General features: G+C 69.2%; 54 protein-coding genes (2 of these 54 only partly in view). 25 read left to right on the top strand and 29 right to left on the bottom strand.

Going from position 1 to position 54817, the window contains the following annotated elements:
• From AABA78_RS27075 to AABA78_RS27050, 6 genes are all read right to left on the bottom strand, one after another.
• Window positions 1–1231 carry the 5' portion of a hypothetical protein gene (locus AABA78_RS27075; RefSeq protein ID WP_338267180.1) on the bottom strand. 197 nt of this gene lie to the left of the window's left edge, so 1231 of the gene's 1428 nt are visible here — the first part of the coding sequence; the start codon lies at window positions 1229–1231; its stop codon lies beyond the left edge, outside the window.
• Window positions 1232–1241: 10 nt separating this feature from the next.
• The gene (locus tag AABA78_RS27070) at window positions 1242–2900 is read right to left on the bottom strand and encodes a hypothetical protein (protein WP_338267177.1); all 1659 of its coding nucleotides are present in this window, start codon (window positions 2898–2900) and stop codon (window positions 1242–1244) included.
• A 102-nt stretch (window positions 2901–3002) separates the two neighbouring features.
• The gene (locus tag AABA78_RS27065; protein WP_338267174.1) at window positions 3003–3557 is read right to left on the bottom strand and encodes a dihydrofolate reductase family protein; all 555 of its coding nucleotides are present in this window, start codon (window positions 3555–3557) and stop codon (window positions 3003–3005) included.
• 161 nt (window positions 3558–3718) lie between these two features.
• A complete protein-coding gene (locus AABA78_RS27060; protein WP_338267171.1) occupies window positions 3719–4402 on the bottom strand; it encodes an SdpI family protein in 684 nt (227 codons plus the stop codon).
• A complete protein-coding gene (locus tag AABA78_RS27055) occupies window positions 4399–4680 on the bottom strand; it encodes an autorepressor SdpR family transcription factor (RefSeq protein ID WP_338267223.1) in 282 nt (93 codons plus the stop codon). Before AABA78_RS27055 ends, AABA78_RS27060 begins: the two co-directional genes overlap by 4 nt.
• Window positions 4681–4813: 133 nt before the next feature.
• Window positions 4814–5416: a TetR/AcrR family transcriptional regulator gene (locus AABA78_RS27050; RefSeq protein WP_338267169.1), complete on the bottom strand. Its 603-nt coding sequence runs from the start codon at window positions 5414–5416 to the stop codon at window positions 4814–4816.
• 80 nt (window positions 5417–5496) lie between these two features.
• On the opposite strand from AABA78_RS27050, the gene AABA78_RS27045 reads away from it, so the two are divergent.
• Window positions 5497–5961, top strand: a complete 465-nt coding sequence (locus AABA78_RS27045; protein WP_338267168.1) for a nuclear transport factor 2 family protein — start codon at window positions 5497–5499, stop codon at window positions 5959–5961.
• 160 nt (window positions 5962–6121) lie between these two features.
• Here AABA78_RS27045 and AABA78_RS27040 read toward each other — a convergent pair whose 3' ends face one another.
• On the bottom strand, window positions 6122–6997 hold the full coding sequence (locus tag AABA78_RS27040; RefSeq protein WP_338267166.1) for a hypothetical protein: 876 nt from the start codon (window positions 6995–6997) through the stop codon (window positions 6122–6124).
• A gap of 183 nt (window positions 6998–7180) precedes the next feature.
• Entirely contained in the window at window positions 7181–7960 is a 780-nt protein-coding gene (locus AABA78_RS27035; RefSeq protein WP_338267165.1) for an SDR family oxidoreductase, read from the bottom strand.
• 169 nt (window positions 7961–8129) lie between these two features.
• Here AABA78_RS27035 and AABA78_RS27030 point away from each other — a divergent pair, with 169 nt between their 5' ends.
• On the top strand, window positions 8130–8465 hold the full coding sequence (locus AABA78_RS27030) for a winged helix-turn-helix transcriptional regulator (RefSeq protein WP_338267162.1): 336 nt from the start codon (window positions 8130–8132) through the stop codon (window positions 8463–8465).
• Window positions 8466–8867: 402 nt separating this feature from the next.
• Here AABA78_RS27030 and AABA78_RS27025 read toward each other — a convergent pair whose 3' ends face one another.
• On the bottom strand, window positions 8868–9992 hold the full coding sequence (locus AABA78_RS27025; protein ID WP_338267159.1) for an FAD-dependent monooxygenase: 1125 nt from the start codon (window positions 9990–9992) through the stop codon (window positions 8868–8870).
• A 141-nt stretch (window positions 9993–10133) separates the two neighbouring features.
• Here AABA78_RS27025 and AABA78_RS27020 point away from each other — a divergent pair, with 141 nt between their 5' ends.
• Complete coding sequence (locus AABA78_RS27020; RefSeq protein WP_338267158.1) at window positions 10134–10754, top strand: TetR/AcrR family transcriptional regulator; 621 nt, start codon at window positions 10134–10136, stop codon at window positions 10752–10754.
• Between the two features lie 21 nt (window positions 10755–10775).
• On the opposite strand, the gene AABA78_RS27015 is transcribed toward AABA78_RS27020, so the two are convergent.
• Both AABA78_RS27015 and AABA78_RS27010 read right to left on the bottom strand, forming a co-directional pair.
• The gene (locus AABA78_RS27015) at window positions 10776–11351 is read right to left on the bottom strand and encodes a methyltransferase domain-containing protein (RefSeq protein WP_338267156.1); all 576 of its coding nucleotides are present in this window, start codon (window positions 11349–11351) and stop codon (window positions 10776–10778) included.
• Between the two features lie 3 nt (window positions 11352–11354).
• Entirely contained in the window at window positions 11355–11999 is a 645-nt protein-coding gene (locus tag AABA78_RS27010) for a DUF2306 domain-containing protein (protein WP_338267154.1), read from the bottom strand.
• A 473-nt stretch (window positions 12000–12472) separates the two neighbouring features.
• On the opposite strand from AABA78_RS27010, the gene AABA78_RS27005 reads away from it, so the two are divergent.
• Complete coding sequence (locus AABA78_RS27005; RefSeq protein WP_338267152.1) at window positions 12473–13204, top strand: SDR family NAD(P)-dependent oxidoreductase; 732 nt, start codon at window positions 12473–12475, stop codon at window positions 13202–13204.
• A 165-nt stretch (window positions 13205–13369) separates the two neighbouring features.
• Here the strand turns inward: AABA78_RS27005 and AABA78_RS27000 are convergent, their stop codons facing one another.
• A complete protein-coding gene (locus tag AABA78_RS27000) occupies window positions 13370–13957 on the bottom strand; it encodes a TetR/AcrR family transcriptional regulator (RefSeq protein ID WP_338267150.1) in 588 nt (195 codons plus the stop codon).
• A gap of 70 nt (window positions 13958–14027) precedes the next feature.
• On the opposite strand from AABA78_RS27000, the gene AABA78_RS26995 reads away from it, so the two are divergent.
• A complete protein-coding gene (locus tag AABA78_RS26995; protein ID WP_338267148.1) occupies window positions 14028–14942 on the top strand; it encodes an NmrA family NAD(P)-binding protein in 915 nt (304 codons plus the stop codon).
• Window positions 14943–14958: 16 nt separating this feature from the next.
• Here AABA78_RS26995 and AABA78_RS26990 read toward each other — a convergent pair whose 3' ends face one another.
• Window positions 14959–15762, bottom strand: coding sequence for a helix-turn-helix transcriptional regulator (locus AABA78_RS26990; RefSeq protein ID WP_338267146.1), 804 nt, complete (start codon window positions 15760–15762; stop codon window positions 14959–14961).
• 89 nt (window positions 15763–15851) lie between these two features.
• Between AABA78_RS26990 and AABA78_RS26985 the strand changes: the two genes are divergently transcribed.
• From AABA78_RS26985 to AABA78_RS26975, 3 genes are all read left to right on the top strand, one after another.
• A complete protein-coding gene (locus AABA78_RS26985; RefSeq protein WP_338267144.1) occupies window positions 15852–16505 on the top strand; it encodes a glutathione S-transferase family protein in 654 nt (217 codons plus the stop codon).
• Between the two features lie 48 nt (window positions 16506–16553).
• The gene (locus AABA78_RS26980) at window positions 16554–17132 is read left to right on the top strand and encodes a TMEM175 family protein (RefSeq protein WP_338267143.1); all 579 of its coding nucleotides are present in this window, start codon (window positions 16554–16556) and stop codon (window positions 17130–17132) included.
• Between the two features lie 103 nt (window positions 17133–17235).
• Window positions 17236–17493: a hypothetical protein gene (locus AABA78_RS26975; protein WP_338267140.1), complete on the top strand. Its 258-nt coding sequence runs from the start codon at window positions 17236–17238 to the stop codon at window positions 17491–17493.
• Between the two features lie 70 nt (window positions 17494–17563).
• On the opposite strand, the gene AABA78_RS26970 is transcribed toward AABA78_RS26975, so the two are convergent.
• Window positions 17564–18709: a hypothetical protein gene (locus AABA78_RS26970; RefSeq protein ID WP_338267139.1), complete on the bottom strand. Its 1146-nt coding sequence runs from the start codon at window positions 18707–18709 to the stop codon at window positions 17564–17566.
• Window positions 18710–19051: 342 nt separating this feature from the next.
• Here AABA78_RS26970 and AABA78_RS26965 point away from each other — a divergent pair, with 342 nt between their 5' ends.
• Window positions 19052–21493, top strand: coding sequence for an FG-GAP repeat domain-containing protein (locus tag AABA78_RS26965; RefSeq protein WP_338267137.1), 2442 nt, complete (start codon window positions 19052–19054; stop codon window positions 21491–21493).
• Between the two features lie 20 nt (window positions 21494–21513).
• Window positions 21514–21852 (top strand): hypothetical protein, encoded by a 339-nt coding sequence (locus AABA78_RS26960; RefSeq protein WP_338267136.1) that lies wholly within the window; start codon window positions 21514–21516, stop codon window positions 21850–21852.
• Between the two features lie 17 nt (window positions 21853–21869).
• On the opposite strand, the gene AABA78_RS26955 is transcribed toward AABA78_RS26960, so the two are convergent.
• Window positions 21870–22838, bottom strand: coding sequence for a hypothetical protein (locus tag AABA78_RS26955; protein ID WP_338267134.1), 969 nt, complete (start codon window positions 22836–22838; stop codon window positions 21870–21872).
• Window positions 22839–23015: 177 nt separating this feature from the next.
• A complete protein-coding gene (locus AABA78_RS26950) occupies window positions 23016–24821 on the bottom strand; it encodes a M48 family metallopeptidase (protein WP_502260924.1) in 1806 nt (601 codons plus the stop codon).
• 282 nt (window positions 24822–25103) lie between these two features.
• On the opposite strand from AABA78_RS26950, the gene AABA78_RS26945 reads away from it, so the two are divergent.
• Together AABA78_RS26945 and AABA78_RS26940 are read left to right on the top strand one after the other, a co-directional pair.
• Window positions 25104–26495 carry an SH3 domain-containing protein gene (locus tag AABA78_RS26945; RefSeq protein WP_338267221.1) on the top strand — a complete coding sequence of 464 codons (1392 nt, stop codon included), beginning with the start codon at window positions 25104–25106 and terminating at the stop codon, window positions 26493–26495.
• Window positions 26496–26530: 35 nt separating this feature from the next.
• Window positions 26531–27196, top strand: a complete 666-nt coding sequence (locus AABA78_RS26940) for a class I SAM-dependent methyltransferase (RefSeq protein WP_338267130.1) — start codon at window positions 26531–26533, stop codon at window positions 27194–27196.
• Between the two features lie 4 nt (window positions 27197–27200).
• Here AABA78_RS26940 and AABA78_RS26935 read toward each other — a convergent pair whose 3' ends face one another.
• Genes AABA78_RS26935 through AABA78_RS26920 form a run of 4 tightly spaced genes read right to left on the bottom strand, consistent with a single transcriptional unit; the run spans window position 27201 to window position 28900 of the window.
• Window positions 27201–27602 carry a DUF1801 domain-containing protein gene (locus AABA78_RS26935; RefSeq protein ID WP_338267128.1) on the bottom strand — a complete coding sequence of 134 codons (402 nt, stop codon included), beginning with the start codon at window positions 27600–27602 and terminating at the stop codon, window positions 27201–27203.
• On the bottom strand, window positions 27595–27999 hold the full coding sequence (locus AABA78_RS26930; protein ID WP_338267125.1) for a DoxX family protein: 405 nt from the start codon (window positions 27997–27999) through the stop codon (window positions 27595–27597). Before AABA78_RS26930 ends, AABA78_RS26935 begins: the two co-directional genes overlap by 8 nt.
• A 2-nt stretch (window positions 28000–28001) precedes the next feature.
• Window positions 28002–28565: an SRPBCC family protein gene (locus AABA78_RS26925; protein ID WP_338267123.1), complete on the bottom strand. Its 564-nt coding sequence runs from the start codon at window positions 28563–28565 to the stop codon at window positions 28002–28004.
• A complete protein-coding gene (locus tag AABA78_RS26920; protein ID WP_338267121.1) occupies window positions 28565–28900 on the bottom strand; it encodes an ArsR/SmtB family transcription factor in 336 nt (111 codons plus the stop codon). Before AABA78_RS26920 ends, AABA78_RS26925 begins: the two co-directional genes overlap by 1 nt.
• A 65-nt stretch (window positions 28901–28965) precedes the next feature.
• Here AABA78_RS26920 and AABA78_RS26915 point away from each other — a divergent pair, with 65 nt between their 5' ends.
• The 5 genes from AABA78_RS26915 (at window position 28966) to AABA78_RS26895 (ending at window position 35793) form a co-directional block, all read left to right on the top strand.
• The gene (locus tag AABA78_RS26915; protein WP_338267118.1) at window positions 28966–31326 is read left to right on the top strand and encodes an ATP-binding cassette domain-containing protein; all 2361 of its coding nucleotides are present in this window, start codon (window positions 28966–28968) and stop codon (window positions 31324–31326) included.
• Between the two features lie 168 nt (window positions 31327–31494).
• On the top strand, window positions 31495–32028 hold the full coding sequence (locus AABA78_RS26910; RefSeq protein ID WP_338267116.1) for a hypothetical protein: 534 nt from the start codon (window positions 31495–31497) through the stop codon (window positions 32026–32028).
• Between the two features lie 9 nt (window positions 32029–32037).
• Window positions 32038–33054 carry a hypothetical protein gene (locus AABA78_RS26905; protein WP_338267114.1) on the top strand — a complete coding sequence of 339 codons (1017 nt, stop codon included), beginning with the start codon at window positions 32038–32040 and terminating at the stop codon, window positions 33052–33054.
• 1 nt (window position 33055) lies between these two features.
• The gene (locus AABA78_RS26900) at window positions 33056–34369 is read left to right on the top strand and encodes a Dyp-type peroxidase (RefSeq protein ID WP_338267112.1); all 1314 of its coding nucleotides are present in this window, start codon (window positions 33056–33058) and stop codon (window positions 34367–34369) included.
• Entirely contained in the window at window positions 34366–35793 is a 1428-nt protein-coding gene (locus AABA78_RS26895) for a dihydrolipoyl dehydrogenase family protein (protein ID WP_338267110.1), read from the top strand. The genes AABA78_RS26900 and AABA78_RS26895 overlap by 4 nt, the downstream gene beginning before the upstream one ends.
• Before the next feature lies 1 nt (window position 35794).
• Here the strand turns inward: AABA78_RS26895 and AABA78_RS26890 are convergent, their stop codons facing one another.
• Entirely contained in the window at window positions 35795–36169 is a 375-nt protein-coding gene (locus AABA78_RS26890) for a VOC family protein (RefSeq protein ID WP_338267108.1), read from the bottom strand.
• A gap of 48 nt (window positions 36170–36217) precedes the next feature.
• Complete coding sequence (locus AABA78_RS26885) at window positions 36218–36910, bottom strand: helix-turn-helix transcriptional regulator (protein ID WP_338267106.1); 693 nt, start codon at window positions 36908–36910, stop codon at window positions 36218–36220.
• 141 nt (window positions 36911–37051) lie between these two features.
• On the opposite strand from AABA78_RS26885, the gene AABA78_RS26880 reads away from it, so the two are divergent.
• Complete coding sequence (locus tag AABA78_RS26880; RefSeq protein WP_338267104.1) at window positions 37052–37594, top strand: AAA family ATPase; 543 nt, start codon at window positions 37052–37054, stop codon at window positions 37592–37594.
• A 12-nt stretch (window positions 37595–37606) separates the two neighbouring features.
• On the opposite strand, the gene AABA78_RS26875 is transcribed toward AABA78_RS26880, so the two are convergent.
• Window positions 37607–38212 carry a glutathione S-transferase family protein gene (locus AABA78_RS26875; protein WP_338267102.1) on the bottom strand — a complete coding sequence of 202 codons (606 nt, stop codon included), beginning with the start codon at window positions 38210–38212 and terminating at the stop codon, window positions 37607–37609.
• 104 nt (window positions 38213–38316) lie between these two features.
• Between AABA78_RS26875 and AABA78_RS26870 the strand changes: the two genes are divergently transcribed.
• On the top strand, window positions 38317–39207 hold the full coding sequence (locus tag AABA78_RS26870; protein WP_338267101.1) for a LysR family transcriptional regulator: 891 nt from the start codon (window positions 38317–38319) through the stop codon (window positions 39205–39207).
• 3 nt (window positions 39208–39210) lie between these two features.
• Here AABA78_RS26870 and AABA78_RS26865 read toward each other — a convergent pair whose 3' ends face one another.
• A complete protein-coding gene (locus tag AABA78_RS26865) occupies window positions 39211–40209 on the bottom strand; it encodes a GlxA family transcriptional regulator (RefSeq protein ID WP_338267099.1) in 999 nt (332 codons plus the stop codon).
• A 73-nt stretch (window positions 40210–40282) separates the two neighbouring features.
• Here AABA78_RS26865 and AABA78_RS26860 point away from each other — a divergent pair, with 73 nt between their 5' ends.
• Entirely contained in the window at window positions 40283–41110 is an 828-nt protein-coding gene (locus tag AABA78_RS26860) for a dienelactone hydrolase family protein (RefSeq protein ID WP_338267097.1), read from the top strand.
• 51 nt (window positions 41111–41161) lie between these two features.
• Window positions 41162–42415, top strand: coding sequence for a hypothetical protein (locus AABA78_RS26855; protein ID WP_338267096.1), 1254 nt, complete (start codon window positions 41162–41164; stop codon window positions 42413–42415).
• Here AABA78_RS26855 and AABA78_RS26850 read toward each other — a convergent pair.
• A complete protein-coding gene (locus AABA78_RS26850) occupies window positions 42412–44517 on the bottom strand; it encodes a WD40 repeat domain-containing protein (protein WP_338267094.1) in 2106 nt (701 codons plus the stop codon). The genes AABA78_RS26855 and AABA78_RS26850 overlap by 4 nt on opposite strands.
• A 71-nt stretch (window positions 44518–44588) precedes the next feature.
• On the bottom strand, window positions 44589–47111 hold the full coding sequence (locus AABA78_RS26845; protein WP_338267092.1) for an RCC1 domain-containing protein: 2523 nt from the start codon (window positions 47109–47111) through the stop codon (window positions 44589–44591).
• A 221-nt stretch (window positions 47112–47332) separates the two neighbouring features.
• Here AABA78_RS26845 and AABA78_RS26840 point away from each other — a divergent pair, with 221 nt between their 5' ends.
• From AABA78_RS26840 to AABA78_RS26830, 3 genes are all read left to right on the top strand, one after another.
• Window positions 47333–48424 (top strand): SGNH/GDSL hydrolase family protein, encoded by a 1092-nt coding sequence (locus tag AABA78_RS26840; RefSeq protein ID WP_338267091.1) that lies wholly within the window; start codon window positions 47333–47335, stop codon window positions 48422–48424.
• Between the two features lie 148 nt (window positions 48425–48572).
• A complete protein-coding gene (locus tag AABA78_RS26835; RefSeq protein WP_338267090.1) occupies window positions 48573–49400 on the top strand; it encodes a DUF481 domain-containing protein in 828 nt (275 codons plus the stop codon).
• A 25-nt stretch (window positions 49401–49425) separates the two neighbouring features.
• On the top strand, window positions 49426–51015 hold the full coding sequence (locus AABA78_RS26830; RefSeq protein WP_338267089.1) for an AbgT family transporter: 1590 nt from the start codon (window positions 49426–49428) through the stop codon (window positions 51013–51015).
• Between the two features lie 63 nt (window positions 51016–51078).
• Here AABA78_RS26830 and AABA78_RS26825 read toward each other — a convergent pair whose 3' ends face one another.
• Entirely contained in the window at window positions 51079–51651 is a 573-nt protein-coding gene (locus AABA78_RS26825) for a hypothetical protein (RefSeq protein WP_338267087.1), read from the bottom strand.
• A 143-nt stretch (window positions 51652–51794) separates the two neighbouring features.
• On the opposite strand from AABA78_RS26825, the gene AABA78_RS26820 reads away from it, so the two are divergent.
• On the top strand, window positions 51795–53351 hold the full coding sequence (locus AABA78_RS26820; protein WP_338267085.1) for a leucyl aminopeptidase: 1557 nt from the start codon (window positions 51795–51797) through the stop codon (window positions 53349–53351).
• Between the two features lie 10 nt (window positions 53352–53361).
• Here AABA78_RS26820 and AABA78_RS26815 read toward each other — a convergent pair whose 3' ends face one another.
• Window positions 53362–54702 carry a DUF2254 family protein gene (locus AABA78_RS26815; protein WP_338267082.1) on the bottom strand — a complete coding sequence of 447 codons (1341 nt, stop codon included), beginning with the start codon at window positions 54700–54702 and terminating at the stop codon, window positions 53362–53364.
• An 87-nt stretch (window positions 54703–54789) separates the two neighbouring features.
• On the bottom strand, window positions 54790–54817 hold the final stretch of the coding sequence (locus AABA78_RS26810) for a bifunctional metallophosphatase/5'-nucleotidase (protein ID WP_338267080.1). 1844 nt of this gene lie beyond the right edge of the window; 28 of the gene's 1872 nt are visible here — the last part of the coding sequence; its start codon lies beyond the right edge, outside the window; it ends in the stop codon at window positions 54790–54792.

Genomic DNA, 54817 nt, shown 5'->3' with positions numbered 1-54817 from the left:
GGTCGTCGAGGGGGCGCAGGCCCCGCTCGAGCGCGCTGTCGACCTCGCTCTGGAGGTTGCCCGGCAGGGCCTTGAGCTTTCCGGCGGCGTCCTTGCGAGTGATTTCCTCGATGTGCTGACGGAAGAGGTAGGACTCCGCGAGCTGCTCGATGGTCTCGCTGCCCAGGGACTGGACGAAGATGCCCTTGAACTTGTCGCGGAACTTGTTGTCGAGCTCCTCGGTGAGCCTCCAGTCGGTGTCGATGGCCGAGCACACCTTGTCCTTGAAGCTGGAGGCCTCGCTTCGCTGGGCCGAGCTGGGCACGCGTGAGGCCCAGTCGGAGAGGTAGCCCTTGGCCTGGTCGAGCAGGACCTTGGCCTTCCCCAGGTCGTTCTTCTCACGGTACGTGTCGACCTCCGCCCGCGTCGCGTTGAAGAGCAGCAGGACGCTGCCCTTCTCCGCCTGCACCAGGCTTTGGTAGGCCGACACCAGGTTGCGGTAGTGGCCCTGCTGCACCTGGTAGACTTCGGAGCCCCCCTGCACGGCGTCCAGCAGGTTGCGGTCGATTTCGTCGGGGATGTCGACATCGAACAGCGAGGAGACGAGCTGCTTGGCCAGGTCCACGCCCTTGCCACCCAGGAGTTTGTCATCGAGCTTGAGGGCCACGTCGAGCGACTTCGCGGTGGCGCGCGAGACGCCCTCGCTGGTGCGCTTGAGCACGCCCGGGGCGAGCTCGTCGACGATGGACTGCGCCATTCGTGAGACCTGCTGCACCACCTGACGCTGGTCGTTCTCGAAGATGACGTCCTTGGACAGCAGGAAGGTCCACTTGTCCCACAGCTCGCCCAGCATCTTGTTGAGCAGGTCCTGGTGGACGAGCAGGTCGTCGTGGAGCTGGGGCGTCTGCACCTTGGCCAGGGAGTCGAAGAAGGCCATCTCGTGCTCCAGCGCCTGGTACCAGAAGAGCTGGAGGGCGGGCGAGAGCATGTTGTCCTTGGCGGCATCGCCAAAGGCGCGGCTGATGTCGGCCGTGGCCGTGGCGCAGCGCTCCTGCCACTTGCGCTGCGTCCCCAGATTGCCGGCGCTGGTGCGCTCGCTGGCGTCGAGCATGGCCGAGAGGGCTTGATCGGCCGCGTTTCCAACCTTCACGATGGCGTCGCTCAAAGCGCGCTTCACCGTGTCGGGGGCGCCCTCCGAGGCGCGGTTCAAACGTTCGTTGAGTTCAGAGACGCGGCTTGAGTACCAGCCCATGGAGTGCTCCTTACAGGCTCTGCTCGCTGGTGATGCGCCAGGGGCCCCCGCTGCGGCGTTGGACCGTCCAGCGCCGATGCACGTCGACTGAGTTGAAGGTGCGGGTCTGGCCCTCGAAGAGGCCGACGTGGTCCAGCTCCAACTCGACCTCCTCGACGCGCGGCAGACCCGGGGCCTCGTCGCCCCGGATGACGACCCGCACCTCGCCAATCCAGCGCACCCGCGCGTCGAGCACCTTGTCGAGGATGAGGCGCCGCGCGCGCACCCACTCGCTGTCGCGGCCGTTCCAGGTCCAGACCGGGTAGTAGATGGGCCGGTCGGCATCTGGCACGGCGCGCCAGTCCGCGAAGAGGCCGTTCCAGGTCTCCTGGTCACCGCGCTTCACGGCCGAAATCATCGCGGTGAGGACCTCGCGCGGGCTCGCGTCGTCGGCCGGAGCGCCGAAGCTCTCCTGGCTGAGCGTCTCCTCTCCGGCGAAGCGCGGTCCGCCCTCGCTCGGGTCGCTGACATCGACGCAGACCACGCCGCCGACCAGAGCGGCGACGGGCTCCACCTCCAGGCCGGCGGCGGTGCGGCCCGAGCCCGCGAGCAGGCGGGGATCCGGAAGGATGCGACCGAGCACGGCGATGTCGAGCCTCACCGACGGGGCAACGCGCTTCTGGTAGCGCTGCATGGCGGAGAAGACCTTGTTCATGGCCGGGGTGTTGGCGGGGCAGAAGACCCAGGCGCCGGACTGGTTCCAGGCCAGGTAGCTCTTGCCCATGTCGACCAGCCACTCCCGTTGCGTCAGCGTCGGCAGTGAGACCAGCTTGCCGGTCACCGCCGAGCGGTCACCCCGGAAGGGGTCGACGACGGGGAAGGCGCCGAGCGTTTCCCCTGCACGCGCCTCCAGCAGGACCTTCCACGCCGCCGCGGCCTGGAGGCCGATGGCCTTCACCTGCTCCTCGCCCCGGGTGCGGAACTCAAGGGCATCCGCCGGGAGCGTGACGAGGTCTCCTTCGAGACAGGCACGCACCGTCTCCCAGTCCTCGCGCATCGCCGTCGCGAAGGGGCCGGGATATTGCTCGACGAGGGAGTCGACGCGGGCCTTGTGTCCGAGGTGATTCGCGAGCTCCGCGCGCGTCCCTCGCGAGGTGCGCCAGGCGCCGAAGGTGCTGTCGAGCAGGCGCTCCCAGTCGAAGACGCGCTTCTCGAGCCATGACATCCAAGCCTCGTCGAAGCCGTCGCGACCCATGCACTCGGGTCCTCCCGGTCCGATGATCTGCCGCGTCGTATCGGCGATGCTCCAGGTGCGCTCATGGAGCAGGGCGCCGCTGAACTCGTGCTCCTCCCAGCCCTCGCCGGGCTCGCGCCGGCGAACGATTCGCACCTGGACCTTGTCACCCTCCTTTCGCCCCTGTTTGTCCCAGGTCTGGTTCTCGGCGTACTGGCCGAGCATGAAGGGCACGGTGCGCTGCGTGGTGGCCAGGTCGGGTGGCTTGACGACGGGCTGACCGTCGATGGCGATGACCCGGTCGCCCACGCGCAGTCCCGAACCGCGGAAGCCGCTGTCCCAGGAGATCCACGACACGTGGAGGTGGGGCGTCAGGGCGTCGAAGCGCGCGTCGAGCTTGAGGCCGCTGCGCAGGCCATCCTGGAGGTATTCCTTCTCGGCGCCGCGTGGGTTCATGAAGGCGTCCCTGCCCTGTCTCGACATCGGTGTCCGAGACGACTGGCTTGCTCGTGTGCCTACCCAAAAACCGGTCGCTGCGTCATGCGTTGACTTTCACGCTCATTCCGCTTTGCGACGGAAGTGGAGCGCCTGCACGCCGGACTTGAACCGCTGCGTCGAGAGGAGCTCGAGTTGCCGCGCACTCGACAGGCCATGAAACAGCGTCGGCCCGCGGCCACTGATGACGGGATGAACGACGATGCGGTACTCGTCGATGAGCCCCCACTCCTCGAGCGCAGTCGCGAGCTTGGGCGCTCCGACGAGGACACCCCGCTCGGTCTTCGCTTTCAGCGCCGAGATCGCCTCGCGAAGGTCACCCTCCACCTTGATCGTGTTCTGCCACGGAAAGTCGCTCCGCGAGCCAGACACGACGTACTTCGCCTTCGCATCGAGCTTCTGTGCCCACTCGCGCATCGCGCGCGGCGCCTTTTCGTCGCGTGCCACCGCGGGCCAGGCTCCCTCCATCAGCTCGTAGGTGATGCGCCCGAAGAGCATCGCCCCGTTCTGCTCCATGAGCTGCCTCCAATAGTCGTGCAGCTCGTCGTCCACGATTCCCTGGGTGTGATCGATGCACCCGTCCAAAGTGACATTGAGACCGAAGGTAAGGAGGCCCATGGCGTGGGACTCTACGAAAAGCGCGCTCAGCGCGCAGCAGCGCGATCCATCGACGCAGTGCCCCATCCCCGGTGGGTATTGGCGCGCAGAAACCACACTTGCCCCTCGCCCCACTCCAATCCCCTTCGTCCGGTGGCAGTGAACTCGAGCAGGGCCCGGCTTCACGCAGGGCCATGTGAGCCCGCGTCGTCCGTCGGGCCGTGCGTGCCCCTGTGGATGCGGCGGTAGAGGAAGTACGAGTAGAGCACCGGAATCATCGCCGCGACTGCGACCGCCGCAATCAAGGGGACCGGCCCCCCACCGAGCAGCCCCGAGACGAGGACGACGACTCCCGCGAGGACGAAGAGCCTTCCTCCCAGGCGATGCGTGCGCAGCCAGACCTCGTCGCTCGCGAGCGTCCAGGGCGTCCGGATTCCACAGAAGAAGTTCTTGGTGAACTTCCCCATGTAGTTGCCCAGCAGCACGAGGAGCAGGCCCGTGGCCGAGGGAACCACGCGCGCCATCGGCACGGCAACGCCGATGCCCGCGAGCAGGACCAGGGCGTTGATCAGAAACAGGAACGCGACCAGCACCGCCTGGATGCCCTCGAAGACGCCCAGGAATCTCGCCATGCTGTAGCCCCTGGGCGAGATCCGCGGCACGGCCACCAGGACCAGGTACAGGGCAGCCGTCACCAGCGGCAGGACGAAGGGCCCCCAGGGCTTGGGCGTATACCCATCCACCACGCCCTCGGCATTCCAATGCGTGGGGATCGACTCCGGCAACCGGCCGTAGAAACTGAAGGCCATCGCGAACGACGCGACGACCAATCCCAGACTCACGGCATGGGCTCGACTGATTCTCATGACTGCCCTCCATTCCGCTTGTCGACCTTGAAGAGGTCGAGAAGGACTGCCGCTACGTCCTCGAACACGGTCGTATTGAGCGAGTAGACGATCTGCTGCCCGCGGCGCTCACAGCGCACCAGGTCCGCGGCCTTGAGGATGTTGAAGTGATGCGACAGCGCCCCCTTCGTGATGTCGAATGCCTCAGCGAGCTCCCCCGCTGACTTCGAGCCGCCCTGCAGCAGCTTGAGCACCTTGCGCCGGGTGGGGTCTGCAATGGCCTTGAAGACCTCCTGCATTCGAATCACGACCTTTCGACATTTTTATAAACTTCAAAATAACGTCCAGGACGCTCCTGTCAAGGGGACTGCCTGGGGAGCCGGAATTCGGGTGTCGCTCCCCTCCTCGCACTCTCGACGCGAGGCATCGCGGTCAACGCTTCGCGGTCGGCCGCAGACCGTCGAAGAGCAGGGTGAGCGCGCGCCGGCGGAATGATTCGCTCCACGCGTCCGTGAGCGCTGCCTGGCAGACGGCCGCGAGCAGGGCGATCAACTCCGCGGGGCGCAGGTCGTCGCGGACCGTGCCCGCTTTCTGCGCGCGTTCGAGCAGCAAGTCGATGCCGGGCCGGAGGCGCGCCAGCGCGTCGCCGACGCGGACCTGGACCCCGGTTTCGGCGAGTCGGGCGAACACCGCCCTGTTTCGGGCGCTGACCGCCATGACGCGGGCGCAGAACTCGAACAGGGCGGTGACTGCGTCCTGATTGCCAACCATCGCGTCGACTTCCGTGATGAGTCGGTCCAGCAGGTGCATCACCACGGCCTGGAGCAGCTCGGGTTTGGTTGGGAAGTGCCGGAACACGGTGCCAATCGCGACGCCGGCGTGCGCGGCCACGGCCTCGGTCGAGGCGGACGCGCCCTGCTCCGCGAACACGGCCTCGGCCGCATCCAGGATGCGCGCGCGATTGCGACGGGCATCCGCACGAACGGGCCGATCACCCGCACCGCCGCCCGCGGGCGGCCCACCCTCTCGCGCCATCAGCCATCCCTCCTTGCAAAAGTGAGTGCGACTCACTATGAATCCTGAGTCGCACTCATCTTAACTTGGGAGGCATGACCATGTCTCAGTCGGCGACGGGGGCCGCAGGTCCTCTCACCCTCTACCGGTGCATGCAGGAAGCCCTCCTCGGGGACGGCGCGACGCTCCTCCCAGCGGAGTTGTTGGCCGAGGATGTCGTGGTCGAGACCCCGTTCTCCCCTCCAGGCATGCGACGCCATGAGGGCCGGGAAGCGTGGCTGGCGTTCTACCGAGCCAGGAGCGCGCTCCTCCCGGTCCGTTTCGAGCAGTTCCGCGAACTGGCGACGCATCAAACCAGCGACCCCGAGGTCATCGTCGTCGAATACGAGCTGACTGGGACGGTCACCACCACCGGCCTGCGCGCCTCGGCGACCCTCATTGGCGTGCTGCGGGTCCGCGACGGACTGATCCAGCACTGGCGCGAGTACCAGGACGTCCTGGCGATCAGCGAGGCTCTGAAGCTCACGCCCGAGGACCTCGGCGGAGTCGGCATGCCCTCGCTGTAGCGCCCGGCCGTGCCTCCCGAAGCAGGCCTCTCCACTCGCGCGGTGCCTGGAGCTGCTCGCCAGGACGCCCTTCGCGGGTGCGGATGTCGCCGGAAACGAACGCCGCCGCCGCGGGCGTCTCCTCGACCGATGACGGGGTTCTGGCCCAACGGCAGCGAGGCTAGCGCCCCTCACCCTCCACTTCCGTGGTCGAAGCGGCCTGCCCGATCTCTTCGTCACCGCGCACCGGCAGTGCCTGGAGCGCCAGTTCCTGGCAACTCGCGGGCACCAGGCCCTTCGCCATGGCACTCTGGCGATACTGTCCGCGGAGCTTCAAGCCTCGGCTTTCCGAATCCGCCCCCTCCTGACTGGGCTCATCAGGCGACTGCTCGAGCGAGCACCCGTACACCTCACCTTCGATCCGGTGGGGCATGGAGGGCGAGGCACCCGTCTGCGGCGAAGATGGCGCGCACGCAGGCAGCGTCTCCTTCAGGCTCCACCGGGTGTACTGTCGCGACACCAATTCCAAGCGCGGCGGGATGTACTCGCTGCGAAACTGATACTCGAAGCGCGTCACGGTACGCATCATGGGCACGAGACCGCATTTCTGACGGCTCTCGAAGCGCGTCACCATTCGCGTTCGCGGCACGGAGCGGGTCGTCTTCGAAGACGCGTCATACTGATGGTCGTAGTAGGTTTCAGAGACGGTGCGTGGCTCCGTGACGGACCGGCATTGGAACTGGTTTTCGAAAACGGTCTTTGTGACAGGAACCATGTGATGCCGCATCTCGGTACGCCCGGGCGTACTTTGAAGCGTTCGGCCAATCTCAACTGAAGACTCCGGCACAATCTCCGTCCGGCACTCCACCGGCTCGCCATCCTGGTCACTCACCAGCACGATGTGAACGTCGCTCACGTAGCGCCCCCCTGCGGCTTCCGCGCGCTTCATGAAGTCGAGCAGCAATTGGGTACCATCCTGCTGGGCACCGAAGGCAACGGCCAGCTTCCACGGCTTGAAGCCAGAGGCCGCGGCCTCCTCCTTCGTTGTCAGGGTCACTCCGTTCGCCTGGTATCCCTGAGGCTTATGCATGCACCCAGTCGCAACGACAAACACCCACAGACAGCTTGCAACCCGTCTCAAGAATCCACCCCTCATATCGACCGCCTGGACTTCATAGCGGAAGGCCGTGCCGCGATGGAGTGAATGACAGCCCCACCCGCAATGAAGGCATGTCCCCGTTCAGGCCGTGGGGACCGTCCCGCCATCGATGACGAACTCCGTCCCCGTGACCGAACCCGCGCGCGGAGAGGCGACGAAGGCGATGAGGTCGGCCACCTCGCGAGGTCTCACCGGACGCCCGAGGGGAATGCCTCCCAGCGACTGCATGATGATCTGCTTGCCACCCTCGTAGTCAGTCCCCGTCTGCTTCGCCAGGCGCTCGGCGAGGCGCTCGGAGGCCTCTGTCTTGACCCAGCCCGGCGAGACGCGCACCACGCGCACGCCCTTGGGAGTCACCTCTTTCGACAGGGCCTTGCTGTACGTGGAGAGCGCCGCCTTCGCCGCCGCGTACGCCGTCGTGGATTCGGGCAGGGGCAGCTCATGCTGAATCGAGGTGACGTGCACGATGACGCCGGAGCCCTGCGCGAGCATCGCCGGCAACAGCGCGCGGTCGAGCCGCACGGCGGGCATGAGGTTCAGGTTCAGCTCCTTCTGCCATTCGTCGTCCGTGAGCGCCGCGAAGCCGCCGCCCGGGGCCGTGGAGCCTCCCAGCACGTTCACGAGGATGTCGATGCCACCGAGGTGCGCCATGGCCTGCCGGGCAACCTCTTCGCTGCCCTCCGCCGTCGTCACGTCGGCCGCGACATAGTGGACGTCCTTCGTGCCGCTCGGCACCGTGCGCGCCGTGGCGACGACGCGGACGCCAGCCTCGACCAACGCAGCGACGACAGCCGCCCCGACGCCCTTGGTCCCGCCCGTGACGAGCGCCCGCCGGCCCTTCAACTCGAGATCGAAGCTCATGAAGCGACCTCCCAGCGCGTGAAGCAGCTCGCAATGGGCACCGGCATTCTCAAGGAAGCAGCGGGATTCGTTGTCATGGCCATCTCAGTAATGGCGCGGTATCTCCTCCACAAGAACGCACGAAAAAGTGGGGTACATACTTTTGGGTAAGCATGACCATCACACGCCCATGACGGCGGCCAGCGGCATCGAGGGCGCCATCCAGATGCTCGAAGGCCGCTGGAAGCTGGTCATCCTCTTCCACCTCTTCGGCGGGAAGACGCTGCGTTTCTCCGACCTGGAGCGCGCCATTCCCGACGTCTCGCAGAAGATGCTCAGCCAGCAGCTCCGGCAGTTGGAGCAAGACGGCATCGTCACGCGCATCGTGCACGCCCAGGTACCCCCCAAGGTCGAGTACCACCTGACCGACTGGGGCGAGTCCCTGTGCCCGGCCCTCGACGAGTTGCTGACCTGGGCAGAAAGCCGGCCCCCGCTGAAGCGTGAAGGGGAGCCATCGAAGGCATAGGCGTCACGGACAACCACGTGAGTCCCTCGCGTGTGCGGGTCATCGCCCCGCTCCGCATCGTCTCCCGCCATCCCGGCTGCCTCGGCCTGCTGAACCTGGAAACGAATCAGGTGGCGTTCAACGACAGCAGCCTCTGCCAACAGCGCCTGGCCCCCGCCTCCACCTTCAAGACTCCGCATGCGCACATCGCGCTGGAGGTGTTCCGCTGGGACGGCGTCCACCACTCCATCGAAGCCTGGAGACGCTGGCGCTGGTGCAGGGCCCCCAGACCGTGTCGCACGTCCGGGATGGCATCGACATGGGCGGCCCCTGGAAGGAGGAAGCGGTGCTCAGCGCGAAGACAGGCTCGCTCATGCTTCCAGAGGAGAACCTGACGTGGCGCGTGGGGCACACAGTGGCCCCTCAGAAGGCAGCGTGCGTCTGCGCGTTCCTCGCGCGGATGGCCTCTTCGGTCCTCGGAACGAGGGACTCGAGCCCGGTCCGCACGGCCTCCGCCTGGACCTGCTCGATGAACGGGCGGAAGCGCTCGTTGTAGGCTCGGAACGCGAGTTCGAAGTCGCAGTCGTGCTCTCGCATCGCGTCCGCCAGCGCCGCCGCGCCATCGATGGCCAGCGAGCCCCCCATGCCGGCAGCGGGTGAAGGGCAGTACCCCGCATCACCCACCAATGCGACCCGGCCTTTCGTCCAGGAAGGCATTCGCACCTGGCACAGCTTGTCGAAGTAGAAGCTCTTCGACCTCCGCACCTCTTCGAGCAACTCCGCAGTCCTCCACCCTGCCCCGGCGAACCGGTCCTCGATGATCCGTCGTTGCGCCTCCTCATCGCGACGGTCGTACGAGAGCTCCCTGTCGGAAGCGAACGCGAAGATGATGTCCGTGTTGTTCTTGTAGGCGTTGAGCATCACGGCCTTGCCCGGCACGTTGAACATCTGCGCGGTGTTCCGCTCGATGAGCAGCGTGTCCACGATCGTGATCGAGAAGTACTGCTCCAGAAAATAGAGGTACTGGGCTTCGTCGCCGAACCAGAGCCTCCGCACGGCGGAGTGGACACCGTCGCAGCCGAACACCAGGTCGAACGTGCGCCGTGCACCCCTGGCGAACGTGGCATCGATGCTGTCTTTCGTTTCGCGCAGCGCGGTGATGCTGTCGTCGAAGACGACTTCGACGTGGTCCTTCACTGCGTCGAACAGCATGTTCAGCAGCACGGTTCGTTCGACCTCGAACTCGTCTTCTGAAGGGGCTTCGCCTTCGCCTCTCAGCACCAACGAGCGCTCCGTGACATCGCGCTCGTTCTTCATCTCCCATCGCTGCAGGCTCAATCGGTTCGACCGGATCTGCTCGAAGAGGCCCATGCGCCGGACGATGTCCACGGTGTTGCCCTTGATGTCGACGGCCGTGCCGCCCGTCCGGAGCCCCCGCGCGACCTCCACGACCGTGACCTCGTAGCCGAAGCGGCTCATCCAGAACGCGGTCGAGAGCCCGGCGAAGCTCGCTCCGGAGATGAGGACCTTCTTTCCCTTCACGCCCATGACTTCTCCTTCGGATGGCCACGGTCTGGCAGCCCTCTCTTCCAAAGACATTATACCCAGTAAATGTTTCCGCAATGGATTTGTTTACCGAGTATAAAAATCCATGTTCCCTGCCGGCGGGGCCCCGCTAGAATCCGGCGCATGGGCGAGCGACGCGAGAGCAAGAAGCGCGAGACGCGGCAGCGGATCTCCGACGTGGCGACCGAGCTCTTCTTCGCGCGGGGCTTCGAGGCGGTGACGCTCGACGAGATCGCGGCCGCCGCGGGCGTCTCCAAGATGACGGTCTTCAACTACTTCCCGCGCAAGGAGGACCTCATGCTCGATCGCCAGGACGACTTGAAGCTGCTCTTCTTTCGCGAGGCGATTCGCGCGAGGCCGCCAGGGCAGGCACCGGTCGCAGAGCTCCGCGCGCTCATGGCCCGGCTGCGAGATGAGAAGCATCCGTTCGTCCGCTTCGATCGCCATACGGCGGACTTCTGGCGCTTCATCGCGGCGAGCCCGTCGCTCGAGGCGCGGCTGCGTGAGCTCAATGACGAAGCGGCGGAAGGGCTGGCGCTCGAACTCGACGGTCCGGCGCCGGATGGTCTGGCGCGGCTCGCGGCCGGGATGATCGTGCTGACGTTGCGCACGGCTCGCCAGGAAGCCATCCGCGTGTTCGAACACGGAGGCTCCGCGAAGAAGGCGAGCACTGTGTTCTTCGCTCTGGTCGATCAGGGCTTCGCGGCCGTTCAAGGAATGGAGGCGACCGACGCGCGCAGCTAGCGCTTGAAGACGCCGCCTGCCTCATCCCGTCCTGCGCGACAGGTAGTGGACGTTCCCGCCCGGGTCCGTGTGCGTCGCTTCCAGCGTGAGCCCCTGCGCGCGCAGCAGGTCGCGGTACCCCTCGACGCTGTATGAGTGATAGCGGAACGGCACGCCATTCATCGGCGCGCCATCCATGGAGCCGTGGGCGTCGCCCGAAGTGAAGAGGAACGCGGCGCCCGGTTTCAAGGCCCTGGTGATATTGGCGATCGCCTGTTCCTGCTCTTCGTGGCGCAGGTGGAAGAGGACGCCCCACGCAATCGCGGCGTCGAACGCTTGCGCCTGGAGCTCACACGACTGGATGGGCGCACAGACCACCGGCACGTGGGGGAAGTTCGCTTGAAATCGCGCCAGCAGCTCGCGGGAGCTATCCACGCCCATCACCTGGCAGCCGTGCTCCAGCAACACCCGCGTCAGTGGCAGTCCCGTGCCACAGCCGACATCCAGCACCGACGCGCCGGCCGGAAGCGAGGCAGCGAGCGCTGTCACTTCCGGGACGCCCATGTGGCCTGCGCGTTGGGACGCATACCAGTCCGCGATCAAATCGTACTCGTGCACGCGTCAGCTTCCTCCAGAGCCCGAAGGCACGAGTTCGCGCGCCTGGAGCTGTCTGCGCGAGATGAGGTATGCCACGCCGAGGTTGGGGAGCCAGCACAGCCAGGCGACGATTCTGTAGGCCGAGATGAAGTCACCCAGGGCGTGAATCAGGACGGGCATCCAGAGTCTCAGCGTGACTGCCGCGAAACAGGCGGCATAGCTGTAGGTCATCATGAGCCGGTGTTCTTCGAGCCGCCGGTTCTTGATGAGCCGATAGGCGGAGACCGTCGTATAGAGCCAGACGATGCCCAGGCTGACGAAGCCCGACGCGGAGATGGCGCCACCCGTGGCGAAGAAGCCGACGTAGACGCCGGAGAGCCCGCTCAGCAGGACCGCCCCGATGTAGACCTTTCCAAGGAGCCTGTGTGCACCTGGGCGCGTGAGTCGCAGTCTCGCGACGAACTGGGTCCAGCCGACAGCCAGCGCCAAGCCTCCCAGGCCGATGTGCGTGTAGAAGGCCGCGTTCCAGACGGGGTCGGTCAGGAGCTCGCTGCTCTTCAAGGCACGGAGTCCGAAGTTCGAGGCCGCGAGGAAGTAGCTGCTCGGATAGAGGCCCACGGCCAGACAGAGGGCGGCGAAGAGCACCCAGCAGGCCTTGCTTGCCATCATGGAGACTCGTGGTTCGGAGTAGGGAGGCATGGGGCGAACGATCAAACACCAGAAACAGCGTGCCGTGTTCCTCGGAGGGTTGAAGCAGCCCCGCGAAACCGGGTCAGCTTAATGACATACTGCCCGTCGTTGCCGACGACCGCGCCGACGACATCGACGAGCAGGTTGACGACCTTCATCGGACTGTGACTGGGCAGCTCGGTCAGGACGGAGGTCGAGATACCCGAGCTGGCTGACCGACGCGGCCTCCGCCAGCTCCTTCAGCTTCTTTGGAAAGCCGAGGAGGACGAGGGAGTAGCGCTCCTGATCCGCCGCCGCGGAGATTGCCTCCAGCTTCCATTCAAGGATTTCGCTATATCAATCAGACGCACCGGGAAATCCCTTCATGTTCGAAAAAGCCGAGACGCTGCTGACGCAGCCCTCCACGCGCAGTGAGTGGTGCCTCGGTGTGACGGCGCGCATAGTGGTGAGACATGGCACGCATCTTCATTACCGGGTCAGCGGACGGCTTGGGCAAGGCCGCCGCCCAGACGCTTCTCAGCGACGGTCACGAGGTGATCGTCCATGTGCGCAGCGAACAGCGGCTCGCCGCCGTACAGGACCTGGTGACGCAAGGCGCGGTCGCCCTGGTCGCGGACCTCGCGGTCCTGGAACAGACCCGTGACCTCGCCAGTCAGGTCAACGCGCTTGGGCAGCTGGACGCGGTGATCCACAACGCGGGTGTGTACTCCGACCCGTCGGTCCTGCCCGTGAACGTCGTGGCGCCCTACGTGCTCACCGCGCTCATCCAGCGGCCCAAGCGCCTCGTCTACCTGAGCAGCGGGATGCACAAGGGCGGTCAGCCGAGCCTCGATGACATGGATTGGAGCGGACGTCGCGTCACGGGGACCTACTCGGACAGCAAGCTCTTCGTCACCGCCCTGGCCGCGGCCATCGCCCGGCGCTGGCCGGACGTCTTCAGCAACTCGGTCGATCCGGGCTGGGTCCCCACGAAGATGGGCGGCCCCAACGCGCCAGATGACCTGCGGCTCGGCCACCTCACGCAGGAGTGGCTGGCGACCAGCGACGACGCCGAGGCACGCACCACGGATGGCTACTGGCACCACCAACTGCGGGTCGAGCGGCATCCCGCGGCGGACGACCTGAAGTTCCAGGCGCAGCTGCTCGACGCGCTGGCCCAGGCCACCGGAGTTTCGCTCCCCTGACGGGAGGCCCTGGGCCTCAATGCGGCGCAAGACGGGCCGGGTGTCGAAGTGCCAGTCCGGGACGATGGCCGGATAACGCGCGAGTCCCCGGCTCCGTCAGCGCCAGCCCGCGCGTGCTCCGCTGGAAGAGGCGCACGCCCAGCCGCCCCCCGAGCCTCGCTGCGTTCACGGCCGGATGCCGGTGAGCGCGAGGCGCAACACCCGGCGAGCGGTGCGCGGATCATCTTCGTTGGCGACGGCGATCGCGTTCGCCAGCGTCAGCAGGTCCTTCGCCGTGGCGTTGGCGTGAAGGACTCCCTTGGACGATGCCCGCGCCACCAGCGCGTTCAGCACGTCGAGCAGCAGGTCGGTGCTGCAGATGTCCTCGGCGGCGAGGGCCTCCGGGCCGGCCAGCAGCGCGGCCGCAAGCCCCCGGTGGGTCGCGGTGTAGACCGTCAACTCCTCCAGCCACGCCCCCAGCTCGGCGGCGGGGTCCTTGCCCGGTTGCGCGGCGGCCCGCGCGCAGAGCTGCGCGACGCCATCGCGGAAGACCGCCTCCAGCAGCGCCTGCCGCGACGGGAAGTGCCGGTGCAGGGTCGCCGACCCTACCCCCGCCCGCCGCGCAATCTCCTCGAGCGACACCTGCGCGCCATCCCGGGCGACCAGCTCCGCGGCGACCGCCACGATCCGCTCCCGGTTGCGTTGCCCGTCCGCGCGCAATCGCTTCACCTGCTCCACGGCGCCCTCCCCTTCGCGAGAACCTTCCTTTGACAAACGGGGTCCCCCTCCGTATTCAACCACGGAAATTAAACGGTGGGGTCCCCCACTTACAAAGGAGCTGCCGATGCGCAGCAACGATTCCGTTCTCGTCACCGCCGCCACGGGCCGCCAGGGTGGCGCCACCGCCCGAGCATTGCTGGCTGAGGGCCGCTCGTCGGTGCGCGTGCTGGTGCGAAACCCGGAGGCGGCGAACGCCAGGGCCCTGGCGGCGGCCGGCGCCGAGGTCGTCGTCGGGGACCTGGACGACCTGGCGTCGTTGCGCGCCGCCTGCGCCGGGGTGCGGGCGGTCTTCTCGATGCAGTCACCCATCATGTCCGCGACCGGGGTCGACTACAGCAAGGAGGTCCAGCAGGGGAGCAACCTCGTGGAGGCCGCGCTCGCCGAGGGCGTCGAGGCGTTCGTGCACACCGCGACGTCCGGTGTCGGCGACCACCGAAACGTCGAGGGCTGGGCGGAGGGGCGCTGGAAGTCGCACGAGACGTACTGGGAGAACAAGCTCACCACCTGCGACCTCATCCGCGGCGCCGGCTTCAAGCACTGGACCCTCATCCTGCCCGCCACCTTCATGGACCAGCCCATGTTCGACCCCGAAGGCTTCGTCGACGGGCGCCGGTTGCTCACGGTCATCAGGACCGACAAGCCCATCCCGATGATCGCGCCCGAGGACATCGGCAAGGCGTCCGCGGCGGCGATCAACGCTCCCGAGCGGTTCCATGGGGTGACGCTGCAACTCGCGGGTGACCTGCTCACGCTGCCGCGGATCGCGGAGATCCTCTCGCGCATCGACGGCAGGGAATACGTCGTCCAGTCCTGCTCGGTCGAAGAGGCTGTCGCGGCCGGCCTGCATCCTGGCGTGGCGCAAGGCCTGACGTACATGAACGTCGCCCCGGTGCTGGCGCGGCCCGAAATCGCGCGCGCCTACGGCCTTTCTCTCACGAGCTTCGAGGCCTGGGCACGGCAGCGTCGTGAGCGGACCTGACCGTTGCCCCTGGGCGCTACCCGTCAAGCTCGCGGATCAGCTGCTCCACTCCACGCGCGGAGGCGTCGTCCGCTGGTGAGAGGACCACCATGCCGAGGCCGTCGCTGTCGTCGACGGAGAACATCGACGCCTCGAACACGAGCTCGCCGACGCCCGGCCGGACGAGCCGCCGGAGCTGCACCCCGTGCGTGTGCAGCTCATTCTCGGCCCACAGCCGGCGGAACTCCTCGCTTGTCTGCATCAACTCGTCGACGAGCGCGGCGGCTTCCTCGGAAGCTCCTGCACGCTCGATGTCGACACGGAACGCGGCGAGGCACGTGCGGCGCATGTCCTCGCCGTGCGGCAGGAACGTGGCGGCTTCCGGATGGAAGACCCGGCGCAGCATGTTGCGGTCACGTTCAGGAACCGCTGCGTAATCGTCAATCACCGCCACGGCGGCGCGGTTCCACGCGACGATCTGGAACGTCGGCGTCTTCACGAACGCGGGCACGCGCAGGTTGTCGAGCACGCGTTGCAGCGTCGGCGTGACCTCGGAAGGCGGCGTGTAGCGGCGCGGTGGCGGACGCGCGTGGGCGAGCAGGAACAGCATCTCGCGATTCGTCTCGTCGAGTTCCAGTGCGCGGGCGAGGCGTTCCAGCACGTCATCGGACGGCACGCCGCCGCGCCCCTGCTCGAGCCACGTGTACCAGGTGACGCTCACACCGGCGCGCGCCGCGACCTCCTCGCGACGGAGCCCGGGAGTGCGACGCCGCCCGGTCGACTCGGGCTGAAGCCGCTCGCGGCGAATGCGGAGGAACTCGGGGAGGGTGGTAGTCGCCATACCGGTATCCGGGCACGTCTTTTCCAGCGGATTCGCGCAGCCTACGGTTCATGCATGACCCGGACAATGCTCCGGGCAAGGGAGCGCGCATGCTGACGCTGCATCATCTCGGACGTTCGCAGTCGGAGCGGATCGTCTGGCTCTGCGAGGAGCTGGGGCTGGACTATGCGCTGAAGCGCTACCAGCGCCGGGCCGACAACCGGCTGGCACCGCCGGAATACAAGGCGCTCCATCCGATGGGCACCGCGCCCATCCTCACCGACGGCGACCTGGTCCTCGGGGAGTCCGGGGCCATCTGCGAGTACCTGCTCCAGACCCATGGCGACGGCCGGCTCACGGTGACGCGCGGTGCCCCCGGGTTCGCCGACTACCTCTACTGGTTCCACTTCGCCAACGGGACGCTGCAACCCGTCATCCTGCAGGTGCGATACCTGGAGCGCGTCGATCCTTCGGACAAGAACGTGCTGCTGCAGGGGGCCCGGGAGCGCTTCAACCTGGTCTTCTCGACCCTGGAGAAGCGACTGGGTGAGGCGCCCTGTCTGGCCGGCGAGGAGTTCACGGCGGCGGACATCATGACCGTGTTCTCGTTGACCACCATGCGGCTGTTCAAGCCGTATGACCTCTCCCCCTGGCCGAACATCCTGGCCTATCTGCAACGCATTGGCGCGCGGCCAGCCTATCGCCGGGCCATGCAGAAGGCCGATCCAGATTTGACGCCCGTGCTGGGGGCCGTTCCGGAATAACGTGTCAGGCAGGGTCGCCCGCGAGGCGACTCGTGCACGGGGGGCAGCATGGACAAGAACCGGCTGGAGGCATTCAGCGACGGCGTCATCGCCATCATCATCACGATCATGGTGCTGGAGCTCAAGGTACCGCACGGCAGCGAGCTGGCCGACCTGCGGCCGCTGATCCCTGTCTTCCTCAGCTATGTGCTCAGCTTCGTGTACGTCGGCATCTACTGGAACAACCACCATCATCTCTTGCACACCATCAGCCACGTCACCGGCGGCGTGCTGTGGGCGAACCTGCACCTGCTGTTCTGGCTGTCGCTGGTCCCCTTCACCACCGGCTGGATGGGCGAAAACCATTTCTCGGCCGTGCCGCTGGCGCTCTACGGCTTCGTGCTCCTGATGTGTGCCTTCGCCTGGTGGGTGCTGCAGACCCGCATGGTGGCGATGCAGGGCCGGCAGTCGCCCCTGGCGCTGGCGGTCGGGCGCGATCTCAAGGGCAAGATTTCGTCGGTGCTCTACCTGGTCGGCATCGTCAGCGCGTTCTTCAACGGGCATTTTTCCGAGGCGGTCTATGTGCTGGCCGCGGTGCTGTGGCTGGTCCCGGACCGGCGCTTCGAGAAAGCGACGCATGCAGGATAGGTGGCCCTCCAGGAGGTGGTCGCTGCTGCCACTGCCCGCCATTTTGAATTGCAGACACACTGGGAGTACCATCCCAGATGCCTCTCAACCCAAGGAGCCACAGATGCTGCGGAAGCTCGTTTCCGGAGTCGCCCTGAGTTTTGCCTTCGTGGTGGGAATGGCTGTCTCCTCTTCCTCGCAGGTCGCGGCGAATGAAGAGGCCGTGCTCGTATCCAATGCCCCCAGCTCCGCGGTCCCGGACGAGACCTCGGACGAACCCTCGCGGCTGCTCGGCTGCTGCACGGGGGATGGCCAGTTCTGCATCAACACGGCGGCATGTCAGGCCCGTGGGGCCGGCACCTGCGGCGCGCCCTGTAACTAGACGTTGCCCTGCATGCCGGCCCAGGAGGAGGGGCCGGCATGCGGAGTCGAAGCGGCTTCCCGGCGGCGCGTCACGACCTGTGGAAGGCCTTGGCGAAGAACTTCTCGACGCCCGACTTCTCGGGCTCGATGGCGATCGCGGGGGCGGGCACGCCCATCGCGGAGCCGAGGGCGGGACGCAGGCCCGACGCGATGCCCGGCTTGATGTGGTGACGCAGGTCCACCGCCACATCGGTCTTCACGTGGGTGCCCACGCCCACGGCGGTGTTCACGTCCGCGGAGTGCTTGAGGAAGCCGTTCTCCAGGCCGAACTTTCCGCCCGCCTGGGCCGACGCGCCCGCCACCGCGCCCGCGGTGACCGAGCCGTGCACCCGGCCCACGTGCCCGCCCGCCGTGGCGTACGCCCCCGCCGTCGCGCCCGCTCCCACCTGCCCGGAGACCATCGCCGTGGCCGTCTTCGGGTCCACCGTGGCCACGCCCTCGGCGAAGGCGGACGCGGAGGCCTTCGCCTCGCCCTTCACGTAGCCGCCCACGTGCCGGTTGAAGTCGTGGTTCGCGCTCGCCGTGACGCCCACGCCCGTCTCCGCCTTGGCCGTCAGCGCGGCGGTGTAGGCGTGCGAGTTCGTGTCGGCCGACACGCCCGCCTGCGCCTGCGCCTTGAAGCTGTTGGCCTCGCCGGTGAGCTGCGCGCTGGACACGCCGAAGCGGCCCGCGTGCGTCTTCTGGAGCTCGAAGGCCGCGTTGGGGCCCTGCACCTCGGCCTGGGCCGAGTAGTGGTGCACGCCACCGCCGCTGTGGCTCGTGGTGGAGGCCTGCATCGAGCCCACGTTGCCGCTCAGCCGGCCACCGCCGAAGGTGTCCTTCTGGAAGGGGCTGCCCGGCTTGTCGACGAGCACGTTCTGCTTCGCGCCCGGGGGCGCCGTGAGCTTGTTGTCACCGCCGCTCACCGACACGTCCGAGCCCTGGCCCGTGGTCCGCTCCCAGGGGCTGTAGGAGGGCGCACCCTCGGGCCCGCCCGCGTGCTTCACCGGCCTGGGCTCCGTGGCGGCCGGCGCGGTCGTGGTGGGCTTCGTGGCCGTCGCGGTGGGCGGCGTCGCCACGGGCTTCGTGGCCGTCGTGGGGAGCGTCGACGCGCGCGCCGGCGGCTTGGGCTGGGACACCGTGGGCGTCGGGAGCGTGGCGGAGCGGGAGAGGGACGAACCGATGCGACGGGCCATGGGAGGAACCTCAAGAGGTGCGGCGAAGGGGACCGAACAGCGATGCCCTCCCCCACTGCACCCCACATGCCGCTCCCCCATCGCACCGTGTGGCGATGGCCCGCCCGTGGTTTCAAGCAGTTGGCGGGAGGGGGCTCGAGGGCGCGGCCAGGGAGCTGGTGACTGCGGTCACCAGTTCCAGGACAGCTGTCATCGCCCCCTGCTCCAGAAGGCGTTCGACGAGCGCCGCCGGGGCTCAGCCTGACGCGGCGCTCGCCGCCGTGGTGACTCCCCTCCCGGCGCCAATGCCTATCTGTGTGATGGACCCGAAGGTCCAGCGGGACACAGGGGAGGCCCCAGACCATGGCAGGCGATATTCCACTTTACGAGCAGGTGCTCGTCGGCGAGAAGCCCTTCGAGAGCCCCGAGGCGCCGCCCGGGGCACGCGAGGGTCCCGCTCCCACGGCCGTCCACCACTACGGCAAGCGCGTCCACATCATCGGGAGCACCCGCCCCCGGGCGCTGCATCTGCCCACACCCGCGAACGTCTACCCGGACGCCTCCGAGGTTCCTCGCGAGCTCACGGACAAGCTCGACCGGGTGGAGTCACTCGGGCTGGCGGCCCTGCGGCTGCGTCAGTCTTCCGCGTACCAGGATGCCAAGAAGCAGCGGCCCCGGCAGGGGCAGACCTGGAACATGCGCGGGAGCTGCACGGAGGTGGCGCCCATCGACAGGATGGGGGGCGCGAAGGCCGCGGCGCTCAAGGCAGGGGTGCCCTGGAGCGCGTACATGGCCGGCAGCGTGTCGGTGGGGCTGGTCATCGTGTCGGGCCCGACGCCGGAGCTGCAGTTCAGCAACGACGAGCTCATCAAGGTGGTGGCCGAGGTCCAGAACGGGCTCTCCTGGTTCCCCACGGTCAGCCCCTCCGCCGGGCTGAGCTTCACCTACGACATCCAGCACGTGCGCATTCCCACGCCGGCGAACCCCAGCGCGGCGGACCTGGAGGCGGTGTGGCGGGACCCCGCCATGGCCTCCCTGGGCTACGCGGCCTCCTTCGACGGCGTCATCCAATACATCGAGGCCCTGCGGGGACGCTTCGGGACGCGCTGGACGTATTGCGGCCTCTTCACCAAGTACCCGCAGCCGTGGTTCGCCTACGCCTCGCTGGGCGGGCCGCGACTGGCGATGCAGTACGACAACGACGGCTGGCACCCCGACAACATCGACCGGGTCTTCGCCCACGAGACGGGTCACATCTTCCGAGCCCCGGACGAGTACGGCAGCAGCGGCTGTGGGTGCGGCGGCATCTGGGGCCGGTATGGAGCCCCCAATGGCAACTGCGAGACCTGCGCGCCCGCGGGGGGCGTCCCGTGCCTGATGAATGCCAACAGCTTCGAGATCTGCGGGTACACGCCGTTGCAGCTCGGCTTCCCGGCGCCCTGGACGCTGATGCAGACTGACGCCGACCTCGGCCTGGGCAACCTGACGGGCACCGGCAAGAGCCAGGTGCTGCTGCGCAGCCGGGAGCAGGGCGAGCCGCGCGCCGCGACGCTGCGGCAGGTGACAGGCGGCGCCGGGCTCGAGGTCGGCTGGTCGGCCTTCCACTCGCTCCCCGGCGGGGACTGGCCCATGCAGGCGAGCGACGTGTGGCTGGACCTGGGCGACCTCGCCGGGAACGGCAGGTCGGTGAGCCTCGTGCAGCGCCGGAGCGGACAGCCCGCCCTCGCGCTCGTGCGCTACGCGGAGGGCATCGGCGGCCCGCTCGTCTCCTGGCAGGTCCAGGGCGAGATTCCCGGCGGCTGGAAGATGAACACGAACGACGCGTACCTGGCGCTGGGTGACATCGACGGGGACGGCAAGACGGAGGTGCTCGTGCGCAGCCAGTACTCCGGGGACCGCTTCGTGGGCCTGCTGCGCTACGACCCGGCCACGCAGGGGCTCAAGGCCGTCTGGATTGTCGACAACACCGTCCCCGGCGGCTGGGTGATGAACGTGAGCGATGCCTACGTGGCGGCTGGAAACCTCGAAGGGGGTGGCGGTACGGGACTCCTCGTGCGCAGCCAGTACACGGGAGACCGCTACCTGGGCCTGATTCGCTACGACCCGGCCACGCAGGGGCTCAAGGCCGTGTGGATCGTGAACAACCTCATCCCCGGCGGCTGGAGGATGAACACCAGCGACGTGTACCTGTTCGCGGGGGACCTGGACGGCGACGGCAAGTCGGAGCTCATCGTGCGCAGCCTGTACGCGGGAGACCGCTACGTCGGCGTGCTGCGCTACGACCCGGCCACTCATGGCATCAAGGCGGACGGCATCCTCCAGAACACCCTTCCGGGCGGATGGACGATGAGCCAGCGCGACGCCTACCTGCATGCCGGAGACCTGGACGCCAACGGCAAGGCGGAGTTGTTCGTGCACACCGTGGACACCGCGAACCGCCACGTCTGCCTGGTGCGCTTCGACCCGAACACGCGCCGCCTCAGGGCGGCCTGGATTGCGCAGGACACGGTGCCCGGCGGCGCCGCCGGATGGAGGCTGAACGCCAACGACGCGTACCTGCTCGCGGGGGATGTCGACGGCGATGGCAAGTCCGAGATCACCGTGCGCAGCCAGTATCCGGGAGACCGCTACCTGGGCGTGCTGCGCTACGACGCGGGCTCCGGCGGACTGCGGGCGACGTGGATCATCCAGAACGTGATCCCTGGCTCCCTCGAGGCCGCGGAAGGGCAGCTCGCCCGGGGTGTCGGGCTCCGCGTCCCGCCGGAAGTGGCCGTCACGGAGACCCAGCCGCGGCCACACGCCTAGCGGCTTCAGGAGGACGTTCCATGGAGACGGACGAGCGCGAAGTCCTGCTCATCCTCGCGACCGGGAGCGCGGAGGCGGCGCTCACCCGCCTCCGGGAGCACGTCCGCATCGAGCACGTGCTGCGCCCCCGGGTGGCGCTCGCGAGGGCGCCTGGAGGTGTGGACCTCCAGGCGCTCCAGCGCCTTCCCGGGGTGGTGGTCGCCGCGGGGCTGCCACTTCCCGATACGGTGTGGACAGGGCTGACGCCCACCGAGCAGCTCTTCATCCAGGGGTGGCTCCAGCGGCAGGCGCCGAAGACGCGGACGGCAGAAGGCCTCCCGTGGGATGCGCCCGGGTTCAAGCCGCCCGACACGCCTTGAGGGCCACCGCTCCTGGCTCAGAACAGGTTGGCGATGTCCTTCACCGGCTGGGGAGCGGCCTCGGTGTTCCCCAGCGCGCCCATGTAGGCGCCGAAGATCATTCCGGCCGGGTTGGCGCGGCCCTTCGTGATGGAGCCGATGACGCCCTCGGCGGCGCCCTTCAGGGTGTTGAGGTAGCCGGTCGCGGCGCCCTCGAGGACGCCCTTGAAGCCGCCCTCCGAGTTGCCCACGCCCGTCAGGACGTTGCTGAGTCCCGGCACGAACCACAGGGCCTTGCCCGCCTCGCCCGCGGCCCACTGGAAGTTGTCCTTGTTGCTGCCGTCCGCCTTGACGTGGGTGTCCTTCGTGGTCGGCAGCTGGTGCTCGCCGAGGAAGGAGTAGCCCTTCTCCGCGAAGTCCTTGAGCATGCCGGCCTCCGTGCCGTGGCGCGCATCGCCGTCCTTGGTGATGCCCTCGATGTTGCCGTCGCCCTTGCCGCCCTGGACCTTGTTCTCGCGGTCCCCACCCGTGGAGGCCTTCGCGCTGTCGATGAACTCCAGCACCTTCGTCAGCCGGTAGACGCCGTCGGCGTTCTGCTTCGGGTCCTTCAGGTCGAGCTTGGGGTCGACGCCGGTCTGCTTGCACAGCTGCTCGAACTTGATGTCCTTCTGGCGGCCCAGCTTCTTCAGCACGGGCGAGTCGTCGACGATCTGCGCCGCCGTCCGGGTGTCGCCGGCCGGCCGCTTGTCATTGGCGCTCGGGACGCCGGAACCGGAGTCCTGGGGCGCCGGAGCCGGCATGGACGCGGGGGAGGGCTGCCGCCGGTTGATGATCGCCGCGGGCTCGAAGGAATCCACCGGGCTGAAGCCTCGCGCGAGCGTGCTCCGGGTCCCCGTGTCCTGGACGGGCCCCGCCGACAGCTGCTGCTTCGGGGTGACGGAGGCGGACGGAACAGCGCTCGGGCGCAGCGCGGAAGACGAGAGGGCCGTGGGCTTGGCGAGGATCATGGGGTCACCGGGTTCGGGACATCGTTGCGCTGTCTCATTGCAGCGCGGATGCCAACCCGATGGGCCCCGCAACCCGTGGATCTCTCTGGGATGGGGAACGCCCGCCAGGCCTTCAGCCGGTGACTGCGGTCACCATGCGGATGGCGCCAGTCACCACCTGCGCCGCGGCAAGCGGCCTCAAGCCGCCTGCGAGTCGGGGCGGTGCGCCTTCATGTACCGGTGGCGTCCCAGGTAGTTCTGGAAGGCCTGGAGCACCGCATCCGGCTCCTGGAGCTTGCTCAGGCAGATGGAGCGCCGGCTGGTGAAGCGGCCTTCCCCAATGACATCCAGGTCCAGGTACTGCTTGAACAGGCGCTCGGCGGTGGAGGCGGTAGCGACCTGGTCGAACAGGACGGGCTGCTCCCATTCCGTGCAGGTCACCTGCGCGTAGTCCATGCGCACCTCGTAGCCGTCCTCCTTGCCCTCGAAGACCCGGGGCGGGAAGTGCTTCTCCACGAGCTGCCGCTCCTCGTCCGTGGCCGGTTCGTAGCGGCAGGCGAGTGCCAGGTCATGGGCCTGGGCGAAGCGCTCCTCATAGACGGCCCACAGCCGCGCCTCGATGGCCTCCGCGTCCACGATGGCGTCCACCCACGAGGACGTCACGGGCTCCAGGAGCGCCTGCGCCATGTCCGCGGGCTTGAGGTGGACGCCCACGTTCTCCATGCGCGCGGACAGGGGCGGATGGGAGTCGAAGGGATGGGGCGTCACGGCGCGCTGCAGGTCGTCGTGCACCGCCTCGGACCGGGCATACTCGGAGAAGCCGTGCGCGACCCGCTGCGCGATGGCCACTGAGTGGTGCCGCGTATCCTCGGCGAAGAGCTTCTCCTCCACGCGCGCACGGAAGCTGGCGTACGCGCCCACCTTCACCAACGAGCGGGCGATGTCCTGCCCCGACGTCACCCCCGCCGCCAGCCGGTCCGCCGCGAGCTCACTGGCGCGCCGGCTGCGGCCCAACGACAGCTCGAACAGCCCGCGGTAGGCCCTCATGAAATAGAAGATGGGCTGCGTCATGCCGCCCTCGTGCAGCGTCTGCAGGTAGTGGCCGAAGCGCGACAGCATGGGCGCCAGCCGCTTGCCGTGCCCCGTGTCACCGCCCAGGAGGTGCCCCATCTCGTGCGCCAGCACCGCCTCCGCCTCGGAGCGCTCCAGCGTGCGCAGCAGGGACACGCTCACGAAGAGCGTGCGGCCCGACAGCACGCGCCCGCCCACGCGCACCTCATGCTCGGTGACGAAGAAGTTGGTGTCGATGCCCGCGAGGATGTGGTCGGGCGGGGACGTCTTCAGCCGCTCGCACAGCCCGCGCACGCAGGCCCACAGCTCCGGGGCCCGCTCCTCGGGGAGCTCCTCCGCCTCCACCTCGAAGTCCATGGACGGGCGGCTGAAGATGGCCACGACCACCACGAACACGGCGATGGCGGCCACGCCGGCCATGAGGAGGATGAGCTTCGGGTAGTAGCGCTGGGTCCACAGCGCGGTCATCCAATAGGAGAGCCACACGAGCAGGGCGCCCTGCCCCAGCACCTGGAGCGCGCTGGAGACGCGCAGCACGTGCCAGCCCACCAGGAAGCCGCCGTACTGGAAGGGGCGTGAGATGAACGCCGCCAGGCCGCACAGGAGCGCGACCGCCGTGGCGGCGAGCCCGAGCGCCAGCAGGAGCCAGGAGGCGAGATGGGCCCACTGGAACTGCTTCAGGTCCGAGCACGCATCGCCCAGGCTGTTGCGGTAGCGCGTCAACTCCACGTCGTCGCCCAGACAGGCCGCTGACGCGGGGACGTCGCGGTAGAAGGCGAACGCCTCCTGCCGGTCCGCGTCGCTCAATGACATGTCCTGGTCCAGCTGCTTCTTGACGGCTTCGAGCACGTCCGCGTCGTAGCGGTCGGAAGCATGACCGGAGAACCAGAGCCCGAGCAGCGGCAGGGCAAAGAGCAGCAGCGCAGGCAGCACGTAGCCGCGGACAAAACCAGGGGAGTTCCGAGCGGAGGCCATAGGACTTGTCGCGTCAGCATATCGCACCGCGCGTCGCGGGGCCGCCGTGCGCCTTCCGGGGAGGACGCCTCCAGTCCGCGAAATAGCAGGCGCTGAGAGTTCGTTCTTTCGGTAGGAGAGCGACCGGCCACGAACGGGATGACCCGCGCGCCCGGAGCAGAACGCATGAGCCACCTGGCATCCCCCTCCTCCCCTCCGCCCTGTGTGACGAAGCGCCGGACGGGTGTCCGCGCCTGGCGCATGCGGGTGTTCTCGCTCGTCATGATGGGAGCCACCGCCAGTCTTGGTGCCTGCGCCACGCCGTCCACGCTCGCCGTGTCTCCGTCCGGGGTGCCCGCGTTCAGCGAGGACATGCTGTCGCCCGGGTTCTGGATCCGCCGCGCGCCATCTCCCGATGCGGTGCTGCTCGATGCCGACCAGGTGACGGCGAAGCGCCTGCGCGCGTTCGAACCGGATGGCGGGCTGATGGACCTGAAGCGCCTCCCGGCCACGCTGACGCGGGCACAGGTCGCAGGCTGGGTCGGGGAGGCGCAGCGGACGCCCATCCAGGCGGCCATCGACGAACAGGGCCGGCCGGTGACGGAGGCGATGCTCGACGAGCTGCGCCAGAACGCCGCGGCCGGGCACATCCCCGAAGCCTCCGCCGCGCGCTACGGCCTCAGCGTGCGGCGCACGCACCTGCGGTCACTTCCGTCCGACCGCCAGTTCTTCGCTTCGGAGGACCTGCGCGACTACGAGAGCCTGCAGGCCGGCATCCTGTTCCCGGGTGAGCCGGTCGTCATCGCGCATCAGAGCGCGGACCAGCAATGGCTGTTCGTCGTGACGACGCAGGGTCCCGCGTGGGTCAAGCGCGGCGATATCGCGGAGGGCACGGCGGACGCGGTGTTCTCGTACGTGGCCAAGGCGCCCGGGCGTGTCGTCACGGGCGACCAGGTGCGCACGGTCTTCACGCCGGAAGCGCCAGAGGTGTCCGAGCTCGAGCTCGACATGGGTGTCGCGCTGCCGTTGGCGAACGTGGCGCCCGGCGAGCCCGTCAACGGCGCTAGCAGCTATGCGTCGTGGCCGGTGCTGTTGCCGGTGCGCGGGCAGGACGGCACGCTGGCGTTCAAGAGCGCGCTGCTGCGCCGGACCGCCGACACCGCGCCAGGCTATCTGCCGCTGACGCGCGCCAACATCCTCCGCCAGGCGTTCAAGTTCCTTGGCGAGCGCTACGGGTGGGGCCACCAGTTCAATGCACGCGATTGCAGCGGCCTGACCAGTGAGGTGTACCGCGGCATGGGTCTGGTCCTACCCCCCAACTCCGGGATGCAGGGGAAGAGCGCTGCGCTGAACCACCGCCTCTTCACGGCGCAGGACTCACACGCCGAGCGGGTGCGAGCACTGGAACAGGCGCAGGTGGGCGACCTCGTCGTCGTCCCCGGCCACGTCTTGATGATCATCGGCCACCTGGATGGCGAGCCCTACGTCATCCAGGACGTCCCCTACGCCGTGTTCAAGGACCCGGCCACGCAGCAGCTCCGCAAGACGAAGCTGAACCAGGTCTCGGTCACTCCCCTGCTGCCGCTGTACGCGGATGACACGACCCTGTACGTGGATGCGATGACCAGCCTCGTGCACGTCACGCAGCCATAGGCTCGGCGCACCCCTCGCTGTGAAGGAGCGACAGCATGCACGACAAGCCCGGCGCCTTGGACACGGCCTCACTGCATCAGGTGCGCGCCGACATCAAGTCCGGCGCGCTGCGCGGAGACGCGTTCCGCGAGCTCCTTCTCTCGATACCCGCTCCTGAGCGGGACAGTTGGGTCGACGCGCTGCTCGGGTTCGAGGAGCCGCCGCCAGACATCGCGAACCTCCCACGCGGGGCGGTGCCCTATCTGCCGAGCGGTGTGAGCGAGATCCTCGCGATGGTGGACGAGGTGCCGCTCCGACGCGAGAGCGCGTTCGTCGACCTCGGGTCAGGACTGGGGCGCGTGGTGATCCTCGCCCACCTGTTGTCCGGGGCGCGAGCGCAGGGCGTGGAGCTCCAGGAGCCGCTCGTCCACCGCGCCAGGGCACGCTGCGCCGAGCTTGCCCTCCCCGGCGTCTCGTTCGTCCACGCCAACGCCGCCGACATCGAACTCGATGGGTCGGTGTTCTTCCTGTACGCCCCCTTCAACGGCGAGATGCTGTCCGCCGTGCTCCGCCGCCTGGAGGACGTCGCCCGGAGGAGATCCATCGTCATCTGCACGGTGGACCTCGAGCTACATGGCGTGCCCTGGCTGCGGGAAAGGAAGACCGAGAAGGTCTCGCTGACGCTCTACGACTCGTGCGTGCGCGGCGTCCCCCTTCGCTGACGCGCTACCGCTTCTTCTTCGGCGGACCGTTCAGCGCCACCGCGGCCTTCACCAGCGCCTTGAAGGCACGCGCGTCGACCTTCTCCCCTTCATGGATGTCGATGGCCCGGCGCGTGTTGCCCTCCAGGCTGGAGTTGAAGAGGCCCTTGGGGTCCGGGACGCTGGCTCCCTTCATGAAGGTGAGCTTCACGGCCTTCTTGTACGACTCCCCGGTGCAGACGATCCCGTTGTGCGACCAGACCGGGACGCCCATCCACTTCCACTCCTCGATCATCTCCGGGTCGGCCTCCAGGATGAGCGCCCGCATGCGGGCCAGGGTCTCCCCGCGCCAGTCCCCCAGGTCGAGGATGCGCTGGTCGATGAGCCGGGATGCGGCGGCTCCGGTGGCCTGGTCACTGCTAGCCATGGGCGACCTCCAGCGAATGGGCCTGCGGGCGAACCTGGAGCTGGCGCCAGAGGACATACGAGCCCCCCCAGAGCACGCCCGTGCCCACCGCGAAGCCCCACGCCTGCGGGCCATCCCCCACCGCGAGGTGGGCAATGAGCGCGGAGATCAGGTTGAAGGCGAAGCCCGCGTAGGCCCACTCCTTGAGCCGCGCGGGCACCGGCGCCAGCAGCACCGCCACGCCCAGGAGCTTGGCCCATGCGAGCCCTACCCGGAAGTAGCCGGGGAAGCCGAGGTGAGTGAACGACTCCGCCACCTGCGGCAGGTTCAGCTGCGCGTAGGCGGTGAAGCCGATCTGCAGGCAGAAGAGCGCGGTGAAGCTCCAGAAGCCGATGAGGATTCCCTTGGTGCGGGGCATGTTCAGGTCCGGGGGGCGGAAGGGGGGTTGGGGGGCTCGACGCCGAACTGCTTCGCGTACTCGACGTTCAGGCGCTGCCAGTCGAACTTCATGGCCTCCGGGCCGACGATGCGGCCCAGGGGCTCACCGGCGAGCAGCTGATCCAGCACGTCGAAGCAGATGTGCCAGCCCGCGGCGCCCATCGAGATGAAGCCACGGTGGATGTTGTGCCAGAGCGTGAGCCGGGTGCCGCCGGTCGCCAGCGGCTCCAGCTCCCAGCGCATGTCGTTCCCGCCCCAGCCGTACTCGAGCAGCCTCGGCGCTTCCGCCCGCTTCACCTGCGACTCGGCGACGTGCTCCTTCGGCGCCCCCACGGTGGTGAGCTTCACGGCGCCGACGGTGGCGAGGTTCCGGTCGGGATCGAACGGCGCCCACTCGCGCAGGTGCTCGGGGTCGGTGATCGCCTCCCAGACCTTCGTGGGCGGATGGCGCAGGTCGCGGACCAGCACGAGCGTCCACTTGTCCCCTTCCTTCTGGATCCTGGCCCCGGCCGCGGGGCCGGGCGTGTACTTCGCGCGGTGGCTCATCACTTCTTTCCTTTCTCTTTCTTGGGTAGCTCGTCCATCCGGTCGAGATGGCGTTCGAGCGCGTCGACGTGGGCCGTCCAGAAGCGCCGGAAGGGCGTCAGCCACGCGTCGACCTCCATCAGCGGCTCCGGGCGCAGCCGGTAGACGCGCCGCTGGGCCTCGACGCGCGCCTCCACGAAGCCGGCGTCACGCAGCACCCGCAGGTGCTTGGACACGGAGGACTGGGGCATCCTCAGCTGGCGCTCAAGCTCGCCGACGGAGCACTCCGACGCCGCCAGCAGGCTGAGGATGCTCCGGCGGTTCGGCTCCGCGATGATCGCGAACGTTGATTCCATGCCGTTCATATACCCATTGCTTCATATTCCCGTCAAGGCATATACCGGTCGCCATGAAGAAGCCCATGACCTCCTCCACCCCGCAGCCCTCCGACAGCCACGACCTCATCCGCGTCCGGGGTGCCCGGGAAAACAACCTGAAGGACGTGAGCGTCGAGATTCCCAAGCGGCGGTTGACGGTGTTCACCGGCGTCTCGGGGTCCGGCAAGTCGTCGCTGGTGTTCGGCACCATCGCGGCGGAGTCGCAGCGGCTCATCAACGAGACCTACAGCACGTTCGTGCAGGGCTTCATGCCCTCGCTGGGCCGGCCGGAGGTCGACGTGCTGGAAGGGCTGACGACCGCGATCATCGTGGACCAGGAGCGGATGGGCGCCAACTCCCGCTCCACGGTGGGCACGGCGACGGACGCCAACGCGATGCTGCGGGTGCTGTTCAGCCGGCTCGGCAAGCCGCACATCGGTTCTTCCAACGCCTTCTCCTTCAATGTCCCGACGGCGCGCGGCGTGGGCCAGATGTCCACCGACAAGGGCGAAGGAAAGACGGAGCGGCGCGAGTTCACGGTCACCGGCGGCATGTGTCCCCGGTGTGAGGGCATGGGGTCGGTGAACGACATCGACCTGTCCCAGCTGTACGACGACACGAAGTCGCTCGCCGAGGGCGCGCTCACCATCCCGGGCTACACCGTCGATGGCTGGCAGGTGCGCATCTTCACGGCCTCGGGCTTCCTCGACCCGAACAAGCCGATCCGCAAGTACACGAAGCAGGAGCGCCACGACTTCCTCTACCGGGAGCCGACCAAGGTGAAGGTCGAGAGCATGAACCTGACCTACGAGGGGCTGGTTCCGCGCATCCAGAAGTCGTTCCTGTCCAAGGACGTGGAGGCGATGCAGCCGCACATCCGTGCGTTCGTGGAGCGGGCGGTGACGTTCACGGCCTGTCCCGAGTGCGGCGGCACCCGGCTCAACGCGGCCGCCCGGTCCTGCAAGATCAAGGGCATCAACATCGCGGAGGCCTGTGCGATGCAGATCAACGACCTGGCCGCGTGGGTGCGCGGCCTGGAGGAGCCGTCCGTGGCGCCGCTGCTGGCGACGCTGCGTCAGACGCTCGACTCGTTCGTGGAGATTGGCCTGGGCTACCTCAGCCTGGACCGGCCGTCAGGGACGCTGTCCGGCGGCGAGGCCCAGCGCACCCAGATGATCCGGCACCTCGGGTCGGCGCTCACCGACGTGACCTACGTCTTCGACGAGCCGACGGTGGGGCTGCACCCGCACGACATCCAGCGGATGAACGGCCTGCTGGTGCGGCTGCGCGACAAGGGCAACACCGTGCTGGTCGTCGAGCACAAGCCGGAGGCCATCGAGATCGCCGACCACGTCGTCGACCTTGGGCCCGGCGCTGGCACCGCCGGTGGCCAGGTGGTGTTCGAGGGCACCGTCGAAGGGCTGCGGGCCAGCGGCACGCTCACCGGACGGCACCTGGGCTACCGGGCCCGCTTGAAGCCGTCGGTGCGCAAGCCCTCGGGGACCCTGACGGTGCGCGGCGCCAGCGCCCACAACCTGAAGAAGGTGGACGTCGACATCCCGCTCGGCGTGCTGGTGGTGGTGACGGGCGTGGCCGGGTCGGGCAAGAGCTCGCTCATCCACGGCTCGGTGTCGGGCCGGGACGGCGTGGTGACGGTCGACCAGAGCGCCATCAAGGGCTCGCGGCGGAGCAACCCGGCGACGTACACCGGCCTGCTGGAGCCGGTGCGCAAGGCGTTCGCGAAGGCCAACGGCGTGAAGCCCGCGCTGTTCAGCGCCAACTCCGAGGGCGCCTGCCCGACGTGCAACGGCGCCGGGGTCATCTACACGGACCTGGCGATGATGGCCGGCGTCAGCACGGTCTGCGAGGACTGCGAGGGCCGGCGGTTCCAGGCGGCGGTGCTGGACTACCGGCTGGGCGGGCTCAACATCGCGGAGGTGCTGGACCTGCCCGTCGCGGACGCGGTCACCTTCTTCAACAAGGGCGAGGCGAAGACCCCGGCCGCGCACGCCATCCTGAAGCGCATGACGGACGTCGGCATCGGCTACCTGCGGCTCGGCCAGCCGCTCACCACGCTGTCGGGTGGCGAGCGGCAGCGGCTGAAGCTCGCGACGCACATGGGCGAGGACGGCGGCGTCTACGTGCTCGACGAGCCGACCACCGGCCTGCACCTGGCCGACGTCGAGCAGCTGCTCGGACTGCTGGACCGGCTGGTCGACTCCGGCAAGTCGGTCATCGTCATCGAGCACCACCAGGCGGTCATGGCGCACGCGGACTGGCTCATCGACCTGGGGCCGGGCGCGGGCCACGACGGTGGGCGGATCGTGTTCGAAGGCACTCCGGCGAAGCTGGTCGCGGCGCCGTCCACGCTGACCGGCAAGCACCTGGCGGCGTACGTCGGCTAGACACCGGGCAACCGCCCCCTCCTCTGCCCAGGAGGGGGCGCGCGTGTTGCCGCCCTGCGTGCTGAGACGACGGGACAGCCTGTGCTCTCCCGCTCGAAGGCGATGGCGTACTTGCAGGTGCCGGTCCCCACTCCGAGCTTGAAATGCACGAGCAAAGGGAGACGGGCGATGGAGATCAAACCCCAGGCCATGGCGATACCCAGGTCGACGGACCACCTCGAGAAGGGGAAGTACGGTCCCATCTTCCCGAAGACCCCTGCCTGCTATGGCTTCACGATTGTCGCCAACGTCAAGCCGGGGCGCGGCGATACGCTGCGCGGCTACGGCCAGAGCCTGGCCGAAGCACTCAAGGGCACCCCGGACCTTCTGGCACCGCTCAAGCTCCACTACCTCCGCTGGGTGCTCTTCGATGACGACACCCGGTTCATGTATCAGGGCATCTTCGACACCGACTTCGACAAATACACCGAGGACGCGGTCGTTCTCTTCACGAAGTCCGGCATCAATACCGCCTTCGAGAACCTCGAAGGGTTTCCCATGGACTGGAAGACCAACGCGCCTGCGTTCGTCAAGTTCCTCCGGGACCACCAGTGCAACAGCTTCCTCGAATACGGCGAGTATCCGTACTTCACGAGCGATGAGATCAAGAAGGCCCTGAAGCTCAAGGCCTCGTTCACCGAGATGCTCGAGCAGATGCAGTAGGGACCTGTCATGAGCGAGCCATCCGGGCGGACCTACAACCAGAACCACACGCCGAGGAAATACTCGAGGGGCCATCGGCGGGTCAGCGTCTACACGTCCTGGAGCTACCCCGGAGAGGCCAATCGCAATACCGCCGAGATGGACAATCGGTTCTCGACGATGGTCGAGGTTCGCCGGGTGCTCTGGCCCGCCTACGAGTCCCCGCAGTGGTCGGACGCGCTGAGGTTCCAGCAGGGAATCGCGGGCTCGCTGGAGCTCTTCTTCTGGGCATGGGTGAAGTTCCAGCAGGTCATCGAAGAGGTCACCGGAAACAAGGTCCCCATGTTCCAGCGGGTCGACCAGGCGGGCTTCTCCCTGCCACTCGACGAGCGGGTCCTCGCGGATGCGGACACGCTGCTCGTCTTCGGTCTGGACCACGACGTCACCGGACAGGTGGCCGCCCCGGAGGAGATTGAAGCGGTCCGCGCATTCCTGGAGCGCGAAGGCACCTGCCTGGTGCTGGGCCCGCACCACGACGTCGGGCACTCACCGGACCTGGACGAGCGCGCCATGGAATACGCCCACCATGGCGACGCACTGGTGCCGCGTCAGCAACGCTTCGGCGGCTATGCGCGTTCGTTGATGAAGGGGCTGGGAATCCCCGTGGAGAACCGCTGGGGGCTGCGTCCCGCCGTCGTTGAAGGAACGAACCGGAGCGCCCCGTTGACGGTGATGGCGGACCTGGATACGCGCGGCTGGCTGACCGGGGTGCGGAACTTCAACTTCCACATGCACCTGCCGCACTACGCGGTCACCCAGGAGGGCTCCCGTTCGGCTCGCGTCCTGGCGAAGCAGCCCATCGACCGGACCCGGCCCCATCCGTTCACGAACGCGGGGAACACCGAGTTCAATGCGCTGGTGTGGATGCCGCCGGGCGACGGCAGGGCCGGCGACGTGCTGGTGGCGGACTCCACCGTCTTCAGCACCCTGTTCGGGGCGGACGAGAGCCTCGTGCGCTTCTGGAAGAACCTCGCCACGGCCCATTGAGATGCTCGAACTCGACGACATCCAGAGCGGAGTGCTGCGGCCCCGGCCGTCTCCGTATGTCGCGACCTACATCCTCTTGCGCATCGACGAGCGGAGCGCGGGACGGGAGCTGATGAGGCGGCTCGGCCCGGTGGTGAGCACGGCCGCCCAGCCGGGCAGCCCGGATGCCGACCTGGGGCTCGGCGTCGCGCTCACGTACCGCGGGCTCGAGGCGCTGGGTGTACCGCGAGACTCCCTGGACAGCTTCGCGTGGGAGTTCCGGCAGGGCATGGCCGCCCGGGCGAAGGCGCTGGCTGACGACGGTGAGAGCGGCCCCGAACACTGGGAAGCTCCGCTGGGGACGAGCGAGGTCCACGTCGTGTTGACGGCGCTTTCGCCGGATGAGGCCCGGCTCGAAGCCGCGCTGGACCGTGCGCACACGGCCCTGCGGGAGCTGGGTGGCGTCCAGGCCATCTGGCGTCAGGACTGCCACGCCCTGAGCACGGGCAAGGAGCCGTTCGGGTTCAGGGACGGCATCAGCCATCCGGCCATCGAGGGGAGCGGCATCCCAGGGAGCAATCCCCATGAGACGCCGCTCAGGTCGGGCGAATTCGTCCTCGGCTACCCGGATGAGACGGGCGGCGTCTCCCCGATGCCCCGGCCTGACGTCCTGGGACGCAACGGAACGTACGTCGCCTTCCGCAAGCTTCATCAGCGGGTGGCCGCGTTCAGGCAGTACCTGAAGAACGCCGCGAACAGCCCGGAGGACGAGGAGGTCCTGGCGGCGAAGATGATGGGGAGGTGGCGGAGCGGCGCGCCGCTGGCGCTGTGCCCCTTCCACGACGTTCCCACCCTGGGCGCCGATGCGTCGCGCAGCAATGACTTCCACTATTCAGATGACCCGACCGGATACAAGACGCCTCCCGGGTCGCACATCCGGCGAACGAACCCCCGCGACGCGTCTGTCGCTGGCGTGGTCAGGCTCCACCGGATGATCCGGCGCGGGACCGCCTACGGCCCCGAGCTGCCCGACGGAGTCCTCGAGGACGATGGCGTCGACCGGGGGTTGATGTTCGCCTTCATCGGCGCGCACCTCGGGCGGCAGTTCGAGTTCGTGCAAGAGGAGTGGGCCAACGGAGGTGACTTCCTGGGTCTGGGCGATGCGAAGGACCCCATCGGCGGCGCGCACGATGGAACGGGCGCCTTCTCCTTCCCGAAGCGGCCCATCCCCAGGCGGCTGCAGGGCCTGCCGCGGTTCGTGGTCACGCGCGGAGGCGAGTACGGCTTCATGCCCGGGCTGCGCGCGCTGCGGTGGCTGGCGGAGATCCAATCTTGAACGATTCAATCCCCATGGACGTGGTGGTCATTGGTGCCGGACCCGCGGGGCTGCTCGCGGCGCTCCGCGCTGGCGACCTGGGCGCCCGGACCGCCCTGGTCACCCGCGACGAGTTCGGCGGCATGGCGGCCCACGACGGACCGGTTCCGGTGAGGACGCTGGCGCAGGCGGCGCGGTTGCTCCGCGACGCCCGGCAACTGGGGCGCTATGGCATCGCGGTGACAGAGCCCGTGCTGGACTACGAGCGGCTGCTCGAGCGCGTGCGCGAAGTGTCCGGCGACGTTCGCACCCACGCGGCCCTGCGCGAGCAGCTCGCCGCGGCGGGCGTCACCGTGCACGAGCACGCAGGCGCCGCGCGCTTCTCGGACCCGCACACCCTCGAGACCCAGCGTGGGCTCCGGTTTCGAGCGGAGAAGTTCATCCTCTGCACCGGCGGCGTGAGCCGGCGCCTCCCCATCCCGGGCTTCGAGCTCACGAAGACCCACAGCGATGCGTGGAGCCTGACCTCCGTTCCACCGACGATGCTGGTCGTCGGCGGTGGCGCCACGGGAGTCCAGGTGGCGTCGGTCTTCAATGACTTCGGCACACGGGTGCAGCTCTTCGAGGCGGGAGCACGCATCCTGCCGACCGAGGACGAAGACGTGGCCGCCGCCGTCGCGGAGTCCTTCCGTCAGGCCGGCATGGAGGTGCGCGAGGACTTCGGCAGGATTGAACGCTTCGAAGCGACGCCAGGGGGCGTGCGGATGGTCTTCTCCAGGGACGGCGTGCAAGACAGCGCGGAGGCCGCGCTCGTCGTCGCCGCCGTGGGCTGGAGGGCCGACACCTCCGCGCTCAACCTCGCGGTCGCGGGCGTCGAGACCGACCCGCGAGGCTTCGTTCGTGTCGATGCCCAGCTGCGCACCTCCGCGCCGCACATCTTCGCCGCCGGAGACGTGACAGGGCGCATGATGCTGGTCCCCCAGGCATTGCAGGACGGGTTCGTCGCGGGCTCCAACGCGGCACGTTCACCGATGATCTCCGTCACGGACGAGGTGAGTCCGATGGGCAGCTTCACCGATCCCGAGTACGCGCAAGCGGGCCTGACCGAAGCGAAGGCACGTCAAACCCACGACGTCGTCGTGGCGGTGGTGCCCTTCGACTCGACGACGCGGACCCTCATCGATGGCCAGACGACCGGGTTCTGCAAGCTCATCGTCGATCGCGCCACGCGGAAGATCCTCGGTTGCCACGTGGTGGGAGAGCGCGCGGTGGACCTGGTCCAGACCGCGGCGATCGCCATCGAGGCGGGGATGCGAGTGGAGCAACTGGCTCGCATTCCCCTCTCGTTTCCCACCTATACCGGCGTCCTGGGGCGTGCGGCGGCCATCGCCGCCCGCCAGCTCCAGGTCGACGTGGACCGGGCCCGCCTCGCGGAGCTGCTTTGACTCAGCGCGGCCGTTCGGCCAGCACGAACGGGCGCAGCCGGTGCCCGTCGGGGTCCTCGACCACGAACGTGAACCCGAAGGGCATGTCCGTGGGCTGCTGCAGGACCTTCAGCCCCAGGCCGGTCCACGCCTCGTAGGTCTGGAGCACTGCCTCCCGGCTCGTCTCGCTGAAGGCGATCTCGATGCCGCCGGGCGTGACGGGCCTGGGTTCGATGTCGCTCGCCGCCCACAGCCCGACCTTGATGCCGTTGGGCAGGACGTACAGCACGAACGTCTCCGAGTTCTCGACGGGCTTGCAGCCCAGGAGCTGGGTGTAGAGCGTGGCGCTCTCCCGAGGGCTGCGGACGGGAAGCAACAGGTAGTTCAAGGTTCGCATCGGGTGTTCCTCCAGTGGGGGACACCCGAGACGTAGCGCCTGGCAGTGTCAGTTCCTGGCAGTGGTCGACTTCTTCTGCCGCCTTCGCCACTCCTCGACGAGGGTGTTCCGCCTGCCCGGGTAGCGGGCGTCGGAGGGCTCGACGCTGGCGATGCGGTCGATGCGGAATGCCCGGAAGTCCGCGCGCAATTCGCACCAGGCGGCCAGGACCATCACCCGGTCGAAGAAGCCGATGAGGAGCGGCCAGACCGTGCGCCGCGTTCCGGCTCCGGCTTCGTCCCGATACGTGAGCGTGACCTTGCACTCCGTCCGGATGGCCTCGCGGATGACGGAGAGGTCGACGGTGGCAGGCGCATCCATGACCGGCACCGTCAGCATCACGTCATCGACCTGGTCTCGCATCGCGGTGGGCAGCACCGCACGGATCTTCGCGACCACGTCCTCGGCGGCGGCCCGCAGTCGCGAGTCGCCGCGCGCGGCCACCCACCGTGCACCGAGCACGAGGGCTTCAATCTCCTCCACGGAGAACATCATCGGCGGCAGCGTGAACCCTGGCCGCAGTACGTAGCCAAGCCCGGGCTCGCCCTGGATCTCCGCTCCCTGCTCCTGCAGGAGCGCGATGTCGCGGTACAGCGTGCGGATCGAGATTCCGAGCGCCTTGGAAAGTGCCTGCCCACTGACCGGCGTGCGGCGGCGACGCAGGATCTGCATGAGCTCCAGCAAGCGGGATGCGCGCGGCATGGCGCCATGCTGCCCTGGGGCCGGTGCGCACGGAAAGCCTTCACAGGGAAAGTGAGCCCCGTAGGATGGAGTGAACATGCTCCTTCTCTCGTTCCTCCGGACCCTTGCGGACGCGGGGCTGGTCTCGGCGAGGACCTGGTAATGCGAATCGCGGTCACCGGCACGCATCGCGCGGGAAAGTCCACCCTCATTGATGAACTGTCCGACCTCCTCCCCGACTACGTGACGGTGGATGAGCCGTACCACCAGCTGGAGGAAGAGGGGTACGCGTTCGCCGCGCCCCCCTCGGTCGACGATTTCGAAGCGCAGCTCGCACGGTCCATCGCCGACCTCGACGAGGCCCCGCGCGACGTGCTGTTCGACCGATGTCCGGTGGACTTCATCGGGTACCTGCTGGCCCACGAGGACCACGACGCGTTCGACCTCGACGTCTGGCTCCCGCGCGTCCGCAGCGCCCTCCGGAAGCTCGACCTGATCGTGCTGGTTGGGATCGAGCAGCCGGATCGGATTGCGCTCTCCGCCTCGGAGGACGAGGAGCTGCGCCTGTCGGTGGACGAGCAGCTGAAGGAGCTCCTCCTCACGGATGCTCATGCCCTCGGGGTGGAGGTGCTGGAGGTCGAGGGGTCTCCGAGGGCGCGTGCGAAGCAGGTTCTCGAGCACCTTGAGAGGAGCCTGGTTCCGTAGCGCTTCCGCGTCTCACCCTGTCACGGCCCTGCGCACCGCCGGACGCTGGCTGTGACGGCGGACGTAGGCCACCAGCTCCGGATGTCCGCCGAGCAGCAGCAGCGTGTTCGCGAGGTGGAGGATGGACGCCATCACCACGTCGGCGGCGGTGAACGTCCCGCCCACCAGGAACTCACGGCCGCCGAGTCCCCGCTGGATGACGTCGAGCACGGCCGTGAGCCGCGCCCTGTGCTTCTCGACCGCCGCGTCCGAGGGCTCGCGCTCCGCTGGCGCCTGCACGTCCCGGTAGAACGCCATCACCACGGGATCGAGGGTCAGCTCCGCGAAGACCATCCATCCGTAATAGGGACCGCGCTCCGCGGACCCCACCGGCGGCGCCAGGTGCTTCTCCGGGAACCGGTCCGCCAGATGGAGACAGCTGGACAGGGACTCCAGCAGCGTGACGTCCCCATCCACGAGGGTGGGGAGCTCCCCCAGCGGATGCACCGCCAGATAGGCAGGCGCGGTGTTCTCCTGTTGAGAGAGGTCGACCCTGACCAGCTCGTAGGGCACGCCAAGTTCTTCCAGCAGCCAGCGGGGACGGACCGCTCGGGTCCTGGGGGCGAAGTAGAGCTTCATGGGTGGCGCTCCTGGGTGTCGCGGGAGGCCTCAAGATGCGGCGGCCGGAGCGCCCGGACAATGCGGCCTCCGTCGAACTCATTGTCAGGCTAGGCTTGACGGTCATGATTCCCCCTGCCGACATGGTCCTCTTCGCGACGGTCGTCCGCGAGGAGAGCTTCACCCGGGCGGCGCTCAAGCTCGGCATCACCAAGCAGACCGTCAGCGAGCGCATCCGTCAGCTGGAGGAACGCCTGGGAGTGCGGCTGCTCGAACGGACCACGCGGCGCCTGCGGGTCACCGGGGCCGGGGTGATGTACTCCGAGCGCTGCGCCGCCATTGCCGCGCTCATCGACGAAGCGAACAACGAGGTGCAACAGGGACAGGCGGATCCCACCGGCCTGCTGCGGGTCTCCTCGCCCATGCTCTACGGCCGGCGGTACCTCACCCCCGTGATTTCGAAGTACCTCGCCCGCTATCCCCAAGCGCGGGTGGAGCTGGTGCTGGCGGACCGCCGGCCCCACCTCATCGAAGAGGGATTCGACGTCGCGATCCACATCGGCCCGCTCAATGACTCGTCGCTCGTGGCGCGAAAGCTGGGCGAGGGCGCGGTCTACTTCGTGGCGAGCCCCCGCTTCCTGTCGAAGCACGGCCCCCCGGACGCGAGGGAGCTGCGCTCCGCGCGCTGCATCGGCTTCAGCGCGTTCGAGACGTGGGAGGCCGAAGGGGTGAAGTCCCGGATCGATCCGGTCCTGATGGTGAATGACAGCGAGCTCGCGTGCGAGGCAGCCATCGAGGGAGTCGGCATCGCGCGCGTCCCGGACATCGTCTGCCGGGAGGCCCTCCGCGACGGGCGACTGAAGGTCCTCTTCGGCCCCAAGCCCGCTGCGATGCGGCCCATCCACGTCGTCTACCCCAGCCGGCTGAACCTTCCGAACAAGGTCCGGCTCTTCGTGGATGCCCTGGCGACGCTGACCGAGCCGACGCCGCGGCCCCGTGGCCGGAAGCGGAAGTGAGGCTCAGCGCTTCCGGATGCCCCCCGTCCGCCGTCCTCGTGGCGTCTCGCCGACGTGCCGCTTGTAGACGCGGCGGAACGCGGCCGCGTCGGCGTAGCCCACCCGCGCGGAGACCTCCTCGACCGACTCCCGGGTCGTCTCCAGGAGGTGGGAGGCGTGAGCCACGCGGACTCGCTGCACGAACTCGAGCGGCGTCATGCCCAGGCCGGCCTGGACCCGCCGTGCCAGCGTCCGCGTGGAGGTGGCGGCGGCGCGGGCGAGCTCGTCCAGCGTCAGCTGCCGGCCGACGTTCGCCGCGACGAACCGCTCGACCGCGCGCAGCGCTGGATCCGCGACGCGCAGGTGCTCCATCACCATGTACCGGGACTGGGAGACGCGCTCATCGAGCACGAGGTAGCGGGCCACCAGGTGCGCGAGCGACGGGCTGGCGACGCGCGCGACGATGGCCAGCATCAAATCCGCGTGCGCGAAGGCCGAGCCCGCGGTGAGGACGCCGTCGCTCTCGACGACCATCCGGTCCGCGCGGACGGTGACTTCGGGGAAGCGACGCGCGAACGCCGGCACCAGCCACCAGGTCGTGGTCGCGCTCCGTCCCGCGAGCAGCCCCGCCGCGGCGAGGACGAACGTCGCCGAGCAGGACGCCGCGACCATTGCCCCCTTCGCCGCCGCGCGCGCGAGCAACTCGATGCCGCGCGCGGTGTCAGCGCGGGAGAGCAGGTGCTCGATGGCGCGCTCGCTGGCCGCGGAGAGCCCGGGCACCAGCAGCACGTCTCCCGCCTTGACGCTGCGCAGGCTGAGCGCGCCGTCCACGGAGACGGAGCGCCCCGTGCCCGAGCGGACCGGACGGCCGTCGAGCGACACCACGCGCTGACGCAGCGGCTCCGCTCGCCCGGGCCCCGGGGAGAGGCCTGCCTCCATGAGTCGCGTGGCCGTGGCGACCACGTCCAGTCCTACGCCCAGCGGGCCTTCGGCCACTCCATCCAGCACGACATGGAAAATCACGATGGCAAGACTAGACCGAAGCTTGTCAATGTCGCCACTGGCCCGGACGGCGGGGCTTCCGCATCCTCCCGGCATGCGAGCTTCCGCCCCTGAGTCCACCGCCGACGACCCGCTCGATGACTTCGAGCGGCGGTCCATCACCCTCGATTCGGTCATGCGCCCGGTCTACGTCGCCGGCCGCGGTCCCGCGGTCATCGTCATGGCCGAGATGCCGGGCATCAGCCCCCACGTCGCGCGCTTCGCCCGGTGGGTGCGAGACGCGGGCTTCACGGTCTACATTCCGTCGCTGTTCGGAAAGGACGGTGCCCATCCGGAGGCGGAGGCAGGCCTGGCCGTGATGAAGCGCGCGTGCGTGAGCGCGGAGTTCCGCGCCTTCGCGGCGAACGAGTCGAGCCCCGTGACGCAGTGGCTGCGTGCGCTCGCGCGCCTCGCGCACACGGAGTGCGGAGGCCCCGGCGTCGGCGCCATCGGGATGTGCTTCACCGGCAACTTCGCGCTCAGCATGATGCTGGAGCCCGCGGTGCTGGCGCCCGTCCTCTGCCAGCCCTCGCTGCCGCTGGAAGCGCCGGGCGCGATTCAAATCGCCCCCGGTGAAGCCGCGGCCGTGAAGGAGCGGCTGGAGCGCGAGGACCTGACGGTGCTCGCGTACCGCTTCGCGGGAGACCGATACTGCACGGCCCAGCGCTTCGCGGCCTACGCCGAGGCGCTGGGGCCGCGCTTCCTCCCGAAGGTGCTGCCGGATTCGGCCGCGAACCCCAAGCCTCCACCGTTCTTCGAACGGATCGTCGGCAACGCGCACAGCGTCGTGACGGCGCACCTCATCGACGCGGCCGGAGAGCCGACCCTCGCGGCCCGCGATGAGATCCTGGCCTTCTTCGCCCGGAGGCTCCATCCGGCTTGAGCGCGGGGTGGCCTCACCACGGCCCGGGCCGCGCTACATTGCGGCCCGCCCATGCCGTCATGGTCCGGAATCGTCCGCCGCTCCCCTTCCCTCGCGCTGTTCGTGGCCGTGCTGTTCTCCAGCGGGACCGCGCTCGCGGACAACCCGCCGCTGACGGGCTCGAACTACGCCATCGACGTGTACCAGGGGCCCGTGCTGGCGCCGGTGCGGGTGTCGGGCCTCGCCGGCGCGTACGCGCCCATCGCGGAGGGCGTCGAGGGCATCAGCGTCAACACGGCCGCTCCGGCCGTGCGCCCGCTCTATTCGTCCCAGCACGTCGACTACGACCTGTCGCTGGCCTTCACCTTTCCCAGCTCGGTGCGCAACACCGACTTCGACAACAACGGCTCGGTGGGCTTCGCCAGGGACGACTTCATCTTCACCCAGCTCGGGGGGCTGATTCAGTGGGGGCCCTGGGGCTTCGGCGGGGTCGCGTCCCTGCAGACCTATACGCTGGGCCAGGACGCGAACGGGCAGCTGCTCCAGCTGAACACGAGCCGCTTCCAGATCCAGCTCGCGCGCGCCCTGTTCGACGGCGAGTGGGTGGTCGGCATCGGCCTCCGCGCCGTCAGCCTGGACATCCAGGTCGCGGGGGACGAGGGCAACAGCCTGGCCAGCATGTCCGGCCTCAACGCCGAGGCTGGCGCCCTCTGGACCCCGGTGGACCTGCCGCTGCGCGCCGCCCTCACCCTCCGGGCCCCCGTTCATGGAGGGCTCACGCCCAACAGCCCGGCCACCGCGGACGAAGCGGGCAACGTGCGGGTCGCCGGCCTCTACCTGCCCTCCTCCATCCGGCTCCCCTGGGAGCTTGAAGCGGGCCTCGCCTGGCAGTTCGGCTCCCGCCCCCTGCAGATGCCGTGGGGCCCGGACCGCGCGGAGCGCTACAGGGCCCTGCCGCGCTCGAAGCTGCTGCTGACGGGCTCCGTGCTCATCAGCGGCGCCGCGTCCAACGCGATTGGCTTTGACGCCTTCCTGTCCCAGAAGCTGGAGCGCTCGGGGCGGCACATCTCCGTCTCCCCCCGCGTCGGCGCGGAGGTGGAGCCCATCGAGGACCGGCTGCAGCTGCGCGCGGGCAGCTACCTGGAGCCCAGCCGCTTCGACACGACCGGGCCCCGCCTGCATGGCACCGCCAGCGCGGAGGTGCGCCTGTTCCGCTGGTCCGTCTTCGGCCTGATGTCGCCCGACACGTCATGGCGCATCAGCGGCTTCGCCGACGTGGCCCGCCTCTACTTCGGCTGGGGCGTCGGCGTGGGCACCTGGCACTAGCCCTCCGGCGGCTCGAGCGGCACCGCCGGTCCAATCCAGAGGATGTCCCGGAAGGACAGGAGCCGCTCGCGGTACGAGCCAATGGGGGCGCGAGGGTGGAGGAGGATGCCCTCGTCGGTGACCTCGAGCAGGGCCCCGAGGGCGTACCACGTCCCGTATTGCGTCTGGCGCAGCAGCACTCCCTTGCCGAGATACGGCTTGAGGTTGTCGCGGCAGATGGCGGGCCCGTGCGTGAACACGGGGTCGGCCTTGTAGTGATCCAGGGGCCGGGTGGGGGCCAGGTATTGCCTCAGGAAGCCCCACTTCCCGTGCCGGGCGTCCCTGGCCTCCAGCGTCTCGCCTTCGGGCACGGAGATGTGCCGCTCCTCGAACGCGGCCTCCGCGTGGGGCGCGACGGGCGAGGGTGCTCCGTCCTCCCAGCGCGCGTGCCGGGTCCCGACGGCCCAGCGCCAGGGCCAGGCATGGCGTCCCCCCACGGAGAACATCAGCCGGGGCTCGAGCGCCGCCCGCGAGCCCGGGGGACACACCACGGTGCCGTCCGGCTGGACTCGCGTGAAGTCCCAGCCGCGCTCCGTCGGGATGAACCGTGCGTCGTCGTCCGGCCAGGGGTTCCAGTCGCTCGGGGGCGGCACACGGCCCGGCTCCAGCTCCAGCGAGGACTGGAAGCGCAGCTGCCCGGTGTTCACGTCCCAGAACGCGATGTCATGGGGCCCCGTTCCCACGAGCGTGTCGTCCGCGCCCCAGGCCAGTCCGTCGATGCCGCGGGCGCCCTCGAGCTTCCGGAGCAGCTTGGGCGAGGGCCCCACCTTCCACAGCTCGACCGTTCCTCCCTCGCGCAGCAGGCATGCGCCCATGGAGCCATCCGGAGCCCAGGCCCAGCGGCCCAGGTCGCCGCTCCTGGAGGCCAGCCCGAACGAACGGCGCTTCAGGTCCAGGTGGCACAGGAGCTTGCCTGCCTCGAAGACGAGGACCTGGGGGAACTCGTAGCCGTTGATGAGCACGGCCAGACGGCGGCCGTCGCGGGACCAGACGTACTCCTCGACCGCGTGGATGCGCACGTCGGCGTGCTTGCCCAGGTCGGCCACCATCCCGCCCGTGTGTCCGTTCGCGAGCCGGGGCTGCTCCTTGCCGTAGGCCAGGCGGTCGCCGTCCGGGGAGAACGCCACGGGCAGCTTCAGCTCATCGAAGCGGTACTGGAGGTCGCCGCCGTGCACGTCGAGGACGGAGGCGGACGGATGGGGTTCCAGCCCCGTGTCGGCGCCCGGTTCGTTCACGAACTCCGCTTCGCAGTAGCCGTGGATGCGGGAACCGTCCGGGCTCCACCGCACCCAGGTATGCGGGCGCGACTTCGAACGCTGTCCGTCCAACCGGGCCGGGAACCAGCGAAGCCCTTCACTGTCCTCGTCGACCCGGGTCCCCTCCCTGAACGGGACGATGCAGCCCAGCGCACCGTCGGGCCCGGGGGTGGAGATGAACAGCCGGGTCTCATCCGGAGACCAGCACCAGGCGGGCAGGTGTCCCGTGTTCTCCACGTGCTTGGGATTGACGACGGACCACCCCGGCGGCGAGCCCCAGCGCCGGGTGACGTCGGCGGTGAAGGCAGGCGGCGTTCCGGCGAAGGCCCGCAGCACGCCGACGACGACGCTGTCCAGGATGACGCCGAGCCACGCCCCCGACGGCGACCACTGGAGGCAGGAGGGCTCCCGCGTCGAACCGACCAGCGCGCTCTCGAACCCGACCGCGTCGACCACGCGCCCCGTCGCCAGCTCCCAGATGCGGACGTCACCGCCGTGCGATTCGTCCAGGCGGTTGCTCGCGATGGCGAGGTGGCGTCCATCCGGGCTGAGCGCGAAGCAGCGCTGCATGCCGATGTAGCGCGGGGTCTCCACGAGCCGGGCCCCCGTGGCCAGGAGCTTGTCGGAGAAGCGCCGGTGGACCTCCGTGACGCCCTGCTCACGCTCCAGCCGGAGGAGCCGCTCCCGCAGCGGCGGAAGGTCCCGGCTGGCCACGAAGCCGCTGAAGTCGGCTTGCTCCACCAGCGTTTCGAGCTCCGCGTCGGAGCCATGGACCAACTGGGAGAGGTTCGCGAAGGGTCCGGTCATCGCCGCGAGGATACCGCCCTCGCGGCCGACATGCGCGAGGCGCGGTCCCCTCTCCCAGTGCGTCCAGCGGCCTACGGCAGCGTCACCGGGACGGGGCGGGGGCTGTTGGCGGCCTCGCCATTGCCGAGCTGGCCCGCCTGGTTGCCGCCCCAGGCCCAGACGGTGCCGTCGTTGGCCACCGCGAAGGTGTGGGTGGCACCCGCCGCGAGGGCCCGGACATCGAGGACCGAGACGACCCGCCCGCGCGACTCGCCCTGGGCGTCCGCGCCCAGCCCCAGCTGTCCGGAGGCGTTCCAGCCAAACGTGACGAGCGGAGCGCCATCCAGCGCCGCCAGCGAGTGGGAATCCCCCGCGGCGATGCGCTGGATGCCCGTCAGCCCCAGGACCTGCTGCGGTGACGTGCGCTCGCGGACCGTCAGGTCGCCATGCTGCCCGTCCGAATTGGCGCCCCATGCCCAGACGGTGCCGTCCTCACGCAGGGCCAGCGAGTAGTACCGGCCCGCGGCCACGGCGATGATGCTCGTGAGTCCCGGGACCCGCGCCGCCACGTCGCGACGGAGGTGCGTCCCGTCCCCGAGCTGGCCCTGGCTGTTGTCCCCCAGGGCCCAGACGGTGCCGTCCTGACGCAGGGCCAGCGTGTGGTAGCCACCCGCCGCGATGGCGGTCACCTGCGTCAGCCCCGCCACCTGCACCGGCGTGGACTGCTTGAGGGCCGCCGCGGCCCCCAGTTGTCCACCGTCGTTGAGCCCCCAGCCCCACACCGTGCCGTCCTGACGCAGGGCCAGCGAATACCAGGAGGCAGCGGCCACGGCCGAGACACCGGTCAGCGACGCGACGGCGGTGGGCTTGGGCGTCCCGAACCCGGAGGCGCTCCCCAGCTGCCCATCGCTGTTGGCGCCCCATGCCATGACGGAGCCATCGCCGAGCGCCACCAGCGAATGAGCCGTGCCCGCGGCGACGCCCCTGGCGCCAGCGAGTCCCGGCACCTGGACCGGCGCCGGGCTGGCGCCGCGGTCGTACGCGAGCCCCAGCCGGCCCTGGGAGTTGCTCCCCCAGGCCCAGACGGTGCCATCCTTTCGCAGGGCCAGGGAATGGACCGGGCCCGCGGCCACGGTCGTCACCTCCGTCAGCCCCAGCACCCGCACGGGCGCGCCGCGGTCCACGGCGTCCGGCCTGATTGCGAGCTGCGCGAACCGGTTGTTGCCCCAACCCCGCAGGCTCCCGTCCGCGAGCACGGCCAGGACATGCTCACCGCCCGCCGCCACGGCCCTCACGCCCGCGAGCCCTGACACCTGCACCGGAGCCGCATTCTGGGTGTACGTCCCATCCCCCAGCTGGCCGTGGTCGTTGGTTCCCCAGGAACGGACGGTGCCGTCCTCCAGCAGGGCCACCGCCAGGTAGCTCCCCAATGACAAGGCGGTCACGTGGTTCACCCCGGGTATCCGGCTCGGATAGGCCCCGTTCCGCTGCGCCTCGGGGCCCAGGACGCCGAACCCGTTGACGCCCCACGACGACACGCCGCCGTCGGCGTGCAGGACGAACGACAGGCCACTGCCCGCGCTGGCGGAGACGATGTCCGTCAACCCGGGCACCAGGACCGGGACGCGGCTGCCGCCCTCCACGTTGGGCCTTCCATCCCCGAGCTCACCCGAGGCGTTGGTCCCCCACGCCCGGACGGTTCCATCCGGAAGCACGGCCAGGGCGTGACTCCAGCCCATGGCCACGGCGGTGACACGGGGCAGGCCGTGCACCTGCACGGGCGTGAGCCGGCCCTCGGCCGTCCCGTCCCCGAGCTGTCCCGCGCGGTTGTCGCCCCACGCCCAGACAGTGCCGTCCTTTCGCAGGGCCAGCGTGGAGTAGAGGCCCGCGGAGAGGGCGATGACGTCTCGCAGGCCCTGCACCTGCGCCGGCACGCTGCGCGCGGTGTACGTCCCATCCCCGAGCTGACCGAAGTTGTTGGCGCCCCAGGCCCAGACGGTGCCGTCCCTGCGCAGGGCCAGGGCGTGGAGGACGCCGGAGGCCACGGCCTGGACGTCGGTCAGCCCGGGCACCTGCCGGGGCACGGCGACGCGCTCCTCGCTGCTGGCGCCAAACGCGCCCCACTCCCAGGCCGTGCCGTCAGCACGCGCGACCACGGAGTAGGTGCCACCCGAGGCGATGGCTGGGAGAACCGGGCACGCGATGACGGACAGCGGGAAGGTCCGCGGGGTGGCGGGCGCCACGCCATTGGTGATGGTCACCGTCACCTTGACGAGCGTTCCAGCGGGCATGCACTCCGGCCCCTTCCAGCGCACGTCGCTGGACGTCGCGGTGCTCAGCGCCGGCTCGAGGACGCCCGCGCTGGCCTCCCAGGTGAAGCCCAGGGTCCGCTGCGCGTCATCCTTCGCGGCGACGTGGAACGTCACCGTCTCGTTGTCCAGCACGTTGACGGCGGACTGCGTGCTCTCGACGAGCACGGGGGATGGGGGTTGCGGCGGAGGGGCCGGGTCGGAGCCACAGCCGGTGCCCAGCACCGCCAGCATCGTCAGCAATGCCAGACGGAGACGGGGCAGGCCCGGGAGGCAGCCGAAGGAAAAGACAGTCAATCGGTTCATTCGAATCCACGTCAGGAGAACAGGGACGGCAAGCCGTCTAGCATGGACTGTTCACGGCTGGCATCTGGCGGCCCGCGCCCATCCCGGGTGTAATCCGTGACTCCGTGCCCGACCGCCCCTCCATCCCTGCCTTCGCACGCAGCCTCCGGGGCGTCTGCCTTGGCATGGGCCTGGCGCTGGCCGCGTGCAGGGCCCCCTCCCCCGCGGCGGAGAGTCCTTCCATGACCTGGGTGAGCATTCCGGCCGCGGACGCGCGCGTGCGGTACGTGGGCCGGACGTACCGCTCCGAGACAGGGGTCGTCTTCTCCCACCCGGGCGTGACGGTTCGCGCGCGCTTCTGGGGAGACGCCGTGAGGATGCGGCTGGATGACGCGGGGACGGGCGGCGACGTGGGGACCAACCACTTCGACGTCGTGGTGGACGGGGCGCCTCCGCGATTGCTCGCGGTCCAGCCCGGGCAGGGCAGCTACGTGCTCGCCAGCGGACTCCCCGTGGGACTGCACACGGTGGAGGTCTTCAAGCGCACCGAGTCCCTGGTGGGCGCCAGCACGCTCCTGTCGCTCGAGGTGCATGGCGAGCTCCGGGAGCCGCCACCCCAGCACACGGGGCTCCGGCTGGAGTTCGTCGGGGACTCCATCACCTGCGGCTACGGCACCGACGTCACCTTCGTCCCGGAGTCGTCCTCGTCGAAGGTGCCTGGCTTCACGGCGAAGCACCAGAATCCCAGACGGAGCCATGGCTGGCTCACGGCCCAACGCCTGGGCGCGGAGGCCGTGTTCGTCTGTTATTCGGGCCACGGCGTGTACCGAAACCTGGACCTGTCCACGTCCGGGCTGCTCCCAGACATCTACGAGCGCGCCGTGCCGGACCACCCCGCCGCGTGGGACTTCTCCAATGACTCGCCGGACGTGATTGTCCTCAACGCCGGCACCAACGACACGTTCGCGGGCGCTGGCACCGCCGCGTTCCTTCCGGACGAAGCGGCGTTCAAATCCGCCTACCGGACCTTCCTCGCACGGCTCCGCGCGCTGCATCCCCGCGCGCACATCGTCTGCACGCTGGGCAGCATGACGGACGGTTACAAGCGAATGGAACGGCAGGGCGTGGTGACGTCCGCGCACGTCGGCGACTGGATCTCCGACCTGGTGGCGGAGCGCCAGCGCGACGGTGACGCCCGCGTCCACCGCCACGTCATGGCCATGCAGAACCCCTTCGCCGACGGCGTCGGCGAGGACTGGCACCCCTCCGCCGCCACGCACCAGAAGATGGCGGAGTCGCTGAGCCGGTTCATCCAGGCCGTCCTCACGCGCTGACGAGCAACAGCACGAGGGTGCCCACCCCCGGCGCCCCGCCCTGGGATTGCAGTACTGGGAGTGCGTGTCGAAGGTTGCGCGGAACCCGAGGAGGCCTTCGGCGTGCTCCACGCCTGCCCGGGCAGGTTCCTCCTTCCCCAAGGCACGTATGAGTCCACTCTTCCTCCTCTTCGCGGCCCTGGCCCAGACGCCCACGCCCCCTGACGACGCGGCGGAGGCTCCCTCGCCGGCTTCAGTCGAAGCAAAGGACGAGGACGAGGACGAGGACGAGGACGAAGGGCCCTGGACCGGTACGTTCGGGCTGGGTGCCTCCTTCTTCACCGGCAACAGCCGCTCCTTCACCCTCACGGGCGATGCCCTGGCGGAGTACGAATCACCGGTGTGGGCGCTCACCCTGGAGGCGGATGGCGCCTATGGCAACGCGGCCGCCGAGGACGAGGGGGAGCGGGAGGCCACGGCCAGGAACCTGGGCGGCTGGGCGCGCGGGGACTACCGCTTCACGTCCCTGCTCAGCGCCTACACCTTCCTGGGCGCGGAGACCGACCAACTCGCGAGCCTCGAGCTGCGCACCCACGCGGAGCTGGGGCTCGGCTTCACCGTCCTGGAGCGGGACAAGGCGGCACAGGAGCTCCTCCTGCGCCTGTATCTGGGCGGGAGCTACGCGCGGGACCGCCGGTTCCAGTACTTCCCCACGCGCGAGAACCTGCCGGACGTGACGCTGTGGTCGCCCGCGGTGGGCGTGGCGTTCCGCTACGACGTCAACGAGCGGGTGCACCTGCGCGAGGACGCCCAGTTGCTCTCGGACATCTTCGACGAAGCGCGCGTCATCCTGGAATCCACCTCGAAGCTGTCCGTGGACCTGACGGACCGCTTCGCGCTCACCACGTTCTTCGAAGTGCGACACGACAGCGCCCCCGCGGCGGAGAAGGTCCGGACGGACACTTCGCTCTCGCTGGGGGCCGAGCTGGAGCTCTGAGGAATTGGAAAGGAGCAGCACTCCCATGGCCAAAGCGGCTCATTTCGACGACATCGACGTCCCCGGCGAGACGAAGAAGAAACGGAGCGCGCCGCCGAAGAAGAAGGGCATGGAGCGGGTGCTCGACACCATCGAGCGGGTGGGCAACAAGGTGCCCCACCCGGCGATCATCTTCGTCGCGCTGATCGCCATCGTGATGGTGCTCTCCCATGTCTTCTACCTGCTGGGAGCCAGCGTCACCTACGAGACCATCAACCCGGAGACCCACCAGGTCGAGCAGACGACCAGCGCCGCGAAGAGCCTGCTGACGGGCGAGGGGCTGCGCTTCATGTTCGCGGGCGTCGTCCAGCACTTCATGGACTTCAACGCGGTGGGCGTCATCATCGTCGCCATGCTGGGCGTCGGCGTCGCGGACGCGGCGGGCCTGGTGGGGGCGTTGATCCGCAAGCTGGTGGCGGTCGCGCCCGCCCGGGCCCTCACGTACATCCTGGTGTTCGTGGGCATCCTGTCGAGCATCGCCGCGGATGCGGGCTACCTGGTGCTGATTCCCCTGGCGGCGGCGGCGTACCTCACCGTGGGCAGGCATCCGCTGGCGGGGCTGGCGGCGTCCTTCGCGGGCGTCGCGGCGGTCTTCACCGTCAACATCCTGATCAAACCCCTGGATGGCATCCTGACGGAGATCACCAACGACGCCATCCACATCATGGCGCCGGACCGCTCCATCGACCTGACGGCGAACTTCTGGTTCTCCGCCGCGTCGGTGGTCATGTTGACCGTCGTCGTGTCGCTCATCAGCGACAAGCTGATTGAACCCCGGCTGGGTCCCTACGCGGGTGAGAAGCCGGCCACGACGGGCGCGAAGCTGTCCCCGGAGGAGTCGCGGGGACTGAAGTTCGCGTTCTGGGCGCTCGTGGGCGTCCTGGTGTTCTTCGGGCTGCTGGCCCTGCCCCCGGGGGCTCCGCTGCGCAACCCGGAGACGGGCGCGCTCGTGGGGGACTCGCCGTTCATGAACGGCCTCATCGTGGCCATCACCATCCTGTTCCTGGTGACGGGGGCCGCCTATGGCGTTGGCGCCGGGACGATCAAGAGCAGCGTGGACGTCATCAAGGCCATGGAGAAGGCGGTCGCCGGGCTGGGCAGCCTCATCTTCCTGCTCTTCATCATCAGCCAGTTCATCGCGCTCTTCACCTATACGAACATGGCGACGCTCGCGGCCGTGAAGGTGGGTGACGCCCTGGAGCACGCGGGCCTGGGGGCGCTTCCGCTGCTCGTCGGGTTCGTGCTGGTCGTCGCCGTCCTGGACCTCATCATGACGGGGGCCATCCCGAAGTGGGCCATCTTCGCGCCCGTGTTCGTGCCGCTGCTGATGCGGCTCAACGTGGCCCCGGAGGCCGTGCTCGCCGCCTACCGCGTGGGCGACGGCCCGTTCAATGCCATCTCACCGCTGAACGCCTACTTCGCCCTGATTGTCACCTTCGCCCAGAAGTACCAGAAGGACGCCGGCGTGGGGACGGTCGTGGCCCTGATGCTGCCGTACGTCATCGTGGTGTTCGCCGTGTGGATTGCCCTGCTGGTGGCGTGGCAGGTGCTGGGGTTGCCCTGGGGGCTCGGGTAGGCCCCTGGGCGTGGAACGCCTCGCCGTGCGGGAGGCGCTCCACCGCCGTCAGGGCCCCCGCGCTCAGCGCCGCGCGTCTCGCCGGGCCTGCGTCCGGCGGCCCCTGCCGGAGGCCTGGGCCTGACGCTTCAGCGAGGGGAAGCGCTCCTGCTTCAGGGCCCCTCCCCGCTTCTGGCGGGAGCCCCGGGGCGCGGCGGCCTTCGCGGTGCGCCCGGCGGCGCGCGTCCGCCGCGCGGGCTTGCGTCCCTTCGTGGCGGCGCGGGCCGGGGCCGCGCGCTTCACACGACGGGGGCCCGGGCTGCTCGCGGCGCGGGCCCGGACCTGTTCCTTGCGCTCGAGCGTCGCGAGCCGCTTCTCGAAGCGCTCCAGGGTGAGGGCGAAGTACTCGGCCTTCTGGAGCGTGTTGAGGTTGCCCTCGGCGCGGCGGGAGCGGGAGGGCGACTCCTTGCGAAGCGACTCCCGGCGCTGCCGCCGTGCCGCGTCCTGGTACTTCTCCATCAGGCGGCGCGTGCGCGCGATGCGTGCGCGCAGCTCCCGGGGCGTGAGCTCGGACAGGTTGCGTGGGGCGCTGGACAGGACGAGCTGGGCTTCGCGCTCGGTGAGCAATGACATCCGTTTCGACGGCAGTGTGCGCATGGACTTCCCCCTCATGGGATTGCGTGGCGGAACATCCACACCTCCCATCCGCCGGCAAACCGCTCCCGGAGGCAGGGGCGAGTGGCCTGCCGGATGTTGCACCCTCCTGATGGGATGCCCAGTTCCTCCTTCAGGAGGCTTCCATGTTGACCTCGTTTCATTCGCGCGCGCAGGCGGAGTTCCATCCCGCTCCCTCCATCGAACCCCCGGAGGAGACGAAGCTCGCCGTGTCGTCCTCCCTCCCCGCCAGCGCCGGCTGCATCGGCTCGTTCGTGGGGGAGGAGGAAGGGTTGAAGGACCCCCACTTCGACCGCGCGTTCCTGAAGGCGGCCGGCTTCGAGGGCAAGGCCGGTCAGACGCTCGTCATTCCCCGCACGGACGGCCCGCCCCTCGTCGCCGTCGGCGTGGGAGCGATGGCGCGGCTCGACCCGGGCACGCTCCGGGACGCCGGCGCCGCGTTCGCGCGGGCCGCGAGCAATCAGCCGCACCTCGCGCTCAGGGTGCCAGCCACGGGGGCCGTCCCGGCGGACGTCGCCGCGCAGGCGCTGACCGAGGGCGTCCTGCTCGCCCGCTACCGCTACCGGCCCTACAAGCAGAACTCGGAGCAGGAGCCGCGGCTCGAAGCCCTGACGCTCGTCACGGACGCGCGGAGCACCGCGGAGGTCGAACAGGGGATGTCACGCGGGGGCATCCACGCCCGCGCCACGGCGTTCGCGCGCGACCTGGCCAACGCGCCCGCCACGCTGCTGACCGCCTCCCGCCTGGCCGAGGTGGCCGAGTCCCTGGCCGAGCACTGCGGACTGACGGTCGAGGTCTTCGACGGAGAGGCGCTGGCCCGGCTCGGGTGCGGAGGGCTGCTGGGCGTCAACGCGGGCAGCGCGGAGCCGCCGCGGATGATCAAGCTGACGTACACGCCCCGGGGAAGCCGGGGGGAGGCCGTCCAGCCCCTGGGCCGCGTCTCGCTGGTGGGCAAGGGCATCATGTTCGACTCCGGCGGCCTGGGCCTGAAGCCGAACGACCTGGTCCACGCCACCATGAAGGGCGACATGTCCGGCGCGGGCGCCATCCTCGCGGCGATGACGGCGCTCAAGCCCCTGGGCTGCAAGGCGGAGGTGACGGCCTGGCTCATGTGCACCGACAACATGCCCTCGGGCACCGCCATGAAGCTGGGGGACGTGCTCACGGTCCGCGGCGGGAAGACCGTGGAGGTCATCAACACCGACGCGGAGGGCCGCCTGGTGATGTCGGACGGGCTCGTGCTGGCCACCGAGCAGCAGCCCCGGCCCGACGCCATCGTGGACATCGCCACGCTCACCGGGGCGTGCCAGCGCGCGCTCGGGGTCCTGAGCGCGGGGGTCATGGGCAATGACCAGGCCCTCGTCGAGCAGGTGAAGGACTCCGGGGAGCGGACCGGCGACACCGTGTGGCAGCTGCCGCTGGACCGGCGCCTGCGCCCCGAGCTGGAGTCGGAGGTGGCGGACATGAAGAACGTGGGCGGCGAAAACGCCGGGGCCATCACCGCGGCCCTCTTCCTGGAGGAGTTCGTGGACGGCCTGCCGTGGGCGCACATCGACATGGCGGGGACGGCGCGCGCCGAGCGCGACCACGCGTGGCGCAGCAAGGGGGCCACGGGCTACGGCACACGCCTGCTCATCGACTTCCTGGTGGGCTTCACGCCCACGCGGGAGAGCCGCCACTGAAGAGGCGCCTTCAGTCCGGGAGCCAGTCCGCGCGCCCCCGCTCCACCCGCGTGCGGCGCTCCCCCTGGAAGGTGGCCCGCACGCGCTCCGCCTGGGTGAGCAGGCGGTGGAAGCGGTCCCGCTCCGGGGAGCCCTGGACGTCCGCGAGCACGCGGGCGAAGAGGGCGTGCGCCGCGGCGCGGTCCTGCGCGTCGCGAGCGGCGAGGCCCACGGTGAGGGCGATTTGAAGCACCTCCTCCAGGACCTCCGGGTCGCCCCCCGCGTAATGCAGGGGGCCATCCACGGCCAGGAAGAGGTAGTCGCGAAGCCGCAGGGCCACGACGGAGACGCGGGCCCGGCCGTCGGGGTCCACGACGTTCCAGTCCCCCTGGGGCAGGGCCGCCAGCCGGCGCATCACCGAGCGGATCTGCTGGAGCGCCTGCCGCGCCGTGTACGCGTCGTTCGAGGACGAGGACAGGGCCCGGTTCGCGACGTCGACGAGGATGCGCAGCCCGAGCGCCGGGTCGCAGTCCGGCTCGCGCGCCGGGGTGATGACCAGCGTGTCCGCGAGGTCGCGCAGCACGTGCGCGTCCACGGGGCCTCCCGCGTCCGCCACCACCCAGCCAATGACGTCCTCCTGGTCCACGTACTCGCCCACGCTGATGCAGACGCGGGCGCGCACGCCCCACCTCCGGGCGGACCGCGTGAGGGCCTGGAGGTCCACCTCCGCGAGGTAGCCCGACGCGGCGGCCAGGAGCGAGGTGGCGTCCGCCGGCAGGCGCAGGGGCACGGTCGGGTCGAGCGTCAGCCGCTTCAGGCGGGCCTGGATGCGGCGCTCCGTGGCCGACACGATGAGATGCTGGACGAGCCCGAGGACGCGCTCCACCCGGAGGAAGCGGAACGTGCGGGCCAGGAAGACGATGAGCAGCAGGAGCGCCACCAGCACCAGGACGATGGCCCCCGAGAGGACTGGCCGGGGCCGCACGCCCGCGTCCTCGATGAGGCCCAGCTCCCGGACGGCCGCGAGGATGTAGCTGGTGGAGAGGACGAAGAAGGGGATGGCACGGCGCAGCGGCGCGTTCTTCAGGTAGATGGAGACCAGCCGCGGCGAGTACTGGTTCGCCGCGGACTGGATGACCGGCGCGTTCAGCGACAGGACGATGGTGAGCACGGTGATCTGCAGTCCGAGCAGCGCCCCCAGCGCGCCGCGCGCGTAGTCGATGTCACCGGGCCAGGCATGTCCGAACAGGGCCGGCGCGGTGTCCGCCTGCACGCGGGCGAGCGCGATGCCCAGCCCCCCGCCCAGGAGGACCAGTCCGCCCAGCAGCAGCCAGGAGGGCTGGCGGAGGAACCTGCGCAGGCGGCGGACCATGCGCGGGAAGGTAGGAACACGGGAGGCCCGGTGGGACGCGCCCTCCGGGGAGGAGGGCTGTCCTCCGGGCCACCCTGGGTCCCTACGTCACTGCACGGGCGCGCACTTCGCGGGG

Origin of the sequence: Corallococcus caeni (assembly GCF_036245865.1) — a bacterium.
In the GTDB taxonomy this organism is placed as follows: Bacteria; Myxococcota; Myxococcia; order Myxococcales; family Myxococcaceae; genus Corallococcus; species Corallococcus caeni.
The sequence above is the reverse complement of the archived record's forward strand: the minus strand, read 5'-3'. Positions and strand labels throughout refer to the sequence as shown.

Excerpts from the sequence above, each read along its gene's own strand:
- AABA78_RS27070 (WP_338267177.1), bottom strand. The coding sequence starts at position 2,900 with ATGAACCCACGCGGCGCCGAGAAGGAATACCTCCAGGATGGCCTGCGC.
- AABA78_RS27065 (WP_338267174.1), bottom strand. The coding sequence starts at position 3,557 with ATGGGCCTCCTTACCTTCGGTCTCAATGTCACTTTGGACGGGTGCATC.
- AABA78_RS27060 (WP_338267171.1), bottom strand. The coding sequence starts at position 4,402 with ATGAGAATCAGTCGAGCCCATGCCGTGAGTCTGGGATTGGTCGTCGCG.
- AABA78_RS27055 (WP_338267223.1), bottom strand. The coding sequence starts at position 4,680 with ATGCAGGAGGTCTTCAAGGCCATTGCAGACCCCACCCGGCGCAAGGTG.
- AABA78_RS27050 (WP_338267169.1), bottom strand. The coding sequence starts at position 5,416 with ATGGCGCGAGAGGGTGGGCCGCCCGCGGGCGGCGGTGCGGGTGATCGG.
- AABA78_RS27045 (WP_338267168.1), top strand. The coding sequence starts at position 5,497 with ATGTCTCAGTCGGCGACGGGGGCCGCAGGTCCTCTCACCCTCTACCGG.
- AABA78_RS27035 (WP_338267165.1), bottom strand. The coding sequence starts at position 7,960 with ATGAGCTTCGATCTCGAGTTGAAGGGCCGGCGGGCGCTCGTCACGGGC.
- AABA78_RS27030 (WP_338267162.1), top strand. The coding sequence starts at position 8,130 with ATGACGGCGGCCAGCGGCATCGAGGGCGCCATCCAGATGCTCGAAGGC.
- AABA78_RS27025 (WP_338267159.1), bottom strand. The coding sequence starts at position 9,992 with ATGGGCGTGAAGGGAAAGAAGGTCCTCATCTCCGGAGCGAGCTTCGCC.
- AABA78_RS27020 (WP_338267158.1), top strand. The coding sequence starts at position 10,134 with ATGGGCGAGCGACGCGAGAGCAAGAAGCGCGAGACGCGGCAGCGGATC.
- AABA78_RS27010 (WP_338267154.1), bottom strand. The coding sequence starts at position 11,999 with ATGATGGCAAGCAAGGCCTGCTGGGTGCTCTTCGCCGCCCTCTGTCTG.
- AABA78_RS27005 (WP_338267152.1), top strand. The coding sequence starts at position 12,473 with ATGGCACGCATCTTCATTACCGGGTCAGCGGACGGCTTGGGCAAGGCC.
- AABA78_RS26995 (WP_338267148.1), top strand. The coding sequence starts at position 14,028 with ATGCGCAGCAACGATTCCGTTCTCGTCACCGCCGCCACGGGCCGCCAG.
- AABA78_RS26990 (WP_338267146.1), bottom strand. The coding sequence starts at position 15,762 with ATGGCGACTACCACCCTCCCCGAGTTCCTCCGCATTCGCCGCGAGCGG.
- AABA78_RS26985 (WP_338267144.1), top strand. The coding sequence starts at position 15,852 with ATGCTGACGCTGCATCATCTCGGACGTTCGCAGTCGGAGCGGATCGTC.
- AABA78_RS26980 (WP_338267143.1), top strand. The coding sequence starts at position 16,554 with ATGGACAAGAACCGGCTGGAGGCATTCAGCGACGGCGTCATCGCCATC.
- AABA78_RS26975 (WP_338267140.1), top strand. The coding sequence starts at position 17,236 with ATGCTGCGGAAGCTCGTTTCCGGAGTCGCCCTGAGTTTTGCCTTCGTG.
- AABA78_RS26970 (WP_338267139.1), bottom strand. The coding sequence starts at position 18,709 with ATGGCCCGTCGCATCGGTTCGTCCCTCTCCCGCTCCGCCACGCTCCCG.
- AABA78_RS26965 (WP_338267137.1), top strand. The coding sequence starts at position 19,052 with ATGGCAGGCGATATTCCACTTTACGAGCAGGTGCTCGTCGGCGAGAAG.
- AABA78_RS26960 (WP_338267136.1), top strand. The coding sequence starts at position 21,514 with ATGGAGACGGACGAGCGCGAAGTCCTGCTCATCCTCGCGACCGGGAGC.
- AABA78_RS26955 (WP_338267134.1), bottom strand. The coding sequence starts at position 22,838 with ATGATCCTCGCCAAGCCCACGGCCCTCTCGTCTTCCGCGCTGCGCCCG.
- AABA78_RS26945 (WP_338267221.1), top strand. The coding sequence starts at position 25,104 with ATGCGGGTGTTCTCGCTCGTCATGATGGGAGCCACCGCCAGTCTTGGT.
- AABA78_RS26940 (WP_338267130.1), top strand. The coding sequence starts at position 26,531 with ATGCACGACAAGCCCGGCGCCTTGGACACGGCCTCACTGCATCAGGTG.
- AABA78_RS26935 (WP_338267128.1), bottom strand. The coding sequence starts at position 27,602 with ATGGCTAGCAGTGACCAGGCCACCGGAGCCGCCGCATCCCGGCTCATC.
- AABA78_RS26930 (WP_338267125.1), bottom strand. The coding sequence starts at position 27,999 with ATGCCCCGCACCAAGGGAATCCTCATCGGCTTCTGGAGCTTCACCGCG.
- AABA78_RS26925 (WP_338267123.1), bottom strand. The coding sequence starts at position 28,565 with ATGAGCCACCGCGCGAAGTACACGCCCGGCCCCGCGGCCGGGGCCAGG.
- AABA78_RS26920 (WP_338267121.1), bottom strand. The coding sequence starts at position 28,900 with ATGGAATCAACGTTCGCGATCATCGCGGAGCCGAACCGCCGGAGCATC.
- AABA78_RS26915 (WP_338267118.1), top strand. The coding sequence starts at position 28,966 with ATGACCTCCTCCACCCCGCAGCCCTCCGACAGCCACGACCTCATCCGC.
- AABA78_RS26910 (WP_338267116.1), top strand. The coding sequence starts at position 31,495 with ATGGAGATCAAACCCCAGGCCATGGCGATACCCAGGTCGACGGACCAC.
- AABA78_RS26905 (WP_338267114.1), top strand. The coding sequence starts at position 32,038 with ATGAGCGAGCCATCCGGGCGGACCTACAACCAGAACCACACGCCGAGG.
- AABA78_RS26900 (WP_338267112.1), top strand. The coding sequence starts at position 33,056 with ATGCTCGAACTCGACGACATCCAGAGCGGAGTGCTGCGGCCCCGGCCG.
- AABA78_RS26890 (WP_338267108.1), bottom strand. The coding sequence starts at position 36,169 with ATGCGAACCTTGAACTACCTGTTGCTTCCCGTCCGCAGCCCTCGGGAG.
- AABA78_RS26885 (WP_338267106.1), bottom strand. The coding sequence starts at position 36,910 with ATGCCGCGCGCATCCCGCTTGCTGGAGCTCATGCAGATCCTGCGTCGC.
- AABA78_RS26880 (WP_338267104.1), top strand. The coding sequence starts at position 37,052 with ATGCGAATCGCGGTCACCGGCACGCATCGCGCGGGAAAGTCCACCCTC.
- AABA78_RS26875 (WP_338267102.1), bottom strand. The coding sequence starts at position 38,212 with ATGAAGCTCTACTTCGCCCCCAGGACCCGAGCGGTCCGTCCCCGCTGG.
- AABA78_RS26870 (WP_338267101.1), top strand. The coding sequence starts at position 38,317 with ATGATTCCCCCTGCCGACATGGTCCTCTTCGCGACGGTCGTCCGCGAG.
- AABA78_RS26860 (WP_338267097.1), top strand. The coding sequence starts at position 40,283 with ATGCGAGCTTCCGCCCCTGAGTCCACCGCCGACGACCCGCTCGATGAC.
- AABA78_RS26855 (WP_338267096.1), top strand. The coding sequence starts at position 41,162 with ATGCCGTCATGGTCCGGAATCGTCCGCCGCTCCCCTTCCCTCGCGCTG.
- AABA78_RS26850 (WP_338267094.1), bottom strand. The coding sequence starts at position 44,517 with ATGACCGGACCCTTCGCGAACCTCTCCCAGTTGGTCCATGGCTCCGAC.
- AABA78_RS26845 (WP_338267092.1), bottom strand. The coding sequence starts at position 47,111 with ATGAACCGATTGACTGTCTTTTCCTTCGGCTGCCTCCCGGGCCTGCCC.
- AABA78_RS26840 (WP_338267091.1), top strand. The coding sequence starts at position 47,333 with ATGACCTGGGTGAGCATTCCGGCCGCGGACGCGCGCGTGCGGTACGTG.
- AABA78_RS26835 (WP_338267090.1), top strand. The coding sequence starts at position 48,573 with ATGAGTCCACTCTTCCTCCTCTTCGCGGCCCTGGCCCAGACGCCCACG.
- AABA78_RS26830 (WP_338267089.1), top strand. The coding sequence starts at position 49,426 with ATGGCCAAAGCGGCTCATTTCGACGACATCGACGTCCCCGGCGAGACG.
- AABA78_RS26825 (WP_338267087.1), bottom strand. The coding sequence starts at position 51,651 with ATGCGCACACTGCCGTCGAAACGGATGTCATTGCTCACCGAGCGCGAA.
- AABA78_RS26820 (WP_338267085.1), top strand. The coding sequence starts at position 51,795 with ATGTTGACCTCGTTTCATTCGCGCGCGCAGGCGGAGTTCCATCCCGCT.
- AABA78_RS26815 (WP_338267082.1), bottom strand. The coding sequence starts at position 54,702 with ATGGTCCGCCGCCTGCGCAGGTTCCTCCGCCAGCCCTCCTGGCTGCTG.